This window comes from Massilia agilis (assembly GCF_024756255.1).
In the GTDB taxonomy this organism is placed as follows: domain Bacteria; phylum Pseudomonadota; class Gammaproteobacteria; order Burkholderiales; family Burkholderiaceae_D; genus Telluria; species Telluria agilis.
Genome location: NZ_JANUHB010000004.1, coordinates 336,777 through 392,419, shown reverse-complemented (window position 1 = coordinate 392,419; position 55,643 = coordinate 336,777). Strand labels below are relative to the sequence as shown.

At 65.8% G+C, this 55,643-nt stretch carries 51 protein-coding genes and 1 tRNA gene (2 of these 52 cut by a window edge); 18 read left to right on the top strand and 34 right to left on the bottom strand.

All coding sequences use genetic code 11. The annotated features are described in order from the left end of the window. The 5 genes from dnaG to ybiB form a co-directional block, all read right to left on the bottom strand. A protein-coding gene (gene dnaG / locus NX774_RS18405; RefSeq protein WP_258823716.1) for a DNA primase crosses the window boundary here: on the bottom strand, nt 1-598 show its 5' portion. Its footprint begins 1,199 nt before the window's first position; the window shows 598 of its 1,797 coding nt (coding positions 1-598); the start codon lies at nt 596-598; its stop codon lies off the left edge, out of view. A 209-nt stretch (nt 599-807) separates the two neighbouring features. Continuing rightward, nucleotides 808-1,257: a GatB/YqeY domain-containing protein gene (locus NX774_RS18400; RefSeq protein ID WP_258823715.1), complete on the bottom strand. Its 450-nt coding sequence runs from the start codon at nt 1,255-1,257 to the stop codon at nt 808-810. Nucleotides 1,258-1,392: 135 nt separating this feature from the next. After that, nucleotides 1,393-1,605, bottom strand: a complete 213-nt coding sequence (gene rpsU / locus NX774_RS18395; RefSeq protein WP_005665410.1) for a 30S ribosomal protein S21 — start codon at nt 1,603-1,605, stop codon at nt 1,393-1,395. 105 nt (nt 1,606-1,710) lie between these two features. After that, nucleotides 1,711-2,922 (bottom strand): BaiN/RdsA family NAD(P)/FAD-dependent oxidoreductase, encoded by a 1,212-nt coding sequence (locus tag NX774_RS18390; RefSeq protein WP_258823714.1) that lies wholly within the window; start codon nt 2,920-2,922, stop codon nt 1,711-1,713. 134 nt (nt 2,923-3,056) lie between these two features. Continuing rightward, the gene (gene ybiB / locus NX774_RS18385; RefSeq protein ID WP_258823713.1) at nt 3,057-4,019 is read right to left on the bottom strand and encodes a DNA-binding protein YbiB; all 963 of its coding nucleotides are present in this window, start codon (nt 4,017-4,019) and stop codon (nt 3,057-3,059) included. 107 nt (nt 4,020-4,126) lie between these two features. Between ybiB and NX774_RS18380 the strand changes: the two genes are divergently transcribed. From NX774_RS18380 to NX774_RS18370, 3 genes are all read left to right on the top strand, one after another. Next, nucleotides 4,127-5,188 carry a 3-deoxy-7-phosphoheptulonate synthase gene (locus tag NX774_RS18380; protein ID WP_258823712.1) on the top strand — a complete coding sequence of 354 codons (1,062 nt, stop codon included), beginning with the start codon at nt 4,127-4,129 and terminating at the stop codon, nt 5,186-5,188. 173 nt (nt 5,189-5,361) lie between these two features. Then, nucleotides 5,362-6,390, top strand: a complete 1,029-nt coding sequence (gene tsaD / locus NX774_RS18375; protein ID WP_258823711.1) for a tRNA (adenosine(37)-N6)-threonylcarbamoyltransferase complex transferase subunit TsaD — start codon at nt 5,362-5,364, stop codon at nt 6,388-6,390. 98 nt (nt 6,391-6,488) lie between these two features. After that, on the top strand, nt 6,489-7,334 hold the full coding sequence (locus NX774_RS18370; RefSeq protein ID WP_258823710.1) for an endonuclease/exonuclease/phosphatase family protein: 846 nt from the start codon (nt 6,489-6,491) through the stop codon (nt 7,332-7,334). Nucleotides 7,335-7,418: 84 nt separating this feature from the next. On the opposite strand, the gene NX774_RS18365 is transcribed toward NX774_RS18370, so the two are convergent. Together NX774_RS18365 and plsY are read right to left on the bottom strand one after the other, a co-directional pair. Further along, entirely contained in the window at nt 7,419-8,075 is a 657-nt protein-coding gene (locus NX774_RS18365) for a DsbA family oxidoreductase (protein WP_258823709.1), read from the bottom strand. 108 nt (nt 8,076-8,183) lie between these two features. After that, nucleotides 8,184-8,813 carry a glycerol-3-phosphate 1-O-acyltransferase PlsY gene (gene plsY, locus NX774_RS18360; RefSeq protein ID WP_258823708.1) on the bottom strand — a complete coding sequence of 210 codons (630 nt, stop codon included), beginning with the start codon at nt 8,811-8,813 and terminating at the stop codon, nt 8,184-8,186. A gap of 157 nt (nt 8,814-8,970) precedes the next feature. Here plsY and NX774_RS18355 point away from each other — a divergent pair, with 157 nt between their 5' ends. Then, nucleotides 8,971-10,347, top strand: a complete 1,377-nt coding sequence (locus NX774_RS18355; protein ID WP_258823707.1) for an MFS transporter — start codon at nt 8,971-8,973, stop codon at nt 10,345-10,347. A 110-nt stretch (nt 10,348-10,457) separates the two neighbouring features. Here the strand turns inward: NX774_RS18355 and ybaK are convergent, their stop codons facing one another. After that, complete coding sequence (ybaK, locus tag NX774_RS18350; protein WP_258823706.1) at nt 10,458-10,949, bottom strand: Cys-tRNA(Pro) deacylase; 492 nt, start codon at nt 10,947-10,949, stop codon at nt 10,458-10,460. Nucleotides 10,950-10,988: 39 nt separating this feature from the next. Here ybaK and NX774_RS18345 point away from each other — a divergent pair, with 39 nt between their 5' ends. Beyond that, the gene (locus tag NX774_RS18345) at nt 10,989-11,963 is read left to right on the top strand and encodes an endonuclease/exonuclease/phosphatase family protein (RefSeq protein ID WP_258823705.1); all 975 of its coding nucleotides are present in this window, start codon (nt 10,989-10,991) and stop codon (nt 11,961-11,963) included. On the opposite strand, the gene NX774_RS18340 is transcribed toward NX774_RS18345, so the two are convergent. Next, on the bottom strand, nt 11,944-14,043 hold the full coding sequence (locus NX774_RS18340) for a putative bifunctional diguanylate cyclase/phosphodiesterase (RefSeq protein ID WP_258823704.1): 2,100 nt from the start codon (nt 14,041-14,043) through the stop codon (nt 11,944-11,946). The two genes, NX774_RS18345 and NX774_RS18340, sit on opposite strands and share 20 nt — an antisense overlap. Nucleotides 14,044-14,342: 299 nt before the next feature. Here NX774_RS18340 and NX774_RS18335 point away from each other — a divergent pair, with 299 nt between their 5' ends. Both NX774_RS18335 and NX774_RS18330 read left to right on the top strand, forming a co-directional pair. Beyond that, nucleotides 14,343-15,530, top strand: a complete 1,188-nt coding sequence (locus NX774_RS18335; RefSeq protein WP_258823703.1) for an efflux RND transporter periplasmic adaptor subunit — start codon at nt 14,343-14,345, stop codon at nt 15,528-15,530. Nucleotides 15,531-15,533: 3 nt separating this feature from the next. After that, nucleotides 15,534-18,662: an efflux RND transporter permease subunit gene (locus NX774_RS18330; RefSeq protein ID WP_258823702.1), complete on the top strand. Its 3,129-nt coding sequence runs from the start codon at nt 15,534-15,536 to the stop codon at nt 18,660-18,662. 195 nt (nt 18,663-18,857) lie between these two features. Here NX774_RS18330 and NX774_RS18325 read toward each other — a convergent pair whose 3' ends face one another. From NX774_RS18325 to NX774_RS18300, 6 genes are all read right to left on the bottom strand, one after another. Further along, a complete protein-coding gene (locus NX774_RS18325; protein ID WP_370660447.1) occupies nt 18,858-19,061 on the bottom strand; it encodes a hypothetical protein in 204 nt (67 codons plus the stop codon). Nucleotides 19,062-19,100: 39 nt separating this feature from the next. Further along, nucleotides 19,101-20,015 carry a site-specific tyrosine recombinase XerD gene (gene xerD / locus NX774_RS18320; protein WP_258823701.1) on the bottom strand — a complete coding sequence of 305 codons (915 nt, stop codon included), beginning with the start codon at nt 20,013-20,015 and terminating at the stop codon, nt 19,101-19,103. Next, a complete protein-coding gene (locus NX774_RS18315) occupies nt 19,988-20,512 on the bottom strand; it encodes a methylated-DNA--[protein]-cysteine S-methyltransferase (protein ID WP_258823700.1) in 525 nt (174 codons plus the stop codon). Before NX774_RS18315 ends, xerD begins: the two co-directional genes overlap by 28 nt. Before the next feature lie 392 nt (nt 20,513-20,904). After that, nucleotides 20,905-22,182 (bottom strand): TRAP transporter large permease, encoded by a 1,278-nt coding sequence (locus NX774_RS18310; protein WP_258823699.1) that lies wholly within the window; start codon nt 22,180-22,182, stop codon nt 20,905-20,907. Beyond that, complete coding sequence (locus NX774_RS18305; protein WP_258823698.1) at nt 22,179-22,748, bottom strand: TRAP transporter small permease; 570 nt, start codon at nt 22,746-22,748, stop codon at nt 22,179-22,181. Before NX774_RS18305 ends, NX774_RS18310 begins: the two co-directional genes overlap by 4 nt. Nucleotides 22,749-22,904: 156 nt before the next feature. Beyond that, nucleotides 22,905-23,894, bottom strand: a complete 990-nt coding sequence (locus NX774_RS18300; RefSeq protein ID WP_258823697.1) for a TRAP transporter substrate-binding protein — start codon at nt 23,892-23,894, stop codon at nt 22,905-22,907. Nucleotides 23,895-24,023: 129 nt separating this feature from the next. Here NX774_RS18300 and NX774_RS18295 point away from each other — a divergent pair, with 129 nt between their 5' ends. The 3 genes from NX774_RS18295 (at nt 24,024) to NX774_RS18285 (ending at nt 27,477) form a co-directional block, all read left to right on the top strand. Next, nucleotides 24,024-26,030: a sensor histidine kinase gene (locus NX774_RS18295; RefSeq protein ID WP_258823696.1), complete on the top strand. Its 2,007-nt coding sequence runs from the start codon at nt 24,024-24,026 to the stop codon at nt 26,028-26,030. A 160-nt stretch (nt 26,031-26,190) separates the two neighbouring features. Beyond that, nucleotides 26,191-26,775, top strand: a complete 585-nt coding sequence (locus tag NX774_RS18290; protein ID WP_258823695.1) for a response regulator transcription factor — start codon at nt 26,191-26,193, stop codon at nt 26,773-26,775. Between the two features lie 351 nt (nt 26,776-27,126). Beyond that, complete coding sequence (locus NX774_RS18285; RefSeq protein WP_258823694.1) at nt 27,127-27,477, top strand: DUF3052 domain-containing protein; 351 nt, start codon at nt 27,127-27,129, stop codon at nt 27,475-27,477. Here NX774_RS18285 and queG read toward each other — a convergent pair. Next, nucleotides 27,451-28,560: a tRNA epoxyqueuosine(34) reductase QueG gene (queG, locus tag NX774_RS18280; RefSeq protein ID WP_258823693.1), complete on the bottom strand. Its 1,110-nt coding sequence runs from the start codon at nt 28,558-28,560 to the stop codon at nt 27,451-27,453. The two genes, NX774_RS18285 and queG, sit on opposite strands and share 27 nt — an antisense overlap. Nucleotides 28,561-28,601: 41 nt before the next feature. On the opposite strand from queG, the gene tsaE reads away from it, so the two are divergent. The 3 genes from tsaE to NX774_RS18265 are packed head-to-tail and all read left to right on the top strand — an operon-like array spanning nt 28,602 to nt 31,236. Next, the gene (gene tsaE / locus NX774_RS18275) at nt 28,602-29,087 is read left to right on the top strand and encodes a tRNA (adenosine(37)-N6)-threonylcarbamoyltransferase complex ATPase subunit type 1 TsaE (protein ID WP_258823692.1); all 486 of its coding nucleotides are present in this window, start codon (nt 28,602-28,604) and stop codon (nt 29,085-29,087) included. After that, nucleotides 29,051-30,424 (top strand): N-acetylmuramoyl-L-alanine amidase, encoded by a 1,374-nt coding sequence (locus NX774_RS18270; RefSeq protein WP_258823691.1) that lies wholly within the window; start codon nt 29,051-29,053, stop codon nt 30,422-30,424. Before tsaE ends, NX774_RS18270 begins: the two co-directional genes overlap by 37 nt. A gap of 11 nt (nt 30,425-30,435) precedes the next feature. Then, nucleotides 30,436-31,236 (top strand): aldose epimerase family protein, encoded by an 801-nt coding sequence (locus NX774_RS18265; protein WP_258823690.1) that lies wholly within the window; start codon nt 30,436-30,438, stop codon nt 31,234-31,236. A gap of 66 nt (nt 31,237-31,302) precedes the next feature. Here the strand turns inward: NX774_RS18265 and NX774_RS18260 are convergent, their stop codons facing one another. The 3 genes from NX774_RS18260 to NX774_RS18250 all read right to left on the bottom strand — a co-directional run bounded on the left by NX774_RS18260 (nt 31,303) and on the right by NX774_RS18250 (nt 33,489). Next, nucleotides 31,303-31,704: a VOC family protein gene (locus NX774_RS18260; RefSeq protein WP_258823689.1), complete on the bottom strand. Its 402-nt coding sequence runs from the start codon at nt 31,702-31,704 to the stop codon at nt 31,303-31,305. Between the two features lie 29 nt (nt 31,705-31,733). Then, entirely contained in the window at nt 31,734-32,780 is a 1,047-nt protein-coding gene (locus tag NX774_RS18255) for a carbonic anhydrase (RefSeq protein WP_258823688.1), read from the bottom strand. A gap of 64 nt (nt 32,781-32,844) precedes the next feature. Further along, a complete protein-coding gene (locus tag NX774_RS18250; protein ID WP_258823687.1) occupies nt 32,845-33,489 on the bottom strand; it encodes a VTT domain-containing protein in 645 nt (214 codons plus the stop codon). Between the two features lie 183 nt (nt 33,490-33,672). Here NX774_RS18250 and NX774_RS18245 point away from each other — a divergent pair, with 183 nt between their 5' ends. The 4 genes from NX774_RS18245 (at nt 33,673) to NX774_RS18230 (ending at nt 37,772) form a co-directional block, all read left to right on the top strand. Continuing rightward, nucleotides 33,673-34,590, top strand: a complete 918-nt coding sequence (locus tag NX774_RS18245; RefSeq protein ID WP_258823686.1) for a peptidylprolyl isomerase — start codon at nt 33,673-33,675, stop codon at nt 34,588-34,590. Between the two features lie 181 nt (nt 34,591-34,771). Continuing rightward, nucleotides 34,772-36,661, top strand: a complete 1,890-nt coding sequence (gene mutL / locus NX774_RS18240; RefSeq protein ID WP_258823685.1) for a DNA mismatch repair endonuclease MutL — start codon at nt 34,772-34,774, stop codon at nt 36,659-36,661. Then, nucleotides 36,658-37,614: a tRNA (adenosine(37)-N6)-dimethylallyltransferase MiaA gene (gene miaA, locus NX774_RS18235; protein ID WP_258823684.1), complete on the top strand. Its 957-nt coding sequence runs from the start codon at nt 36,658-36,660 to the stop codon at nt 37,612-37,614. The genes mutL and miaA overlap by 4 nt, the downstream gene beginning before the upstream one ends. 81 nt (nt 37,615-37,695) lie before the next feature. Further along, nucleotides 37,696-37,772 (top strand) — tRNA-Met (locus NX774_RS18230). Nucleotides 37,773-39,522: 1,750 nt separating this feature from the next. Here NX774_RS18230 and NX774_RS18225 read toward each other — a convergent pair. The 10 genes from NX774_RS18225 to NX774_RS18180 all read right to left on the bottom strand — a co-directional run bounded on the left by NX774_RS18225 (nt 39,523) and on the right by NX774_RS18180 (nt 48,376). Next, on the bottom strand, nt 39,523-39,939 hold the full coding sequence (locus tag NX774_RS18225; protein ID WP_258823683.1) for a GNAT family N-acetyltransferase: 417 nt from the start codon (nt 39,937-39,939) through the stop codon (nt 39,523-39,525). A 134-nt stretch (nt 39,940-40,073) separates the two neighbouring features. Next, complete coding sequence (locus tag NX774_RS18220; protein WP_258823682.1) at nt 40,074-40,433, bottom strand: c-type cytochrome; 360 nt, start codon at nt 40,431-40,433, stop codon at nt 40,074-40,076. Beyond that, nucleotides 40,430-41,356, bottom strand: a complete 927-nt coding sequence (locus NX774_RS18215) for a cytochrome c oxidase assembly protein (protein WP_258823681.1) — start codon at nt 41,354-41,356, stop codon at nt 40,430-40,432. Before NX774_RS18215 ends, NX774_RS18220 begins: the two co-directional genes overlap by 4 nt. Then, nucleotides 41,326-41,667, bottom strand: a complete 342-nt coding sequence (locus tag NX774_RS18210; RefSeq protein WP_258823680.1) for a hypothetical protein — start codon at nt 41,665-41,667, stop codon at nt 41,326-41,328. The genes NX774_RS18215 and NX774_RS18210 overlap by 31 nt, the downstream gene beginning before the upstream one ends. A 14-nt stretch (nt 41,668-41,681) precedes the next feature. Then, nucleotides 41,682-42,308: a cytochrome c oxidase subunit 3 gene (locus tag NX774_RS18205; RefSeq protein ID WP_258823679.1), complete on the bottom strand. Its 627-nt coding sequence runs from the start codon at nt 42,306-42,308 to the stop codon at nt 41,682-41,684. Continuing rightward, nucleotides 42,305-44,224 (bottom strand): cytochrome c oxidase subunit I, encoded by a 1,920-nt coding sequence (gene ctaD, locus NX774_RS18200; RefSeq protein WP_258823678.1) that lies wholly within the window; start codon nt 44,222-44,224, stop codon nt 42,305-42,307. Before ctaD ends, NX774_RS18205 begins: the two co-directional genes overlap by 4 nt. Further along, a complete protein-coding gene (gene coxB, locus NX774_RS18195; RefSeq protein ID WP_258823677.1) occupies nt 44,221-45,252 on the bottom strand; it encodes a cytochrome c oxidase subunit II in 1,032 nt (343 codons plus the stop codon). Before coxB ends, ctaD begins: the two co-directional genes overlap by 4 nt. Nucleotide 45,253: 1 nt before the next feature. Further along, entirely contained in the window at nt 45,254-45,790 is a 537-nt protein-coding gene (locus NX774_RS18190) for a c-type cytochrome (protein WP_258823676.1), read from the bottom strand. Continuing rightward, nucleotides 45,787-46,620 (bottom strand): quinoprotein dehydrogenase-associated putative ABC transporter substrate-binding protein, encoded by an 834-nt coding sequence (locus NX774_RS18185; RefSeq protein WP_258823675.1) that lies wholly within the window; start codon nt 46,618-46,620, stop codon nt 45,787-45,789. Before NX774_RS18185 ends, NX774_RS18190 begins: the two co-directional genes overlap by 4 nt. Further along, nucleotides 46,601-48,376: a methanol/ethanol family PQQ-dependent dehydrogenase gene (locus tag NX774_RS18180; RefSeq protein ID WP_258823674.1), complete on the bottom strand. Its 1,776-nt coding sequence runs from the start codon at nt 48,374-48,376 to the stop codon at nt 46,601-46,603. The genes NX774_RS18185 and NX774_RS18180 overlap by 20 nt, the downstream gene beginning before the upstream one ends. A 163-nt stretch (nt 48,377-48,539) precedes the next feature. Here NX774_RS18180 and NX774_RS18175 point away from each other — a divergent pair, with 163 nt between their 5' ends. Beyond that, on the top strand, nt 48,540-49,481 hold the full coding sequence (locus NX774_RS18175) for a beta-propeller fold lactonase family protein (RefSeq protein ID WP_258823673.1): 942 nt from the start codon (nt 48,540-48,542) through the stop codon (nt 49,479-49,481). Here NX774_RS18175 and NX774_RS18170 read toward each other — a convergent pair. The 5 genes from NX774_RS18170 to NX774_RS18150 form a co-directional block, all read right to left on the bottom strand. Beyond that, entirely contained in the window at nt 49,478-50,746 is a 1,269-nt protein-coding gene (locus NX774_RS18170) for a DUF445 domain-containing protein (protein WP_258823672.1), read from the bottom strand. The genes NX774_RS18175 and NX774_RS18170 overlap by 4 nt on opposite strands. Nucleotides 50,747-50,782: 36 nt before the next feature. Further along, the gene (locus tag NX774_RS18165; protein WP_258823671.1) at nt 50,783-51,925 is read right to left on the bottom strand and encodes a CaiB/BaiF CoA transferase family protein; all 1,143 of its coding nucleotides are present in this window, start codon (nt 51,923-51,925) and stop codon (nt 50,783-50,785) included. 8 nt (nt 51,926-51,933) lie between these two features. Then, complete coding sequence (locus NX774_RS18160; protein WP_258823670.1) at nt 51,934-53,082, bottom strand: acyl-CoA dehydrogenase family protein; 1,149 nt, start codon at nt 53,080-53,082, stop codon at nt 51,934-51,936. After that, nucleotides 53,079-54,263: a lipid-transfer protein gene (locus NX774_RS18155; protein WP_258823669.1), complete on the bottom strand. Its 1,185-nt coding sequence runs from the start codon at nt 54,261-54,263 to the stop codon at nt 53,079-53,081. Before NX774_RS18155 ends, NX774_RS18160 begins: the two co-directional genes overlap by 4 nt. Before the next feature lie 342 nt (nt 54,264-54,605). After that, on the bottom strand, nt 54,606-55,643 hold the 3' portion of the coding sequence (locus NX774_RS18150) for an AAA family ATPase (protein ID WP_258823668.1). Its footprint extends 930 nt past the window's final position; 1,038 of the gene's 1,968 nt are visible here — the last part of the coding sequence; the start codon falls outside the window, past its right edge — the gene reads right to left on this strand; its stop codon occupies nt 54,606-54,608.

The window sequence follows — 55,643 nt, the reverse complement described above, 5'->3', positions numbered from 1 at the left end:
GGTCGTAGCGCTTCTTGTTGCCGCCATCCTCGTCCACGTGGTCGATCACCAGGCCCGATTCGACCAGCTGCAGCGCCTCGTAATCGGGAAAGACCGATTTCAGGTTGGTCCAGCCGGCCGGGGCGTAGCCCATGCCGAAGCGGGCCGCGATTTCACCGGTCAGGCCGCGCCCTTTTAAATAGGCGATGGCGTTGGGCGCCTGGCGCAGCTGGGCGCGGTAGAAGTCGCAGGCGCGCTGCAGTGCGTCGGACAGGGCCAGCGACTGGGCCTGCTGGGCGGCGCGCTGGGCCGGGGGAATCTTGTCGTCGTTGTCCGGCACGACCATGCCCACGCCCTGGGCCAGGTCCTTGACGGCATCGACGAAGCCCATGCCCGAGTATTCGATCAGGAAACCGATCGCGGTGCCGTGCGCGCCGCAGCCGAAGCAGTGGTAGAACTGCTTGGTGGGGCTGACTGTGAAGCTGGGCGATTTTTCGCTGTGGAAGGGGCACAGCCCCATGAAGTTGGCGCCGCCCTTCTTCAGCTGCACGTAGCGCCCTACCACGTCAACAATATCGACACGGTTGAGCAGATCGGTGATGAATGATTGCGGAATCACTTGAAATTACAGTGTTTTGTCTAAGGTCAGACTATACCGCAGGGCTCGCTGCAAGTTGAGATGCGACAAGCTTAGTGCGAGGCAACTTCGGGGGCGCGTAGGGTGGGCAGCTTGTCTGCCCACGCGTTCAACTGGCGCATGCAGACCGTACATTCCAGAGCCGGCTGAACGCGTGGGCAGGAGACCTGCCCACCCTACGAGTTGACGAGTCAAGCGCCGGACAGGGCTTTCTTGACCATCGCGGACACGGCCGTCATGTCGGCGCGACCAGCGAGCTTGGGCTTGAGGATGCCCATGACCTTGCCCATGTCCTGCGGGCCGGCGGCGCCGGAAGCGGCCACGGCGGCCTTCACTTCGGCGGCCACTTCCTCGTCCGACAGGCCAGCCGGCATGTAGGCGGCCAGCACTTGCAGCTCGGCCTTTTCGTTGTCGGCCAGGTCCTGGCGGCCGCCGGCTTCGAACTGGGTGATCGAGTCCTTGCGCTGCTTGATCATCTTTTCGACCACGGCCAGCACCTGGGCATCGTTCAGCTCGATGCGCTCGTCCACTTCCTTGCGCTTGATCTCGGCGATCAAGAGGCGGATCGTGGACAGCTTGAAGCTTTCCTTGGCGCGCATCGCGGCTTTCATGTCTTCGGTGACTTGGTCTTTCAGGCTCATGGGGTCCTCGTGGATGCGAAAATGAAAGTGACAAAACCCGCTGCGGCAACAACCGGAGCGGGTTTCACGACTACTCAGCAGCGCCTTGCCGCGACTGGCACAACGCCGTCACGGGAGCACGCGATCAGTCTGGAATCAGTACAGCTTCTTCGGCAGCTGCTGGCTGCGGATGCGCTTGTAGTGGCGCTTCACGGCAGCGGCCAGCTTGCGCTTGCGCTCTGCAGTCGGCTTTTCGTAGAACTCGCGCGCACGCAGCTCCGTCAACAGACCGGTCTTTTCGATAGTGCGCTTGAAGCGACGCATAGCGACTTCGAACGGCTCGTTTTCTTTAAGGCGGATAGTGGTCATGTAAAAATCAAACCGTTAGATTTAGGGAAGAACGAGATTCTAGCAGCATTTTGTCAGCAGTGGAAGTGTTTCGATGACTGTGCCGGAATAGCCACAGACGCGTTCTTACTCGATGCTGGTGCCGGCGGCATGGCCGGACGCCCATGCCCACTGGAAGTTGTAGCCGCCCAGCCAGCCGGTCACATCCACGGTCTCGCCGATGAAATACAGCCCCGGCACCTTGTTGGCCATCATCGACTGCTGCGACAGCTCGCGCGTATCCACGCCGCCCAGCGTCACTTCGGCCTTCTTGTAGCCTTCGGTGCCGGTGGGCACGATGGCCCAGCGGTTGATCGCATCGCCCAGCTTGCGCAGCTTGGCGTCGGCCATGTCGGGCAGGCGCGCATCCGGCGCAAAGCCGTTGGCAACCAGCAGCCCATCGGCCAGGCGCGATGGCATCCACTGGGCCAGTATGTTGCCGAGCTGTTTCTTGTGCGTGGTTTTGGAGGCGATCAGTTCCTCGGCCACGTCCATTTCGGGCAGCAGGTCGAGCATGATCGGCGTGCCGGGCGTCCAATAGCTCGAGATTTGCAGGATCGCGGGCCCGGACAGGCCACGGTGCGTGAACAACAGGTCTTCGCGGAAATAGCCGCGTTTGGCGCCCTTGCCTTTGCCCGCGCCGGTCGAGACATCCACCTCGAGCGAGATGCCGGCCAGCGGCGTGAACGGTTGCCAGCTGGGCCCGTCGAAGGTCAGCGGTACCAGGCCGGGCCGGGGCTCGACGATTTTGAGGTCGAATTGCTTCGCGATGCGATAGCCGAGGTCGGTTGCGCCGATCTTGGGAATCGACAAGCCGCCGGTGGCGGCGACGACATTGCGCGCAAGGACGTCGCCGCCGTCGGTCGCGATCACAAAGTGCTCGCCTTCCTTGCGCAACGACGCGATCTTGCACGGCATGCGCCAGCTCACGTCGCCGGCGATGCATTCGGCGCGCAGCATCTGGATGATTTGTTCGGACGAGTCGTCGCAAAACAGCTGGCCACGGTGCTTTTCGTGCCAGGCGATGCGGTGCTTCTTGATGAGGCCGAGGAAATCCTGTGGCGTGTAGCGCGACAGGGCGCTCTTGCAGAAGTGCGGGTTCTCGGAGAGGAAGTTCTGCGGGCCGGCGTTGATGTTGGTGAAGTTGCAGCGGCCGCCACCGGAGATGCGGATTTTTTCGGCCAGGCGCGTGGCGTGGTCGAGCAGCACGACGCTCTTGCCGCGTTGGCCAGCGACGGCCGCGCACATCATGCCGGCTGCGCCTGCGCCAATTACTGCCACGTCATATTGTTTACTCATCGGCTGTTTTGAATTTCGTTGGACGCGTGGGCAGCACAGCTGCCCACCCTACGAGGCGTCGTGCGTAGGGTGGGCAAGTTCCTTGCCCACGCGTCCAACTCACGCGGGAAAACCTGCGATTGTAACCGCCAGGCTCAGGCAGCGGGCAAGGCGCGCGCCACACGCACGCAGTGTTCGACCTGGGCGGCAATCGGCTCGGGCACCGGCTGGCGCCCCTGCAGCACCTCGCTGATCCAGCGCGCGGTGGCTTGGGCATCGCGTCCTTCCGGCAGCGCCGCCAGCTCGTCGGTCGGCGGATCGCGCTCGGCCAGCAGCGTGCGCACGCCGTCATGGAACCAGTCGATCTGGTGCGCACGGTGCGGGTTGGCGACCGTCTCGCCCTCGGTGCCGCGCATCAGGAAGGCATCGCCCTCCCCGGCCGGCGCCGCCGTCGTGAAATAGTGCGCGAGCAGTTCCAGGTACTCCGGATGCGTGTAGGAGACCAGCCGCAGGGCCGGCCCATCGAAGGGCTGCAATATCTTGACCAGCGTATGGGTCGAATTGCGCACGCCCAGCGCCGAGCGCAGCGACAACAGGTTGGCCATCTGCGGGGCCAGCGCCTCGATTGGCATGAAGCACGGCTGGCCTTGCGCCAGCGCGGCCGTCGCGGCATCGTGCGAGGTGGCCAGCGTCCAGCCCAGCGCCTCGAAGATCTCGGCGGTGGTGACGCGCCCCGGGTCGCGCATGACGCCATGCACCAACACCGGCACGCCCTCGCGCGCGACCAGGCCGGCCAGGAGCGGCGTCAGGTTCGGCAGCTTGCGCGAGCCGTTGTAGCTGGGCACCACCACCGGGGCAGCATGGGCGCGCGGCAGCGGCAGGCGCTCGAACGACTGGTGGGCCGCTTCGAGGAAGCCGGCAAGCTCGTCGGCCGATTCGCCCTTGATGCGCATTGCCAGCAGCAACGCGCCCAGCTCAAGGTCGGGGACCCTGCGGTCGAGCATTGCGGCATATAGTGCACGGGCATCGTCGCGGGAAATGGAGCGAGCGCCCTTTTGCCCACGGCCGATTTCCTTGATGAAGTGTGCGGTATGAAATGGGTGTTGATCGTTCTGCATAACCACAGCTTACACCGTCAGGGCCGGGCCGTTTTGGGCAAAATGCTGCACTGCACGCAAAATCGGGCTATAGTGAGTGTTACCCGAAGCAAAACCGCCGCAGCAAGATGACAACTACGCCAGATCTCGAAAATACCAACGTTACCTCGTTCGCCCTGATGCCCACGCCGGACGAACTGCATGCCAAGCTTCCCCTGACCGCTACCGCGCACGCCACCGTGACCGAAGGACGCGAGACCCTGCGGTCCATCCTCGACCGCCAGGACAAGCGCCTGTTCGCCGTCGTGGGCCCCTGCTCGATCCACGATCCCGAGGCCGGCCTGGATTACGCGCGCCGCCTGAAGAAGCTGCAGGCCAAGGTCGCAGGCACCATGGTGCTGGTGATGCGCGTGTATTTTGAAAAGCCGCGCACCACCACCGGCTGGAAAGGCTACGTCAACGATCCGTTCATGGACGATTCGTTCCGCGTGGACGTTGGCATGGAGAAGGCGCGCCAGTTCCTGCTCGACGTATGCGAGCTGGGCCTGCCGACCGCCACCGAGGCGCTGGACCCGATCACGCCGCAGTACCTGGGCGACCTGCTCTCGTGGACCGCGATCGGCGCCCGCACCACCGAATCGCAGACCCACCGCGAAATGGCGTCGGGCCTGTCCACGCCGGTCGGCTTCAAGAACGGCACCGATGGCGACGTGGACATCGCGGTCAACGCGGTGCTGTCCTCGTCCAGGCCGCACTCGTTCCTGGGCATCAGCGAACAGGGCACGGTGTCGATCGTGCGCACCACCGGCAACGCCTACGGCCACGTGGTGCTGCGCGGCGGCGGCGGACGGCCGAACTATGACTCGGTGTCGGTCGCGATTGCCGAGCAGGCGCTGAAAAAGGCCGGGCTGCCGGCCAACCTGGTCGTCGATTGCTCGCACGCCAACAGCTACAAGAAGCCGGAGCTGCAGCCGCTGGTGATGTCGGACGTGGTGCAGCAAATCAGGCACGGCAACAAGTCGCTGGTGGGCGTGATGATCGAATCGAACATCGTCGGCGGCAACCAGCCGATTCCGGCCGACCTGGCGCAGCTCAAGTACGGCTGCTCGGTCACCGATGGCTGCATCGGCTGGGAAGAGACGGAAGAGATGCTGCTGGCTGCGCACGCGGGCCTGTTGCAGCGGCCGTAATCCGCCCGTCGTCCCGGCGAAGGCCGGGACCCATGCTGAGCTTGCAGGCTTTGCGGCCTCGGTGGCGGTCTATGGGTCCCGGCGTTCGCCGGGACGACGTCGTTTGTACGCATGCGCCACCGCCCCCGCTGCTTTACAATGACGGATTCAGCTTTTCCACTGCCCCTTTCCCCATGATCGTTCTCGGCGTCGAATCCTCCTGCGATGAAACCGGCCTGGCTCTGTACGACACCGAGCGCGGCCTGCTGTCCCACGCGCTGCACTCGCAGGTGGCGATGCACGAGGAGTACGGCGGCGTGGTGCCCGAACTGGCCTCGCGCGACCACATCCGGCGCGCGCTGCCGCTCCTGGCCCAGGTGCTGGAACGCGGCAAGGTCGCCAAGTCCGACATCGACGCCATCGCCTACACGCAGGGGCCGGGCCTGGCCGGCGCGCTCCTGGTCGGCTCGTCGGTCGCGTGCAGCCTGGCGCTCGCGCTAAACAAGCCGGTGCTCGGCGTGCACCACCTCGAAGGCCACCTGCTCTCGCCGCTACTGGCCTCCGACCCGCCGCAGTTCCCGTTCATCGCCCTGCTCGTCTCCGGCGGCCACACGCAGCTGATGCGCGTGGACGGCGTGGGCCGCTACACGCTGCTGGGCGAAACGCTCGACGACGCAGCCGGCGAGGCATTCGACAAGTCGGCCAAGCTGCTGGGCCTGGGCTATCCCGGCGGCCCGGCGATCTCGCGCCTGGCCGAATTCGGCGACCCTGCCGCCTACACGCTGCCACGCCCGATGCTGCACTCGAAGGACTTCAACTTCAGCTTCTCCGGCCTGAAGACCGCGGTGCTCACCCAGGTGAAGAACCACCCGGCCAACATCTGCGAGCAGGACAAGGCCAACATCGCGCGCGCCTTCGTCGATGCGATCGTGGATGTGCTCACCGCCAAATGCGTCAGCGCATTGCGCCACACGGGCCTCAAGCGCCTCGTGATCGCGGGCGGCGTGGGCGCCAACGCGCAGCTGCGCGCCTCGCTCAACGCGGCGGCGGACAAGAAGAAGTTCCGCGTCTATTACCCCGAGCTGGAATTTTGCACCGACAACGGCGCCATGATCGCCTTTGCCGGCGCGCTGCGCCTGAAAGCCAATCCCTCCGCCGCCCAGCACGACTATTCGTTCAACGTGCGGCCGCGCTGGCCGCTCGAAGAGCTCGAGGCCGCCTGACCGGTTGAACTTGCCGCGCCGGCAACGATCCTACCGTGTGACCGTCTTCCGCCAAAGAATGGCAAACTCAGGCGGTCGAGTTGTCGGAGGACCGATGTATGCGCGTGGTCAGTTGGAACATCCATTGGGGCTGTGGAAAGGACGGGCGCATCCGCATCCACGCCATCATCGACGTGCTGCGCAAGCTCAATCCGGATGTGATGTGTCTGCAGGAAGTCGCGGCGAATCACCCCGAACTGGAAGGCAGCGCGTCCGCGAACCAGTTCAAGCAGCTCGCCGGCGCGTTCGGCGGCTACCACAGCATCGACCAGGCTACGAGCGAGATCTACCGCAACAACGTGCCTCGCCTCTTCGGCAACATGGTCCTGTCCAAGTACCGCATCACGCAGGTGCACCGCCACCTGCTGCCGTGGCCGCCCGATCCCGCCGGCCGGCCGGGCATGCCGCGCGGCGCGCTGGAAGTGGTGGTGGAAGCGCCCAACGGCAAGCTACGCGTGCTCAACACCCACCTGGAGTACTACTCGCAAACGCAGCGCATGGCGCAGGCGCGCCAGCTGAAACACCTGCACTGGGAAGCGTGCGAGCGTGCGCGCCTGTTCCAGCCCGATCCGTCGCTCGACGCGCCCTACCAGCTGGGGATGAGGCCCGGGTCGGCGATCATTTGCGGCGACTTCAACTTTATCCAGGACTCGCACGAGTACGCGGAACTGCTCGGCCCCGCCGGCGAGGGCGCGCTGCCGCTGGTGGACGCGTGGCGCGCCACGCACCCGCACCAAGCCCGGGCGCCCACCGTCGGCCTGCACGGCTTTCCGTGGCCGGAAAAGGCCGAGTGCCTGGACTTCTTTTTCGTGACCAGCGACCTGGCCGAGCGCATCAGCAGCGTGGAGGTGCAGTCGGAGACCTCGGCGTCGGATCACCAGCCGATCGTGCTCGACCTGGCATAGGGTCCGCAGGTAAGGTTCTTGAGTTCACGCGGCGCATATCACCGCGTGGGCAGAATCTGCCCACCCTACGCATGCCGCTTGCTTTTACTCCTGCGCGGCGATTTCGCGCAACGCACGCTCGAACACTTCCGGCGGCTGCCCGCCGGAGATGAGGTGGTGCTGGTCGATGATGATCGCCGGGACCGAGTGGATGCCGGCGCGCTGGAAGAACTGCTCGGCCTCGCGCACTTCGCCCGCGAACTCGTTCGATTCGAGCACGCTGGCGGCCTGCTCCTTGTCCAGCCCCACGTCCTCGGCCACGCGCAGCAGCACATCGTGCGAACTCGGGTCCAGGCCCTTGGTGAAATAGGCTTCGAACAGCGCCATCTTCAGCTCGAGCTGCTTGTCCGGCCCGCACTCCTCGCCCACCCAGTGCAGCAGGCGGTGCGCGTCGAAGGTGTTGTAGATGCGCCCGCGGCGGCTCATGTCGAAGGTGAAGCCGACGCTTTCGCCGCGCTGGCGAATCATCTCGCGCGAGTGTTCCTGCTGCTCCGGCGTGGCGCCGTACTTTTGGGTGATGTGTTCGCCGATGTCCTGCCCTTCGGGCCCCATGTCGGGATTCAGTTCGAACGGCTGGATGTGCAGGTCGGCGCTGACCACGTCGGCTGCGCGCGCGAGCGCCGTTTCGAGCGACTTGAGGCCGATGGCGCACCACGGGCACGACACGTCCGACACAAAATCGATTCTGATCCGTTTGCTCATGCCGCTCGTCCTTTCAATTGAAGAATCCACATCAAGCTATGATAGCCCCTTTGGACGAGATGCACGGCATACGCCTCGCGCGTCGCTTGAGGCGACGCAGCCTGCCGATTACTTCTTCTTGGCCGCCGCAGCCGGCCCGGCCTTGCTGCCGATGCGCGACTCCTTGCCGGCCAACAGGTTCGAAATGTTCTTGCTGTGCCGGAACAGGAGCAGCATGCTCATCACGATCACGGCGAACAGTTTCTCGTCGGCGCCAAACAGCAGTCCGTAGTAGAACGGGGCGAAGATCGCGGCGATCAGCGCCGCCAGCGACGAGTAGCGGAACGCGTAGGCCACCACCAGCCAGGTCACCAGCGTGGCCAGGCCCAGCCACACGTTCAGGCCGAGCAGCACGCCCAGCGCGGTCGCCACGCCCTTGCCGCCGACAAAGCGGAAGAACACCGGGTACAGGTGGCCCAGGAACACGGCCAGCGACACCAGCGCCACGCCGCCGTCCTCGATGCCGTAGCGCGGGCCGATGTATTGCGCCAGCCACACCGCGAACCAGCCCTTGGCGCAGTCGCCCAGCAGGGTGGCGATCGCCGCTTTCTTGCTGCCGCTGCGCAGCACGTTAGTGGCGCCCGGATTCTTCGAGCCGTAGGTGCGCGGGTCGGACAGGCCGAACGCGCGGCTCATCACAACGGCAAACGAAATCGAGCCGATCAGGTAGGCCGCTACGGTAAAGATCAAAGTGTTCATCGCGTCTTTCGTTGTGTATTGTCGGCTGGAAACCGGTCGAGAATATACACCATCGGCGCGCCCCGGCGATAGCCCATGGCCCCGGGTCCGGCAACGCGGAACACGGCACCGGCCGGGAGCGTGTACAGTGGCGGACCTCAGTATATTGCAGCGAACAATGAACAAACAGAATGCCGGGGCCATGCCGGACCACGAGCGCGGCATGGCGCCGGGCCGCCTGCGCTGGGCAAGCATTGCTATCCTGCTCGGCACCTTCATGGGCGTGCTGGACGGTTCGATTGCGAACGTGGCGCTGCCGGCGATCGCCGCCGACCTGCGCACGGAGCCCGCCGATGCGGTCTGGGTGGTCAACGCCTACCAGCTGGCGATGGCGGTGGCCGTGCTGCCGCTGGCTGCGCTGGGCGAACGGATCGGCTACAAGCGCGTGTTCGTGGCCGGCCTGCTGCTGTTCACCGGCGCGTCGATCCTGTGCGCGGCCGCGCCCAGCCTGCCGCTGCTGATCGCGGCGCGGGTGCTGCAGGGCCTGGGCGGCGCGTGCGTGTCCACCATCGTGCCGGCGCTGCTGCGCGCGGTGTATCCGTCCAAACAGGTCGGGCGCGGGGTCGGCTACCTGGCGCTCACGGTCGGGCTGGCGGCGGCGATGGGGCCGACGGTGGCGGCGGCCATTTTGTCGGCGGCGTCATGGCGCTGGCTGTTCTGGGTGAACCTGCCGATCGGGCTGGCCGACGTGGTACTGGCCTCGCGCCTGCTGCCGCACCAGGACGGCGTGCACCGTCCGTTCGACCTGGCCGGCAGCATCCTCAACGCGGTGGCGCTGGCGCTCCTGATCATCGGCGTGGGCAGCCTGGGCGACCGCACGGCAATGGGCCTGGCCGCGCTCGAGATCGCGCTCGCCGTGGTGGCGGGCGTCCTCCTGATCCGGCACCAGCGCGGGCGGCCGGCGCCGCTGGTGCCGCTCGACCTGATGCGCATCCCGATGCTGCGGCTGTCGGCCGGCACCTCGACCTGCTCGTACACCGCGCAGACGATGGCGATGCTGGCGATGCCGTTCCTGCTGGTGTCCGAGATGGGGCGCAGCGCTTCGGTCACCGGGCTCCTGATGACGCCGTGGCCGCTGGTGATCGTGGGCGTGGCGCCGCTGTCGGGCAGGCTGTCGGACCGCTACCGGTCGGACGTGGTCGGCGCGGCGGGCCTGGCGGTGTTCAGCGTGGGGCTGGTGGTGCTGGCCATGCTGCCGGCGCAGGCGTCCAACGTGGACGTGGCGTGGCGGGTGGCGCTGTGCGGCATTGGCTTTGGCCTGTTCCAGACGCCGAACAACCGGCTGATGCTGACCTGCGCGCCCAGGGAGCGCAGCGGCGCGGCCGGCGGCCTGATGACGATGGCGCGCATGATCGGCATGACCCTGGGCGCGGCGCTGGCGACCATTTTGCTGGACCTGGAAGGCACGCGCGGGGCGCTGCGGGCGCTGGTGGTGGCCGCGGTGGCGGCCGCTGGCGGGTTTGCCGTGTCGCTGTGGCGCTTGAGGCGAGGGTAACGCGTGAACGCGTAGGGTGGGCAGCTTGTCTGCCCACGCGTTCAACCAGTGCATGCACCGTTTGGACGCGTGAGCAAGAGACTTGCCCACCCTACGGTGCTTCCGGCCGCTTATTGCGGCAGCGCCACTTCCACCTGCTTGGGCGCCAGCACGCGCACCAGTTCGGACGGTTCAATGCTCACCAAAAAGCCGCGCCGCCCGCCGTTGATGTAGATGCGCGGCAGTTCCAGGATCGTCTTTTCGACATACACCGGCATCTGCTTGCGCGTGCCGAACGGGCTGGTGCCGCCCACCAGGAACCCGGTGTGCCGGTTCGCCACCTCGGGCTTGCACGGCTCGACCGACTTGCAGCCGATCGCGCGTGCCAGGTTCTTGGTCGAGACCTTGCAGTCGCCGTGCATCAGCACGATCAGCGGCTTGGCGGCTTCGTCCTGCATCACCAGGGTCTTGATGACGTCGTGCTCGGGCACGCCCAGCTCGCGCGAAGACACCGCGGTGCCGCCGTGCTCTTCGTATTCGTAGGGGTGCTCGGTGAACGCCACCTGGTGCTTGCGCAGGAACTGGGTCGCCGGCGTTTCGGAAACGTGCTCTTTCTTGGCCATGCGTGATACGCTAAACGCTGTACGGAGGAGTTTCTTATTATGCAGCAAGAGATTCGCTTTGCCACGTTTAACGTGTTTAACCTGGCCCAGCCGGGCGCCAGGCTGTACGACAACATGGTGCCGTGCACGCCGGAACAGTACGAAGCCAAGATCGCCTGGACCGCGCACCAGATCGACATGCTCGATGCCGACGTGATCGGCTTCCAGGAGGTGTTTTCGCAAGCGGCGCTGCGCGAGGCGCTCGCGCGCACGAAACGCTACCGCGATGCGATCCACCTCGGTTTTGACCCCGACCCCGGCGCCGAACGCCTCACGCCCAGCGTGGCGATGGTGTCGCGCCTGCCGCTGGCCGGCCCCGGCACCGCGCTGCCCGCCTTTCCACCCGGGATCGAGATGCCGCCCGGCACGCGCGATCCGCTGCGCTTCACGCGGCCGCCCCTGCATGCGCCTGTGGTGGTCTCGCCCGACCTGACGATCGACGTGCTGGTGGTGCACCTGAAGTCGCGCCGGCCCGACTACCGCAACGGCGACACCAGCGAAGACCCGCAACTGTACGCCCTCGCCTGCCTGCGTTCGCTGATCCGCCGCGGCACCGAGGCGGCCGCGTTGCGTGTGCTGCTGGCCGACCTGGCGCGCGCCAGCGGCCGCCCGCGCGTGGTGCTGGGCGACTTTAACGACGTGGCAGACTCGGTCACCACCGGCATTGTGATGGGCAACGGCGGCTGCCCGACCGCGCGCATGTTCGACGCCTGCCAGCTGCAGCGGCGCCAGGACCACCTGCGCCACGTCGGCTTTTCGATGGTCCACGATGGGCATTACACGACCATCGACCACATCCTGGTGTCGGAGGAATTCAACGCCGCGCTGCCCGGCGCGATTGGCGAGGTGGTGGACGTGCTCTACCTGAACGACCACCTCGACCTGGCGCTGCCGGAAGCGTCGGACCACGGCCAGGTGGTGGCGCGCCTGCGCCTGTTCGACGAGGCGCACGGCCTCATGGACGCGGGCCTGTAAGGCTGGGCCTGGTACGGGCCATGCTGGCGTAGCTGCCCTGATACTCGTCGCAGCCGTGCTGCTTGAGAAAGCGCAGCTGCTCGGCGTTTTCGACGCCTTCGGCGATCACCCGCAGCTTGAGGCTGCGCGCCACCGCGATGATGGCCGGGATCAGCCCCACCTCGCCCGGCGTGCGCGTGATGTCATCGACAAAGCTGCGGTCGATCTTGAGCTTGGACAGCGGAAAGCGGCGCAGGCAGGACAGGTTCGAATAGCCGGTGCCGAAATCGTCAATGGTCAATTGCACGCCGCGCTCGCGCAGCGCGCGCACCGTTTCTGCGGCCACGCCATCGCCGTTCATGATCACGCCCTCGGTGATCTCGAGGTCGAGGAAGGCCGGCTCCAGTCCCGAGCTGGCCAGCGCCTCGTCCACGCGCCGCACCAGGTCGGGATGGACGAACTGGGCGCCGGACAGGTTGACCGCCACCACCACCGGATAGCCCTCGTCGCGCCAGGCGCGCGCCTGGCGGCAGGCTTCGCGCAGCACCCACTCGCCGATCGGCACCATCAGCCCGCATTCCTCGGCCACCGGGATGAACTCGTGCGGCATCAAGAGCCCGCGCTCGGGGTGGCGCCAGCGGATCAGCGCTTCCACGCCGATGGTGCGGCCACTGCCGATGTCGATCTCGGGCTGGTATTCGAGCACGAACTCGCCGCGCTCCAGCGCCCGCCGCAGCATGTTTTCGGTCTGCACGCGCTCGACCACGTGCGCGTTCATTTGAGGGCTGAAGAAACGGAACTCGTTGCGGCCGTGCTGCTTGGCGTGGTACATCGCCACGTCGGCGTGGTGCAGCAGCGTGACGGCTTCCTGCCCGTCGCTGGGGCAGATCGCGATGCCGATCGAGACCGAGGGCGTGATCTCCTGTCCGTCCAGCGAAATCGGGCGTGCCAGCGCCTGCAGCACCGTGCCGGCCACGTGCGCGGCCTGGTCCACGCCGCCGATGTCGGCCAGCAGCACCACGAACTCGTCCCCGCCCAGGCGGCTCACCGTGTCCACCCCGCGCACGCACCCCGTCAGGCGCCGCGCCACTTCCTTGAGCACGGTGTCGCCGGCCTGGTGGCCGAGCGTGTCGTTGATCTGCTTGAAGCGGTCCAGGTCGAGGAACATCAGCGCGAACTGCTTGTGCTGGCGGCGGTTGGCGGCCAGCGCCTGCTGCACGCGGTCGAGGAGCAGCACGCGGTTGGGCAGGTCGGTGAGGGAATCGTGCTCGGCCAGGTGGCGCGCGGCCCGCTCGACGCGCTTGCGCTCGGTGATGTCGGCCAGCATTGCCATGTAGTTGGTCAGCTTGCCCTGGCTGTCGCGGATTGCCGTGACCGCCACCCACGCCGGATATTCCTCGCCAGTGCGGCGCACGCTCGTGATTTCGCCCTCCCAGTGGCCGTCGCGCTTGACGTTGCCGATGATTTCGTCATAGAACGTGCGGTCGTGCACGCCAAGCCGCAGGCTCGGCAGCTGCTCGCCCACCACGTCTTCGGCGGCAAAGCCGGAGATGGAGGTGAACGCGTGATTGACGGCCACGACGCGGTATTCCGGGTCCATGACCAGGATCGCGTCACGGCAATGCTCGAACACGCGGGCGGCACGCTGCAGGTTGCCCTCGAGCGCACGGCGCGCCGTGATGTCGATTTCCATGCAAAACAGCTGTTGCACAGCGCCGTCGCGCACGACCGGGAAATGGCTGGAATGCAGCCACCGACGCGTTCCATCGGCCAGCTGCACTTCCCAGTCCTGCGCGACGCTGGCCTGCCCGGTACGCCAGATCTGCTCGATCATCTGGTCGAACTCGGCCTGCCGGTCCAGGTGCGACACCAGGCTGGAAAACGGCTTGCCCAGCGCCGCCGCCACCGGCACGCCAAACAGGTCGGCGCAGGTCTTGTTCCAGAAGCGGACGATCCCATTGGCGTCCTGGCTGTGCACCGCCACCTCGGGCGACAGCTCAATCGCGGCCACGAACCGGTACAGCCAGTCGAGCGCCTCGTGCCCCGGATTGTCCGGCGGCGGGGCTGCCCCCTGGTAGTGGCCTTGCAGCGATGCGTCCACAGTGAATCCTTCTTCTCGGCAAGTGCTTGATTACGCAGGAAAAACACCATTCTCGACCAGGCTCGACCTGGGCCGCTTGCGCCACCACAGCACTACGCCGATTTTGCGCCTCAAATTGCACTTTGTCCGGGTTTTCACGCATTCCAGCGCCCGGATACCACCGCTCGTCGCATTCCCATGGCCGCTGCTCTTGTCTTTTTCTATAGTCCCACCATGCGCCAAAGGCTCCATCCTGCTTGCAGGAAGGAGCACAGGCGCCACCTTCCCACCCCGTCACAGAACAAAAAGAGAGTCTCCCGATGAAACTCGAAGCCCCGCCACTGCTCGACTCCGCCCCCATCCGTACCCGCCGCCCCATCAAGAAGCGCCTGATCGCACTGGCCGTGGCCTTGCTGGCCGCCGGCGGCTGGGTGGCGACGCACAGTTCGAAGCCGGCCGCAGCCAAGGCCCCGGCCGAGGCCAAGCCGACGGTGTACGAGCTGTCGCAGGGCGACGTGGCAACGGTGGCCAGCGGCGAACTGCGCGTCAACTTGCCGCTGTCCGGTTCGCTGGCGCCGGTCACGCAGGCCACCGTCAAGTCGAAGGTGTCGGGCGTGGTGCTGGACACCACGGTGCGGGAGGGCATGAGCGTGGCGCCCGGCCAGGTCATCGCCCGGCTCGACGCGGCCGAGGCGCGCGCGCGCGTGGCGCAGCAGCAGGCCGCGCTGGACGAGGCCAACGCCCGGCTGTCGCTGGCGATGAAGAACAACGCCAACAGCGCGGCCCTGCTCAAGCAGAACTACATTTCGCAAAGTTCGTACGATGCCACCCAGAACAGCGTCGAACTGGCGCAGGCGGCGGTGAACGCGGCCCGCGCCCAGCTCGAGCTGGCGCGCATTGCACTGAACGATACGGCGATCCGCGCCCCGCTCGCGGGCGTGGTCAGCAAGCGCTTTGCGCAGGCGGGCGACAAGCTGGCGCCGGATACCCCGGTGTTCTCGATCGTCAACCTGCGCGAACTCACGCTGGAAGCGCAGGTGCCGGCGTCGGACATCCCGCGCGTGCACGTGGGCCAGGACGTGCGCTTCAAGGTCGACGGCTTCGGCACGCGCGCCTTCAGCGGCAAGGTCGCGCGCATCAACCCGGCCACCGAGACCGGCTCGCGCGCCATGCTGGTGTACATCAGCGTGGACAATGCCGACGGTGCGCTCAAGGCCGGCATGTTTGCCAAGGGCAGCATTACCACCGACAAGTCGGCGCCGCACCCGCTGGCGCCGCTGTCGAGCCTGCGCAAGGACGGCGAGCGCGACATCGTCTACCGCGTCGACGGCGGCAAGGTGGTGGCGCAGCCGGTCAGGCTGGGCCTGCGCAACGAGGACGAAGGCATGGTCGAGGTGACCGAGGGCCTGGCCCCCGGCGCCACCGTGCTGGCAACGAAGCTCGACAACGTCAAGCCGGGCAGCCAGGTCAAGCTCGCCGCGCCCGCACCGGCCGCGAAGAAAGGCTGAGCCATGTGGATCACGAAAACCAGTATCCGCCACCCGGTCTTCGCGACCATGGTGATGGTCGGGCTGATGGTGCTCGGCCTGTTCTCGTACAAGAGCTTGGGCGTGGAGCAAATGCCCAACGTGCAGATCCCGGCGCTGTGGCTCGAGACCGCCTACCCCGGCGCCTCGCCCGAGCAGGTCGAGAACGACGTCACCCGCCCGCTCGAGGAAGTGGCCAACTCGGTCAGCGGCATCAAGACCATCCGCAGCAACTCGTGGGAAGGACGCAGCGGCATCTCGCTTGAATTCAACCTGACCACCGACATGGACCGCGCGGTGCAGGACCTGCGCGACAAGGTCGGCCGCGCGCGCGGCAGGTTCCCGCGCGAGGTGAAGGAGCCGGTCATCCTGCGCCAGGACGGCGAAAACAACACGACCGTCGAGATCTACGCCGTCACCGCCAAAGAGCACAGCATGCGCGAGCTGTCGTCGATGACCGACCAGATCATCGTCAAGCGCATCCAGGCCGTGCCCGGCGTGGGCCAGATCTTCGTGAACGGCAAGACCAACCGCCAGGTGCTGGTCTCGATCCGCCCTGAGCAATTGCAGAGCCTGCACGTGGGCGTGGACGAGGTGCTGCGCGCGATCCAGGCCACCAACGCCAACCTGCCGGCCGGCGTGGTCAGCCACGGCGCGGCCGAGCGCATGGTGCGCATCGAAGGGATGATGAAGCAGGCGCGCGACTTCAACAACATCATCGTCGCGCGCCGTGCCGACGGGCCGGTGTACCTGAGCCAGGTGGCGGACGTGGTCGATGGCGAGCAGGAAGAGCTGTCGCTGTCGCGCGTGAACGGCGTGCGCGCGATCTCGCTCCAGATCGGCAAGGTGCAGGACGCCAATACGGTCGAGGTCGGCGAAGGCGTGAAGGCCGCGATCGAGGAACTGAAGAAGACGCTGCCGGCCGACGTGAGCTTCATCAACCTGCAGGACGACGCGCAGAACGTGCGCAGCCAGCTCGACAACGTGAAGGAGACCATCCTCGAAGGCGCGGTGCTGACCATGGTCATCGTGTTCTTCTTCCTGCACTCGTGGCGCAGCACCGTCATCACCGGATTGACCTTGCCGATCTCGGTGCTGGCCAGCTTCATCGCGCTGCGCTACTTCGGCTTTACGCTGAACTTCATGACGCTGATGGCGCTGTCGCTGTGCATTGGCCTGTTGATCGACGACGCCATCGTGGTGCGCGAGAACATCGTGCGCCACCTGGGCATGGGCAAGAACCACGTCAAGGCGGCCGAGGACGGCACCAACGAGATCGGCATCGCGGTCATGGCGACCACCTTCGCGATCGTGGCGGTGTTTGTGCCGATCGCGTTCATGAAGGGCATCATCGGCCGCTTCTTCCTGCAGTTCGGTATCACGGTGGCGGTCGCGGTGCTGGTGTCGCTGTTCGTCAGCTTCACGCTCGACCCCATGCTCTCCTCGGTGTGGCCGGATCCGGTGAAGAACCGCTTCAAGTACGTGCCTTGGCTGGGCCGCATTATGGACCGCGTGGAGCACGGCGTGGAAAAGCTGCACGGCTGGTATGCCAGGGTGCTGGCACTGGCGCTGAACTGGCGCAAGAGCACGCTGGCGCTGGCTGCGGCCGTGTTCGTCGGCAGCCTGGCGCTGGTGCCGATGGTGGGCGGCGAAATGTTCCCCCAGACCGACAACGGCTTCATCCAGATCCGCTTCAAGACGCCGATCGGTTCCAGCCTTGACTACACCGACAGCAAGGTCAAGCAGGTGGAAGCGGCGCTGTCGAGCTTCAAGGAAATCGAAGCAATGAACGCGGACGTCGCCACCGCCGAGGGCCGCAACTACGCGCAGGTGAACCTGAAGCTGACCGACGCGCACAAGACGCACCGCCGTTCGCAGCAACAGCTGGAGCAGGCGATCCGCGAGCGCCTGGCGCCGATTGCCGGCATCACGCTGATGGTGGGTAACCGCCCGATCTTCATCGCCATCCTCGGTACCGACGAGGCGGCGCTCGACCAGGCCGCGCACAAGCTGATGGACAAGATGCGCAAGGTAAAAGGCGTGGTGGACATCGAGTACAGCCAGGAAGGCGCGAGCCCGGCCACCGTGGTCAAGATCAACAACGAGCTTGCGAACGACCTGGGGCTGTCGGTCACGCAGATCGGCGCGGCGCTGCGGCCCTTTGTGGCGGGCGACCAGATCAGCCGCTGGCTGGCGCCGGACGGCCAGAACTACGACGTGAACGTGCAGCTGCCCAAATCGGGCCGCCAGAAAGTGGCTGACCTGGCCGACCTGTCGGTGGCATCGACCAAGCTCGACGCTGCCGGCAACCCGATCATGGTGCCGCTGCGCCAGGTGGTCGAGTTCGTGCCGGCCGGCAGCCCGCAGGTGCTCAAGCGCCAGGCGCTGCAGCGCCGGGTGGCGGTGTATGCGGGCGTGGAAGGCCGCCCGGGCGGCGACGTGATGGCCGACGTGCAAAAAGCGATGAAGTCGATCGAGCTGCCGGCCGGCGTGCGCTTCGACGTGGGCGGCGACGCGCAGATGATGGCCGAGACGCTGGGCGGCTTCCTGGTCGCGATCACGATTGCGGTGATCTTCATCTACCTGGTGCTGGCCTCGCAGTTCGGCAGCTTCCTGCAGCCGATCGCGATCATGATGTCGCTGCCGCTGTCGCTGATCGGCGTGCTGGTGGCGCTGCTGGTGACGGGCAGCACGCTCAACATCTTCTCGTTCATCGGGGTGGTGATGCTGATGGGCCTGGTGACCAAGAACGCGATCTTGCTGGTGGACTTCACCAACCACGGGCAACGCGAAGGCAAGAGCCAGTTCGAGGCGCTCATGCAAGCGGGCCAGGTGCGCCTGCGGCCGATCGTGATGACGACACTGGCGATGATTTTCGGCATGCTGCCGATGGCGATCGGCATGGGCGACGGCGGCGAGACCCAGGCGCCGATGGGACGCGCGGTGATCGGCGGCGTGATCACCTCGACCCTGCTCACCCTGGTGGTGGTGCCGGTGGCGTACACCTACCTGGACAACTGGGGCAAGCGCGCCAAGCGCTGGTTCCAGAAGGGGCACGACGAGGAGATGGCGGCGGCCGAGGCCGATGCCGCCAAGGCGCCCGAGCTGGCCTGATTGCCGTCGTTCCGGAGAAAGCCGGAACCCATGCTGAGCGCGCTGGAACGCGGCTCAGCGTTTCACGGACTGGCGCACGGTGTCGGTTTGCGCCTGGGGCGGCAAAAGCGCCGCATTGCTGCAAACTCAGCATGGGCCCCGGCCTGCGCCGGGGCGACGGGTGGTTGGCGAAAAATTGTTTCGCCGGGCGATGCGCTATTCCTGCTCGTCACCCTCGGGCGTCACCGCTTCGCCGGCAGCTGCCGGATCATCGCCCTGCTCCTGCCCGGCGGCCGGCCGTTGGTGCTTGGCCTCCGCCTTGCGCTTGGCCTTTTCCTCGGCCTTGCGCTTCTTTTCCAACTCCCGCTGACGCTTTTCGTACTGGAAGTTTGTCCTGGCCATGATCACCTCGTCGGTCATGAATTGGGCGCTACGGTCTTAATATAGCGCGTTTACTGTTCAGGCATTTGAGCCACCACGCGGATGGTGCTGCGCATGCAGGCGCTTGAGCCGTTCGCGCGCGACGTGGGTGTAGATCTGGGTGGTCGAAATATCGGAGTGGCCAAGGAGCAACTGCACGACGCGCAGGTCGGCCCCGTGGTTCAGCAAGTGGGTCGCGAACGCATGGCGCAGCGTGTGCGGCGACAGCGGCGCCTTGATGCCAGCCCTGGCCGCGTGCTTCTTGATGATCACCCAGAACATCTGGCGCGTCATCGGCGCGCCGCGTCCGGTGACGAACAAGGCGTCGTCAATCTGGCCGTCGAGGATGACGCCGCGCGCCTGCTTCAGGTAGCGCTCGATCCACAGCCGCGCCTGTTCGCCGAACGGCACCAGCCGGGTCTTGCTGCCCTTGCCGGTGATGCGCAGCACGCCATCGTTCAGGCTCAGTTCAACAAGCTTGAGCGTGACCAGCTCGGACACGCGCAGGCCGCTCGCGTACATCAGTTCGAGCATGGTCCGTTCGCGCAGGCCCAAAGGGGTCGAGACATCCGGCGCCGCCAGCAGGGCCTCGACCTCGCCTTCGGTGAGCGTGTGCACGAAGCGCGCCGGCTGCTTGGCCGAGGCCATCTGCAGGCAGGGGTCGGCCGCCACCTTGTTCTGGCGCAGCGCGAGCTGGTAGAAGCGCTTGAGCACCGAGAGGCGCCGGTTGGCCGAACTGGGCTTGGACTGCTCGTGGCGGTCGGCGAAATAGCCGGCCAGGTCCTCGGGCTGCACCGACAGCAGGCCGCGGCCGGGACGCTTGACCTCGAGCCAGCGCGCGAACAGGCGCAGGTCGCGCCGGTAGGCGTCGAGCGAATTCTTCGCCAGCCCCTGCTCCAGCCAGAGGGTGTCGCAGAACTCGTCGATCAGGGCCAGATCGACTGCTGCTGCCATGGAGCTTGCGACACGCCTTCGTGCTTGAGCAGCCAGCGTTTCACCGACAGGTGGAAGCCGTTCTCGTCGTCGTGGTTGGAAAAGCCCCCCAGGCCGCCGGCGGCGGTCACCCGGTGGCAGGGAATGATCAGCGGATACCAGTTGGCGCCGCAGGCCTGGCCCACCGCGCGCGGCGCCGAGCCGATTTCCTTGGCCAGCTGGCCATAGGTGCGCACCACGCCGCGCGGGATGGCGCTGATCGCGTCCCACACGCGGCGCTGGAAGGCGCTGCCCTTGTCCAGCAGCGGGAGGCTGAACACGAAATCGGGGTCGTCGAAATAGCGCAGCACCTGTTCGCACGCCTGCTCGGACAGCGCGTCCTGCGGCGCTTTTTCGTGAAAGTGCGGCGGCAGGTACACCAGCTCGCGCACGCACGCGCCCTCGGTGCGGATGCCCATTGCGCCGAACGGCGCGGCGACGATCGCGCTGAAGATCTCGCTGCCTTGTTGTGTGTTCATCGCCACAGTGTAGCGCTGTGCCACCGGAAAAAAAAGGATCGCGTAGGGTGGGCTCTTGAGCCCACGCCGTCCAATAAGCGGCGCGTGTGCACGCGTGGGCTCGAGAGCCCACCCTACTCAGTTGGAGAGGTGCAGAATAAAAAAAAGCGCACCTTGCGGTGCGCTTCGAATTCTGTTCCACGTTCCCGGCCGATCGGTGTCCGTCGGCATACTGTAAAACGCAGTGTCTCCTCGATTTCTCCGGTATTGACTACCGGTTCTTTTCTTTACTCCCCAAAAAAGCCTGCTCGTGATGCCTTCGGCGAGTGCATTTCACCGCCGAGGGTGCCACATGATAACGCAGCTTGCACCGGAAGTGATCATTTTTTGCAACGGAGACAAAAAAATTACCATTACTGCATGAGGTTAGGCAACCACAGCGAGATCTGCGGTACATACGTGATCAGCGCCAGGAAACCAAGCATCGTCAGCAGCCACGGCATCACCGCCACCGTCAGCTCCGAGATACCCATCTTCGTGATGCCGGACGCCACGTACAGGTTCAGGCCCACCGGCGGGTGGCACATGCCCACCTCCATGTTCACCACGATCAGAATGCCGAAGTGGATCGGGTCGATCCCCAGCTGCACCGCGACCGGGAACAGGATCGGGGCCATGATCAGCACGATCGACGACGGTTCCATCACGTTGCCTGCCAACAGCAGCAGCACGTTCACCACCAGCAGGAAGGCGATCTGGCCCAGGCCCTGGCTGGTCAGCCAGCTGGCCATTGCCTGCGGCACGTTTTCGCTGGTCATCAAGAACGAGAACAGCACGGCGTTGGTGATGATGTACAACAGCATCGCCGACATCGCCGCCGAATCGAGCAGCACCTTGCCGACCTGCTTGAGCTTCAGGTCCTTGTACACGAACACGGCGATGAAGAAGGCATACACGGCCGCCATGCCCGCCGCCTCGGTCGGGGTGAACATGCCGGTGTAGATGCCGCCCATCACGATCACGATCAGCACCAGGCCCCACGCGCTCTTGCGGAAAGCGTCAAAGCGCTCGCCCCAGGTGGCGCGCTTCATGCGCGGGTAGTTGTGCTTGCGGGCCAGGAACCAGGTGGTCAGGCCGAGCAGCGCGGCCAGCAGCAGGCCCGGCACCACGCCGGCCATGAACAGCTTGCCGACCGAGGTGTTGGTGGTCACCGAGTACATCACCATCACGATCGACGGCGGGATCAGGATGCCCAGCGCGCCCGAGGTGGTAACGACGCCGGCGCCAAAGCGCTTGGGATAGCCCTGCTTGGCCATGGCCGGCATGATGATCGAGCCGATCGCCACCACCGTGGCCGGGCTGGAGCCCGACACCGCCGCGAACAGCGCACAGGCCAGCACGCCAGCCAACGCCAGGCCGCCGTGCCAGTGGCCGACCATCGAGGTGGCGAAGTTGATCATGCGCCGCGCGACACCGCCGTGGGTCAGGAAGTTACCCGCCAGGATGAAGAACGGGATCGACATGATCTCGAAGTTCTCGATGCCGGTGAACAGCTTCATGGCCACCGATTCGATCGGCACCGAGGTCATCGTGAACAGGAAGGTCAGCACGGTCAGGCCGAGCGAGATCGAGACCGGCATGCCCGTGAGCATGAACAGGATCAGGATCACAAAGATAATAGTGGCGTTCATACTGCGTGCTCCCGTGCTTCTGCGATTTCGTCTTCCAGGCCTTCAACGTGGGAATGGTCGTGCTTCGGCAATTCGCCGTGCTTGATGAACTGCCAGGTCACCTGCAGGAAGCGGAAGCACATCAGGTACGAGCCGAGCGGCACGGCCATGTACACGATCCACATCGGCCATTCCAGGTCCGGCGAGATCGAGCTGGTGTGGCGCATGCCGTTGACGAAGATGGCGCCGAGGGTGCCGATGATGCCGGTGAACAGGGCGCCGGCCAGCAGGCCAACGACGATCAGCTTGTTGCGCCATTTGTCGGACAGGCGGTTGATCAGCACGTCGACGCCGACGTGGATGCCGGTACGCACGCCGTAAGCGGCGCCGAACTTGGCCATCCACACGAACATGTAGATGCACAGCTCCTGTGCCCAGCTCATGTTGATGCTGATGAGGTAGTCCTGCACGCCGGGAATCGGCAAGCCGGACAGGTAGCGGTGCACCACCGCCACGAAGATCACGAGAGTGGCCACGCCCATCAGGGACGCGATGATCCACTCTTCGAGGCGATCGAGGAATTTCATGGGGATCCTTTTGGGGGAAACGAACGTAGGGTGGGCGGGTCGCTCAGCTGGGCGTTGCCCAGCTTCGCCCCACGCGTTCAGGCAGCCGTGGCCAACCTTGCGGCATGACACGCACCGGTTGGACGCGTGGGCGGGAGACCCGCCCACCCTACCGAATTACTTGGCGGTTTCTTTGTAGATCGCCTTGATCAGGTCGGCGCCGATGCGGCTTTCCATCTGCTTGTGCACCGGCAGCATGGCCTTGCGCCATTCAGCCTGTTCCTTGGCGTTCAGCTCGTACACGGTGGTCTTGCCCGCCTTCTTGATCGCGGCCAGCGCCATGTCGTTGTCACGCTGGGCAATGGCTTTCTCGTAGGTGGTGGCTTCGGCCATCGCTTTTTCCAGCGCGGCGCGCACGTCGGCCGGCAGGCCATCCCAGAACTTCTTGTTGACGATCACCGCATAGCCCAGGTAGCCATGGTTCGAGATCGTCAGGTGCTTTTGCACCTCATGCATCTTCTGGGTGTACATGTTCGACGGCGGGTTTTCGGTACCGTCGACCACGCCAGTCTGCAAGGCCTGATACACTTCCGAGAACGCCAGCACCTGCGGGTTCGCGCCCAGTGCGCGCATCTGCGCGTCGAGCACCTTGGACGACTGGATACGCATCTTCAGGCCGCGGAAGTCGCCCGGGGCGTGCAGCGGCTTATTGGCCGACATGTCCTTGAAGCCGTTGTCCCAGTACGCCAGGCCCGTGATGCCTTTCGGTTCCAGCTTTTGCAGCAGGCCCTTGCCGATCGGGCCTTCGGTCACGGAGTACAGCGAGGCCTTGGTCGGGAAGATGTACGGCAGGTCGAAGACTTCGAATTCCTTCACGCCCAGCGGGCCGAACTTGGCCAGCGAGGGGGCCAGCATCTGGACCGCGCCCAGCTGCAGCGCTTCCATCTCTTCCTTGTCCTTGTAGAGCTGGCTGTTCGGATAGACTTCGACCTTGACGCGGCCTTTGGTCATCTTCTCGGCCAGTTCCTTGAAGCGCTCGGCGGCCTGGCCTTTCGGCGTGTCGGTCGCGACCACGTGGCTGAACTTGATGACGATGGGAGCCTGTGCCCAGGCGGCGTTGAAGCTGGCAGCCGCGGCGAAAGCCACGACGAGGGCCTTGAGTTTCATGTTGTCTCCTCTTGGGGGTGGGTATTTTTTTTACTACTTTATCCGTACAGTCTGCTTGCACCCATTCTGCATCGCAATTGTGGACTTCCACAATACCCGTTTAGTTGAAAATCGCTTCATCTTCATTGCATGAAAAACATTTTTCCGCTATGGCAGCCGGCCGGCAACGCTGACAGCGGCCGCGCCGGCCCCTGGCGCTGGCTGGTGCCGGTGCTGCTGGTGCTGCTTTTTTTGGCAGTGTTGATCTGGCTGCCGTGGCAGGCGCGCGAGATGGAAAGCAACGAGCGCCAAGAGCAGCTGATCGCCGACACGCTGTGGGTCGAGCAGACCCTGCGCTTCGAGCTGGCGCGCAACGAAGAGGCGCTGGCCAGCCTGGGGGCCGACCTGGTCACCAAGCCGCCCGCGCCCGAGGCCCTGCGGGCGCGGCTGGCGCAGATGTTCAAGAACGGCCATGAACTGCAGCGGCTGGTCTGGCTCGATGCCAGCGGACGGGTGCTGGCCGCGCGCGGCGCCGAGTTGCCGGCCAGCGGCCTGTCGGAGGCCTCGCGCAGCGCGGCCCTGCTCGCGCGCGAGACCCACACCAGCCGCTACAGCGAGCCGTACGGCGCCACCGCCCTCACCCACGGGCTGCTCGACTACACCCTGCCGCTGTTTCGCGACGGCCAGTACCAGGGCAGCCTGGTCGCCACCTACAGCCTGAAGGTACTGCTGGACGAGACGGTGCCGTGGTGGTTTGCGCAGGAGAACGCGCTGTCGCTGCTGGACCGCGACGACCGCGTGGTGGCGCAGCGCAGCGCCGGCGGGCCTGGGCGCGGGGTGTACACGCACAAGCATGCGCTCGACCTGCCGGGCGCGGCGATCACCCTGGCCACCGACAGCGTCAAGGGCGCACCCAAGCTGCTGCCGAACCTGCTGGTCGGCTCGGTGATCGTGCTGGCGCTGGGTCTGCTGCTGTCGCTCGCCGCGCTGTGGCGCCACATTGCGCGCACGCTGGCGGCCGAAGGCGCGCTGCGCCAGCAGATGGCGTTTCGCACGGCGATGGAAAATTCGCTGGTCACGGGCCTGCGCGCGCGCGACCTGGAGGGGCGCGTCACCTATGTCAACCCGGCGTTCTGCCAGATGGTCGGGCTGCCGGCCGAAGAGCTGGTGGGCAAGAAACCGCCGATGCCCTACTGGGCGCCGGAGGCGATGGCCGACTACGAGCAGCGCTTCGAGAAAGTTCTAGCAGGCAACATCACGCCGCAGTTCGAGACCGTGTTCCAGCGCACCGACGGGGTACGGGTGCCGGTGCTGGTGTTCGAGGCGCCGCTGGTGGACAGCCGCGGGCGCCAGACCGGCTGGATGAGCTCGATCCTGGACATCACCGACCGCAAGCGCGTCGAGGAGCTGATCCGCAAGCAGGAGGAAAAGCTGCAGGAAAGCGCGCGCCTTGCGACCATGGGCGAGATGTCGTCGATGCTGGCGCACGAGCTGAACCAGCCGCTGGCGGCGATCTCGAGCTACACGGCGGGCGCGCTGAACGTGCTGGCGCGGGCCGAGGAGCTCAATGAGCCGGTCAACGCGCGCCTGCTGCGGCGTGCGCTGGAGCAGGCGCGCCAGCAGGCGCAACGCGCCGGCCAGATCATCAAGAGCGTGCACGAATTCGTGAAAAAGCGCGAGCCCGAACGGCGCCCGGTGGCGATCGGCAGCGTGGTGGACGGGGTGCGCGCGCTGATCGAGCTGCAGGCGCGCCAGGCCTACGTGGCGCTGCGCATGCAGATCCCGCGCGAGCTGCCGCCGGTGCTGGCCGACCGCGTGATGCTGGAACAGGTGCTGCTGAACCTGACGCGCAACGGCATCGAAGCGATGCAGGACCTGGCCCCGGAGCGGCGCGTGCTGCGGGTGGAGGCCGAGGCGCTGGACGGGCAGGTATCCGTGTCGGTGATCGACAGCGGCCACGGCATCGCGCCGGAGGTGGCCGAGCGCCTGTTCTCGCCGTTCTTCTCGACCAAGGCCGAGGGCATGGGGATGGGACTGTCGATTTGCCGCACGGCGATCGAATTCCATGGCGGCACGCTGACGCACGGCGCCAACCCGGGCGGCGGCACGATCTTCACGTTTACTTTGCCGGCGCAGGCGCAAGTGCAGGCGGCCTAGGCTACAATCGTCAGCCTTGGCACGTCGTTCCGGCGAATCCTCGGCGGCCCCGCCGTAACCCATACGGCGCCGGCATCCAGTTGGGTTTGCGTCGCGTCGATGCAAACTCAGCATGGGTCCCAGCCTGCGCCGGGACGACGGCATAATTCAAGGAATCGAAATGCTGCACATCGTCGACGACGAAGACGTGATCCGCGACGCGCTGGCCTGGCTGGCGCAGTCGCGCGGGCTGGCCGCGCGCGGGTATGCCAGCGGCGAGGAATTTCTTGCCGTGGTCGGCCGGGATGGCGACCCCGGCGGCGACTGCGTGCTGCTGGACGTGCGCATGCCCGGCATGAACGGGATCGCCGTGTTCGACCAGCTGGTCGCGCGCGGGCTGCTGCCGCGCCTGCCGGTCATCTTCCTGACCGGCCACGGCGACGTGCCGATGGCCGTCGATTCGCTCAAGCGCGGCGCCTTCGATTTCTTTGAAAAGCCGTTCAACGACAACGACCTGATGGACCGCGTCGAACAGGCGCTGGCCGCCTCGCGCCAGGCCGCCGGCGCCGCCGCCGTGCGTGCGCGCCTGGCCACGCTGTCGGCGCGCGAACGCGAAGTGCTTGACCTCATTCTTGCAGGCAAGATGAACAAGGTCGTGGCCGATGAGCTGGGCATCAGCATGCGCACGGTCGAGGTGCACCGCGCGCACATTTTCGACAAGATGCAGGTGAAGACGGCGGTCGAGCTGGCTGGCCTGCTCAAGTAGGGTGGGCTCTCGAGCCCACCGCCCTTGGCACGCTGCGTGAACCGCGTGGGCTCAAGAGCCCACCCTACCGATGATTTTATTTCCGCCAGGTCTTGCGTTCCGCGCCTGCAGCCCTTAACTGCAATTCATCCGGCGGCCCCGGCCGTCGCCCAGCACCCCGCGCACCGCGGCACGCATGTTGCGTGAAGCTCTACTCTTGGTAGCAACAACCCGCGCACGCTAGCATCCTGACAAGCCGTGCGCGCCGGGTTGGCTTGTAAAATCAATTTGAACGCGATGCACCGCAGCCACTCGGCGGCGGTGCCATTTCTTTAGGGAACGCAGATGAACGAAAAGACAGTTGCAGACAAGATGTTCTTACGAACCGCCAAGTCCATGCTGATTTTGAACGGCGGCGTGCACCCGGGCATGGTCTCGCAGATGCCGCAGAACATCATTGTCGACCAGGGGCCGGCCGACGTCGTGCTCATGTTCGCCTTGAACCGCAAGGAGCTCGAGCAGTACTTGCCTGCGGCCAAGGAAGCGCTCGGCGACAAGGGCTCGCTGTGGGTGGCCTACCTCAAGCAGACCGCCTCCAAGGCCACTGATATCAACCGCGACTCGATCAATGCCTATCTGAAGGAAAACGGTATCACCGCCGTGGCGATGATCTCGATCGACGGCGACTGGTCGGGGCTACGCGCCAAGCGCATCGAAGTCTGAGCCGTGGCGCGCGAGCGCCCAGCGCACGTGCTCGCGCACCAGCTCCGACGGGTGGCCCGCCCGGGCCCGCAGGGCCGCCACGATGGCGGCGTCGCCCCGGGCGCCGTCGGCGGCATTGCCCAGGCCCACGGCCAGGTTGCGCAGCCAGCGCTCATGCCCGATGCGGCGGATCGGGCTGCCTTCCATCCTCCGGTTGAACTCCTCTTCCTCCCATTCGAACAGCGCGATCATGCTGCTGTTCCCCAGGCCGTTGCGCTCGTCGAAATCGGGCAGCTGGGCGCGCTCGGCGAACTTGTTCCACGGGCAGACCAGCTGGCAGTCATCGCAGCCGTAGATGCGGTTGCCGATCAGCGGGCGCAGCTCCAGCGGGATCGGGCCTTTCAGCTCGATGGTGAGGTAGGAAATGCAGCGGCGCGCGTCCAGCTTGCCGGGGCCGAGGATGGCGCCGGTCGGGCAGGCGTCGATGCAGGCCGTGCACTGGCCGCAGTGGGCACCGGTGGGCTCGTCCACCGGCAGCGGCAGGTCCACCAGGATCTCGCCGATGAAGAAGGTGGAGCCGGCGGTGCGCGAGAGCAGCAGCGTGTGCTTGCCGCGCCAGCCCAGCCCCGCCTTTTGCGCCAGCGGCAGCTCCATCACGGGCGCCGAATCGGTGAACACGCGGTAGCCGTATTCGCCGATCTCGTGCTTGACGCGGTCGGCCAGCTGCTGCAGGCGGTTCCTCAGCACCTTGTGGTAGTCGCGGCCGCGCGCGTACACCGAGACCACGGCGGCCTGCGGGTCGCGCAGCCGCGCCAGCTCGCGCTCGCGCCAGGGGTCGCCGGCGTCCACCGGCAGGTAATCCATGCGCGCCATGATCGCGCGCACGGTGCCGGGCACCAGCTCGGCCGGCCGGGCGCGCTTCATGCCGTGGCTTGCCATATAATCCATCTCGCCGTGGCTGCCGGCCGCCAGCCACGCCTTCAGGCCCTCCTCGGCGTCAAGCAGGTCCACGTCGGCGATGCGTACTTCGGCAAAGCCCAGCTCCGCGCCCCACGCCTTGATGGCGCGCGCAAGTTCGGCAGAATCGGGTGGCAGGGTCGGCATGGGAAGGACAGCGGCGCAAAATCAACACGACATTCTATTCGATGCAGCACTTCAAAGCTTACCTGCCGGACGAATCGGCCACCGCGGCCTTTGGCGCGGCCCTGGCGCGCGCCCTGGTGCCGGGCCTGGTGATCTACCTGCACGGCGACCTGGGCGCCGGCAAGACGGCGCTCACGCGCGCGCTGCTGCATGCCTGCGGCCACCAGGGCACGGTGAAAAGCCCGACCTACACGCTGGCCGAGCCCTACCGCGTTTCCATCGACGGGCGGCCGGGCAGCGTGATCCACTACGACCTGTACCGCATGTCCAGCCCCGAGGAATTCCTCGACGCCGGCTTTCGCGAGGACTTCGACGGCCACAACGTCTGCATCGTCGAGTGGCCCGAAAAGGGCGAGCCGGTGTTGCCCGCACCCGACGTGAGCGTGCTGCTGAGTGTGAGCGGACCCGGCCGTGCGTTAGAATTGCAGGCGTTGTCGCAACTGGGCCAGCTATGCCTCGACCGCCTCTCCTTCGCACCAACCCGCTGAGCACCAACAGGCGCCGCACAATCCTCAAGGCCGGCGGCACGCTGCTGCTGTCCGTATTTGCGCCGCTCTCGGCCAGCGCCGCGCAGATCCTCGCCGTGCGCGTGTGGCCGGCCGAGGACTACACCCGCGTGACGCTGGAAAACGACGGCGACCTGAAGGCCACCCATTTCATGGTGCCCGATCCGCCGCGGCTGGTGGTGGACATCGACGGCCTGGCGCTGAACGACACGCTCAAGAGCCTGGTCGCCAAGATCGAATCGAACGACCCGTACATCAAGCAGGTGCGCGTGGGCCAGAACCGGCCCAACGTGGTGCGCCTGGTGTTCGACCTGAAGGAAGCGGTCAAGCCGCAGGTGTTCACGCTCGAGCCCGTGGCCGGCTACCGGCACCGCCTGATCTTCGACCTGTATCCGATGAAGCCGGCCGACCCGCTCGCGGCGCTGATCCAGGAGCGCGACTGGACCACCGGCGACGCGGCGCCGCAGAGCCAGTCCGGCGCGCCAGAGGCGATCGGCAAGCTGGAAACCCAGGCTGCCGGCGCCAACGGTTCGCCGCCGGCAGCGCCGGTCAAGCCCACGCCCGCGCCGGCCGAGCCGCGCATGGCCTGCTGCAACATGCCCAAGGTGACGCGCATGGTGACCATCGCGCTCGACCCGGGCCATGGCGGCGAGGACCCGGGCGCGACCGGCGCGACCGGCGTGCACGAAAAGGACATCGTGCTGGCGGTCGCGCGGCGCCTGAAGACCAAGTTGGAAGGCCACCCGAACACGCGGGTGATGCTCACGCGCGACGCCGACTACTTCGTCCCGCTCGGCACACGGGTGGACAAGGCGCGCAAGGTGCAGGCCGACCTGTTCGTGTCGATCCACGCGGACGCGTTTGTCGAGCGCAGCGCGCGCGGCTCGTCGGTGTTCGTGCTGAGCGAAAAAGGCGCGAGCTCGAGCGCGGCGCGCTGGCTTGCGAACGACCAGAACAAGGCCGACCTGATTGGTGGCGTGAACCTGGCCAACCACGACCGCCAGCTGGCCAGCGTGCTGCTCGACCTGTCCACCACGGCCCAGATCAGCGACAGCCTCAAGCTCGGCAGCGCCGTGCTCAAGGAGATCGGCGGGATCAACCGGCTGCACCGTGGCGCGGTCGAGCAGGCCGGCTTCGCTGTGCTGAAAGCGCCTGACATTCCCTCGATCCTGGTCGAAACTGCCTTCATTTCGAACCCGGAGGAAGAAGCGCGGCTCAAAGACGATGCGTACCAGGACCAGCTGGCCGACGCCATCACCAAGGGCATCAAGCGCTACTTTGCCGCCAACCCGCCAATGGCCAAGAGCCGGATGGCGTAAGGACACAGACCATGACCTCACCCGAGCGCGAGACCTTCGGCCAGCTGCCGGCCGTGCACCTGGCATCGCCCGACGGCGCCGAGGCGATCGTCACCCTGTACGGCGCCCACGTCGTGTCGTGGAAGGGCGCGCGCGGCAAGGAGCACCTGTTCCTGAGCCGCCGCTCTGCGCTCGATGGCAGCAAAGCGATCCGCGGCGGTGTGCCCGTCATCTTTCCGCAGTTCGCCGAGCGCGGCACCGGCATGCGCCACGGCTTTGCCCGCGTGCTGCCATGGCGCGTGGAACGCAGCGGCGTGGACAGCGGCGGCGCCTACGCCGTGTTCGTGCTGGACGAGACCGACCTGCCACCGGCACTCGCCAGCGCCTGGCCGCACCGCTTTGCGCTGGCGCTGCGCGTGGCGGTGCATGGCAACGAGCTGTCGATGACGCTCGATATGCGCAACACCGGCGCGGCCGCGTTCCCGTTCGCGGCGGCGCTGCATACCTACCACCTGGTGGACAATGTGGCCGCCGTGCGCATCGAAGGGCTGGAGGCCGAGCCGGTGGTCATCCGCGACAAGCTGGACCAGGTGTACGAAGGCATCGCCGGGCTGATCGCGATGCAAAGCGGGACCAGCGCGCTGCACCACGAGCAGTCGGGTTTTACGGATGCGGTGGTGTGGAATCCCGGCGCGGCCGATGCGGCAGCGCTGTCGGACCTGGAAGACGACGAGTACCGGCGCTTCGTGTGCATCGAACCGGCCCTGCTTGGCCCGGCGACGCTCGAGGCCGGCGGCACGTGGCGCGGCGAGTACAAGCTCAGAGCAACGTAGGGTGGGCACTGGTGCCCACGCGGTGCGTGCGGCGCGAACGCGTGGGCACGAGTGCCCACCCTACAACTAATGCGTGGACACCGGGTCGTGGCAGACCACGCAGAGCTTGTTGCCCTCCGGGTCTTTGAAGTAAGCAGCGTAGTAGTGTTCGTGGTATTCGGGCCGCAAACCGGGCGCGCCTTCCGACGTCCCGCCATGTTCCAATGCCACCCGGTAAGCGTGATGGACAATCGCCCGGTTGCTCGCCATGAACGCAACCATCTGTCCGTTCCCCGCCACATGCGGATTGCGGTCGTACGGCGTACCGATCAGGAACAGTGGACGCGGCCCCGGATGGGATTGCCAGCCGGCCCAGGGGCGCGCGCGATCACAGAAACGCAGCGGATTGCCGAGCTCCGCCATCAGGGCCGTGTAGAACGGCAGCGCCTTGTCGAAGTCGTTGATGCCGATGAACACATGTGAAAACACGATGGTTCCCCCTGTCGCCCGCTGGCCGCTCAGTTCGATTCCTTGATCACCCGACCAAAGCCCGGCTGCACCGGCCGCGCGTTGAGCGGGTACAGGCGCGAAAACAACGCCATCTGCTCGGGGGAGGCCTGCATCTTCTGTTTCATCACCAGGTACAACACGTTTTCGGTGCAGGGCGGCGTGGTGAGCGACCCCATGTAGGTGTAGTACTCGCGGTGCTCGGGCAGCGCGTCGTTCGGGTTGATCACGATCGACGGCGCCACCACCGCATTCTTTTCGAGCGGCAGGTTGTTCCAGACCGTCTGGATCAGGTTGTGCTGCTTGCCGCGTTCGAGCAGCACCGCCACCACGGCCAGCGATCCTTGCACGCTCTTGTGCACCAGGTGCATGACCATCTCGGTGCCGCGGCCGTTGATGCGCTCCTCTGACGGGCGGTGGAAGTGGAAGCCCTGCAGCTCGTAGGTTTCGTTGGCAACGTTGATGAAGTTGCCCGGCTCTACGCTCACGTCGATGGTGTGGCCATTGTCGATCTCGCGGAACGACGACGGGCGGTAATCGAAGCTGATCTGCTCCAGGTCCACCTTGATGCCGTCGCGGATGTCGATCGGCGACTGGCGCTTGCCACCTGCGCACTTGGCCCATTCCACGTTCATCGCGGACCAGTTGGCCGGGCCTGTTTCGCCTTCGTAGCTCCAGTCGGTACGGTGGCGCCTGGCCTCGGCGGCGGCGGCCGCAGCCAGCTCTTCCTGGCGGCGCCTGGCGTCGGCCGCTTTGCGCGCCTTGGCCGCGGCGACCACGCGCGCCTTCTGGCGGGCTCGCATTTCGGCAAGGCGCTCGGCAATCTTCTGCGACAGTTCCAGCTCGGCCTGCTCTTCCTTGGCACGCTGGGCAGCGGCCGACATCGGCGGGACGTAGGTCGGCTTGGCCGCCGGCACGGGCGGGACGTAGGCCGGCTTGACCGCCGTGGTCGCGGCGGCGCCCGACGCGGCAGGCGTGCCGGCGGCAGGAGCGGATTCGTTCGCGCTTGCCGTCAACATGACAAGGCAGCCCGCGAACAGGGCGGTCAGGTGGCGCATGGAATGGCTTTGTTAGGCTTTACCCCTACTTAACGGCGGGGCACGGCCAAAACTTGAGCCAAACTTAGCGGCTCAGCATTCTCCGGCCGACTTTGTAGATGCCACCGAGGGCCAGCGGCACCATGGCCGCACCCACGCCGACCAGCACGATCGCGGTCAGGTGGTCGCGCACGACCGGGATATTGCCGAAGAAATAACCGCCGGTGACGAGGCTGACCACCCAGGCGGCGGCGCCGGCAAAGTTAAACAGCTGGAAGCGCGCCAGCGTCATGTCCGACACGCCGGCCACGAACGGGGCAAAGGTGCGCACCACCGGCACGAAGCGCGCCAGGATGATGGTCTTGCCGCCATGCTTTTCGAAAAATTCATGGGTGCGGCGCAGGGCATCCTTGTTGATCCAGCGGTAGTCGTGGGTGAACACGCGTTGCCCGATGGCCTCGCCGATCCAGTAATTGAGGGTATTGCCCGTCACCGCCGCGGTGATCAGGAGCGCAATGAGCAGCGGATAGCTCATCTCGCCGGTGGCGGCGAAGGCGCCGGCGATGAACAGCAGGGTGTCGCCGGGGAAGAAGAACAGCACGACCAGGCCGGTCTCGCAGAACACGATGGCAAAGAGCACCGCGTAAACATAGGTTCCGTACTGGGCGAGCAGCGAACCCAGCGTTTTATCGACATGAACAATCATGTCGAAAAATTGCATCAGATCCATAATTTTCCTAAAAGGTAGCGTGGAATCATACCACCAGTCGGGCTCGAGAAATGACTGCTGGCGCAAGCTACGTCAGCAATTTTTGGGGATTGGCAGAAGTAGTTTCCTGAATGTCAGCATTCCCTTTACAATTTGCCGGCGTGAAATAACAAACGACAACGCCCGCGGGCGAAAGGAGACGGCATGGGAGCACCAACGAAGCATCATGTGCTGGCGGGCGCGGTCGGCGCGCTGCTGGCGTTCGGCACGGCGATGGCGGCCGATCCGCCACCCAAGCCGAGCGTGTCGGACATCGTCAAGGCATCCAAGCCGACCGACTGGCGGCCGCTGGACCCGGATAACACGCTCTACATGGAGCTGCCGGCCGGACGCGTGGTGATCGAGCTGGCGCCGGCGTTCGCACCGAACCACGTGCAGAACATCAAGGCGCTGGTGCGCGAGCACTACTTCGACGGGCTGGCCGTGATCCGCTCGCAGGACAACTGGGTGGTGCAGTGGGGTGAGCCGGACGACGTGAAGGAGCACCGGCCGATCAAGACGGCCAAGGCCACGCTCAAGGCCGAGTTCACGGTGCCGATCCAGAACGACAAGCACTTCACGCGCCTGAAGGATTTTGACGGCTACGCACCGCAGGTGGGGCACTCGGACGGCTTCCCGGTCGGGCACGACCCCAAGAAGGGCCAGGCGTGGCTGCTGCACTGCTACGGCATGGTGGCGGTCGCGCGCGACAACGATGCCGACAGCGGCGGCGGCACCCAGCTGTATGTACCGATCGGCCAGGCGCCACGCCACCTGGACCGCAACCTGACCGTGGTCGGGCGTGTCATCTCGGGCATGCCGCTGCTGTCGGTGCTGCCGCGCGGGACCGGGCCGATGGGCTTTTACGAGAAGCCGGAGCAGATGGCGCCCATCAAGTCGATCAAGGTGGCGGCGGACGTGCCAGAGGCCGAGCGCAGCAAGTTCGAGGTGATGCGCACCGAGGCGCCGGTCTACCAGGCGGTGGTCGAGGCCCAGCGCAACCGGGGTGGCCCGTTCACCAAGGTGCCGGCGGGGTATATCGACGTGTGCAACGCGCCGATTCCGGTGCGCGAGCAGAAGTAAAGAAGCTGCCGTTGTAGGGTGGGCAGATTCTGCCCACGCGTTCAACCATCGCAGGCGATACCCGGACGCGTGGAGGATAGCTCGGCAGTGCCCACCCTGCGTGCCATCGAAGCGATGTATTTTGGCCAAACCGCTTTAGCCGGCGTTTTTCCCGACTGCCCAGCAAGCTATAATCCCGCCGATGAACGCCCCCGCCCCTACCCATCGCCCGATCCAGCAGCTGCCTGACCAGCTGATTTCGCAAATCGCCGCCGGCGAGGTGGTGGAGCGGCCATCGGCCGTGGTCAAGGAACTGCTCGAGAACGCGCTCGACGCCGGCGCCACCCAGATCACGGTGCGGCTGGAGGAAGGCGGCGTCAAGCGCATCGCCATCACCGACAACGGCCGCGGCATCCCGCCCGAGGAAATGCCGCTTGCGCTCGCGCGCCACGCGACCTCGAAGATCGCCTCGCTCACCGACCTTGAGAACGTGGGCACGCTCGGTTTTCGCGGCGAAGCGCTGGCCTCGATCGCGTCGGTGGCCGCAGTCTCGATCACCTCGCGCACGCCGGGCGCACCACACGCGTGGGAAATCGTCGGCTCGCACCTGGGATCGGTGTCCCCATCGTCCGGCGCGTTCGGCACCACCATCGACGTGCAGGACCTGTACTTCAACACGCCCGCGCGCCGCAAGTTCCTCAAGTCCGAGCAGACCGAGTACGGCCACTGCGCCGAAGTCGTGCGCCGCATCGCACTCGCGCGGCCGGACGTGTCGTTCACGCTCACCCACAACGGCAAGGCCATCGACCACTGGAACGTGAGCGACATGGCCAAGCGCAGCGCGCACATCGTGGGCAGCGATTTCGCCGAGGCCCGCTTGCCGGTGGACGAAGCGGCCGGGCCGCTGCACCTGCACGGTTTCATCGGCCTGCCCACCGCATCCAAGGCGCGCGCGGACGGCCAGTTCTTCTACGTGAACGGCCGCTTCGTGCGCGACAAACTGCTGCTGCACGCAGTGCGCTCGGCCTACCAGGACGTGCTGCACGGCGACCGCTTCCCGTCCTACGTGCTCTCACTCGACCTGGACCCGGCGCTGGTGGACGTGAACGTGCACCCGTCGAAGATCGAGGTGCGCTTTCGCGACAGCCGCGCCGTGCACCAGTTCGTGTTCCACGCGGTGCAGCGCGCGCTGGCGCACACCTCGGCCACCGCGCACGGCAGCGTGCCGGCGCCGATCACGGCCACCGAAGTGAAGGGCACGGCCAGCGCATGGCAGCGCCCGCACGAGCAGACTTCGTTTGGCGCGCAGCTGACCTCGACCTTCTCGCCGTCGCCCTTCCCGCCCGGCAGCCGCTGGGATGCGCCCGCGCCCGGTGTCGCCCAGCGGACCGAGAGCTATGGCGCGCTGTTCGCCTCGGCCGAATCGGCGAGCGCCGCGCCTGCGTCTGCGCCCGCGCCACTGTCCGCTTCCAGCACGGCCATGCCGGATGAAGAAGAGTACCCGCTCGGCTTCGCGCTCGCCCAGCTGCACGGCATCTACGTGCTGGCGCAGAACCGCAAGGGCCTGGTGCTGGTGGACATGCACGCGGCGCACGAGCGCATCCTGTACGAGCAGCTCAAGAACGCGCTCGACGCGCAGATCGAGGGACGCGAGATGCAGGTGCAGCAGCTCCTGATCCCGATGACCTTCTTTGCCGACGCGGTGGAGGTAGGCACCGCGCACGAGCACCAGGAGACGCTGAAAACGCTGGGTTTCGACATCGCCGTGATGTCGCCGACCACGCTCGCGGTGCGCGCCGTGCCGACGCTGCTCAAGAACGCCGACGCGCAGACGCTGGCGCGCGACGTGCTGCGCGACGTGCGCGAATTCGGCGGCTCGCGCGTGCTGATCGAGCGCCGTAACGAACTGCTCGGCACCCTCGCCTGCCACACGGCCGTGCGCGCCAACCGCATCCTCACCGTACCGGAGATGAACGCGCTGCTGCGCCAGATGGAAGCGACCGAGCGCGCCGACCAGTGCAACCACGGGCGCCCGACCTGGGTCCAACTCGACATCTCGGCACTGGACAAGCTTTTCCTGCGCGGGCAATGAATACTGCGAGCCGCAAACCGCTGGCGGTGGCCATCATGGGGCCGACCGCGTCCGGCAAGACCGCTGCCGCGCTGGCGATCGCGCGCGAGCGGCCGGTCGAGATCATCTCGGTCGACTCGGCGCTGGTGTATCGCGGCATGGACATCGGCACCGCCAAGCCCACGGCCGAGGAACTGGCGGCCGTGCCGCACCACCTGATCGACATCATCGAGCCGACCGAAGCGTATTCGGTGGCGCAGTTTCGCGCCGATACCCTGCGGCTGGTGGACGAGATCAGCGCGCGCGGCGCCCTGCCGCTGCTGGTCGGCGGCACGATGATGTACTTCAAAGGGCTGACCGAGGGACTGGACGACCTGCCGACGGCGGACGCGCAGGTGCGCGCGGCGATCGAGGAAGAGGCGGAACGCATCGGCTGGCCTGGGATGCACGAGAAGCTGCGCGCGGTGGATCCGGTGACGGCCGAGCGGCTCAAGCCGAACGACGCGCAGCGCATCAACCGGGCGCTGGAAATCTTTGAACTGTCGGGCAAGCCGATGTCCGAGCTGCTGACCGGGCGCGGCAAGCTGGAGCTGCCGTTCGAGCTTGTGTCGTTCGCACTGGAGCCGTCGGACCGCAGCGTGCTGCATGCGCGGATCGCGCTGCGCTTCGACCAGATGCTGGGCGAGCGCGACGACGAAGGCCTGGTGGCCGAGGTGGCGCGGCTGCGCGCGCGCGGCGACCTGACGCCGTCGATGCCGTCGATGCGCTGCGTGGGCTACCGGCAGGCGTGGGAGTATCTGGACGGACGTATCACGCGCGACGCCTTGCGCGAAACGGGTATCATCGCCACCCGGCAGCTGGCCAAGCGCCAACTGACCTGGCTGCGAGCCATGCCCGAGCGGATCGTGGTCGACTGCCTCGGCAGGAACCCGACCGGCGAGCTGCTGGCGCGGATTTCGGGGTTACCGGAATAATATGGTGTAAAATATTTGGCTCGGCTGGTTTCCCCAGCCTTGACACCGCGGGCATGAATCTGGATAATGCTCGTCGTTGCAGGTGATATAGCTCAGTTGGTTAGAGCATAGCATTCATAATGCTAGGGTCGTTGGTTCAAGTCCAACTATCACCACCAGAATACGAAAGCCGCTGTTCCGAAAGGTTCAGCGGCTTTTTCATTGCGTCCTTGCCTTGGTGTTGCACACAGGTTCGATACATCGCTGGAATTTCCTCATTCGGCCCCGGCAAGAGCACTCTACGGCTCTTCCGCCCAGTCTCGCTTCATCTTCAAACCCTCATCGGTCGATGCTCGTCCAGCGCGGCGGATACAACTGTGCAGTTTTCGAATTCCCCCCCCCGTGGTCCCCGGTCAACAGCGAGCGCTGTACAGCGGCGGTTTCCGCTAATCACGCGCAATGAGCCAGCCTTAGATAAGTGGAATCTGCTCCCGGCGCGGTGAAGAAACCTTTTGACGGAAAGATTGTGCTGGAATACTGTAACGGTGTCCGATAGCGAGGTGTACGAGACCTCCCTATCGGACACTTGGGAGTGTTATACCATCGGCATTGATACGAGGGTGATCATCAGGCACGAGATGATCAACTGCGTACTCAAGGCAATGGAAAACTTCAGTTTGCAGCTTTCGATCGTTATCGTCATAGTGAAGTGATGCTCCAACGTGTGGTTGCACCCGGGGCCGGTCAAACGAACCGGCCCTTTTCTTTCGGGTAGTACTAGTATTGCGCAATTTTTGGCTGATCATCGACTATTTTGGCCACGGTTAAAACGGCTCCTTTTCAAGAGTGACGTGCCGTGAAATGCCGTGATACTCGGTGACACGCAGTGATGCTTGTAGTGGCGAGAAAATGCGAAACCTCCCGTCGCATTTCCGCAACAAAAAATCTACTCGATATGGGGGTCGCTTTGGTTTCAGTGGCCTACAATTTTCGACGAGTGGCTTGATCGGTCGCGACCTTGGTCGCTACGTCCCACTCTGAACCATTGCTGAGTCTCAATGTGAACGATTCTAAGATCAAAGGTACTGTACAAATTTGCGAAGCCGTACTCGCGAAAGCCAGCAACACATTTCCGACTAGCTATCGCACATACTATGGCCATGCCCTGTTCACGAAAGCCGTTCGCCATGGGCAATCGATCATCAGCCTATGCGAGGCAGCAGACCCGTCCAGCAGGAACGCCGAGCTTGACGTTGCCGCTATTTGCATACTAACCCGGTGCATTATGGAGGCACATAATGCGATGGCCTACTTACTTGAACCGGGCATCTCCAAAGACGAATTTGAATTTCGACTTCATCTGTTCAGTCTAAATCACGCAACCGATCTACGAAAGATACATCACCGGTTAGGCATTTCTCCCCGCCCCTTCGGCGATGCGGCAAGGGTCTGGTCCTTGGAAGAGCTGTCCCGAAACACGATCTTTAAGGGGCTAGATGTACCTCATCAGAAGAAACTTCTCCTCGGAGGTTCGCCATACATTCCGCAAAGGTACCGTGGAGATCGACCGCTAAGTAGCACTGTGGAATCGGGTCTATATAATCTCTTCTCCCAAAGTACACATTCGCTTTCGCTCGGACTAACGCCCTTTGTGGGCGGGGGAAATTTGACAGCTGCCGGTACGGAAAACTCGTTCAGACTTGCTGTGCATGCGGCTACCATCTATCTTTCGACTCAAGCGCTAATCTATCTACGCCTAAGGAGTAGAGTGTTTAAATCGTCGTTAAGTCAATGGAAAGACGCTCTCAAGCGATCAAGCGCAACTGAAGGTCTTACCAAACGATTGCGCGAAATAAGCGACGGACTTGAAGAGCTGAGCTGCTAATTGAGCACGAAGTCTCGGACCACCGTCACAGTGCATTGTGATGTTCATTTCAAAACATGTGCCTCACGCTGCTGCTCCGACATTGGCCAGATCATCGCCGACTTCTGGCGCGACCAGCCGAGCTTGAGGTAGAAGTCGTCCTTGCCCACAGCGGCGGTCAGGGTCACGAACTTGTAGCCGGCGAGCTGCTCGCGCAGGTGGTCCACGATCTCGCGTCCCAGCCCCCTGCCCTGGCAGAACGGCTTGACCAACACATCGACCAGCATCGCGTAATAGCAGCCATCGTCCATCGTGCGGCCGAACGCAACCAGTTCCGCGCCCTCGTATAGGAAGATCACATGGCTGCTCTTTTCGAACGCCGCGCGGATCTGCTCCGGCTGGCGCTCACCCCAGCCGACCTCGGCAAACAAGGCTGCGATGGCTTTCCAATCGACGTTTTGCGTGCTGTAGCGCTTTTCCACGGACGGCTCTCCTTCCACGTTAATCCGTGAATTTGAACACAAACCTGTGGTCGTTGCTGGCCGGTCATCCGTTCACACCGTCTATGGATTCCCGCCTTCGCGGGAATGACGGTTTACAGGCTAAGGGATAGAGCTTACTGGCTGTAGAGGTAGGCCGCGATGTCGCGGGCCTGGGCCGGTGTGACGCCAAGTTCAGGCATGGCGGTTTTCGGGTTGATCGCGCGTGGGTGCTCGATCCACTTCATCAGGTTGTCTGCACTGTTGGGCAGCACGCCGGCCACATAACTGCTGTCCTTGATCTCCTTGAGCGAGGGACCGACCTTGCTGTCGGCATGCGCAATGCCCTTGATCTGGTGGCAGCTGGCGCAGCCGAAGCTTTCGATAAGCTGCTGGCCGGCGCGCGGATTGCCGCCGGTGAGCGGTTCAACGGAAGGCGGCTTGCTGCACGCCGCGAGCGATGCCGCCAGCACGATCAGCAGATACGCAGGTTTCATCGATCAGCTCCCATCAACATTGTCGGCCGCCGTTCGGCCAGCCAGCCCGCCATCAAGGCCAGACCTGCGGCCACGTAGGCAAGCCCGCCCGGAATCCACATGATGAGCCCGCCGAGCTGCTGGTCTTCCAGCGCACTCAGCCCGAACGCGTGCCAGGCACTGTCGCCGTAGGCCGGGTACCACACCGATTCCGAAAACGTGAACAGGGCGCCCAGCGCACCGGTGTGCATCATGGTCGAGAACAGCGAGATCATCGCGTGGCCGCGCGCGCCGCTGCCGACCTGCTTGCCCAGCACGGCCCACCAGAACAGCAGCGCGGAGAACAGGAAGCTGGCGTGCTGCAGCGCGTGGATGCCGTTGTTCCTGAGTGCGGCCTGGAAGAAGCCTGGCACGTGCCACATCCACAATGCGGCAAAGTGCAGGATCCAGGCATTGACCGGACGCGTGATCGCGTCCCAGAACAATGAGATCGCCCGCGCGTGCGTGACCGATCCCACACCGGTACGCATCGATGACGGCAGCGCCCACACCCATACGCCAAGCGGCCGCCCGAGCACCATCAAAGGCGCGGCGACGATCATCAGCAATTCGTGCTGCACCATGTGCGCCGAAAAGGCCAGGCTGCCGCCGCCATCGATAGGCGAGGCCAAGGCCAGCGCCAACACCAGCCAGCCGCAGGCGAAGCAGGCAGCCTGGCGCGCAAAGCGAGGGCGCGAGTGGCTCATGCGCGGCCACAGCCTGCGTGCGCCGACGACGTAGAGCATCAGCGACAACGCCAGCAGCGCAAGCACCCACCACTCGGCGCCCCAGCCGAGCGCCTCGCCGGTGGCGTGCTCTTCTTCGACGTCGTGGGCGAACGCGCCGGCGGCTACGAGCCACGGGAGCGGAAGGATCAGCCAATGGCGCATGGCGACAATACCCATTGCGGAAACCACTGTGCGAAGACGACAAGGCTGGACAGCGTGCCGACCATGCCGGCGACGGCCGACATGAAGCGGCCGCGCACCGCCGCGTCGTCCTGCCTTGGCGGAGTGACCGAGCCGCCGCCCTGCGCCAGCCAGTTGCGCCACGCCTGCAAGGTGAGCAGCACGCAGATCGCGAGGATAACCGCCGAGACGATATGCATCGCCACGTCGGACTGGTGCGAGCATTCGGGCGTGGTGAGCGCATAGGTGATCGACAGGTTGGTCAGTGCCAGCGACGGGGCGACCAACAGGGCGGGCCAGTTTGCCATGTTCTCGTCGCGGCTCACAGCCGCGCCCCCCAGTAAACGACAGCGTAAATCGGGATCCAGCTCACCACCACGAAGTACCAGTAAGCCGCGTTCTCGCTCACGTCCACGAAGCGCTTGCCTTCGAGCGGCCCGGTGAACATGAGCACCGTGAGCACCAGCGAATCGTAAAAATCGGTGATCAGGTGGGTGGTGTGCAGCCCCATCAGCATCCACACGGCCGAGCCGTAGGCGTCGCTGTCCCAGCTGGTGTTCAGTGCCTTGAACTCGAACACGCGCAGCACCAGGAAGGCGGTGGCGAACAGCATGCAAACGACCATCCAGACGCGTACCTGCTGCAGGTCGAGCTTTTCGGCGGCACGCTTGGCGAGCCAGTTCGGGATCACGCTGCCCAGCATGATGAAGGTGTTGGCCGTACCCCAGATCAGGTCGGGCGGGAATTGGCTCATCGGCCAGCGGCTGGCGTGGCTGCGCAGGTAGAAGTAGGTCATGACCGCCAGCGCGAACACCGTGCCTTCGATCGCCATCAGGCCCATGGTGCCCCACCACATGGGGCTACGGTGGCTGAAGGCGAAGGTCGGCAGGTGACGCACGTCGAGGGCGTCACCGCTGCGGGTCGAGGTGCGTTCGATCGGCGGGGTCATGGGCGTACCTCCGAGGCCGCGCGCAGTTCGGACGTGCGGCGCTTGGGCCAGAACCAGAACGTGGTGCCGATGGCGACCGGAATCGAGGCCCACACCACGGCCCACGGCGTGAAGATCGAGCCGATGAACAGGATCGTGACCGCCACCGCGGACAGGAAGGGCCAGATCGAGGACGACGGCAGCCACAGGCGGTGATCGAGCTCGGCGTCGTTGACGGAGGTGATCAGCACTTCCCGGTGCTTGTTGGTCAGCCCCGTCACGTGCGACGGCGAGCCCTGCGGCTCCCACAGCGGGTCGCGGCCATGCACAACTGGCATGAGCTCGAAGTTGCCAGCCGGCGGTGGCGATGCCACGGCCCATTCCAGCGTGCCGGCGCCCCACGGGTCGTCGCCCGCCAGTTCGCCGTGGCGCCGGCTCTTGAGCACGTTGATGATGAAGAGCAGGACGCTGATCGCGATCGTGAGCGCGCCGATCGAGGCCAGCAGGTTCATGCCGCCCCAGCCCATCTCTTGGGGATAGGTGTAGATCCGGCGCGGCATGCCTTGCAGGCCGAGGATGTGCATCGGGAAGAAGGTGACGTTAAAGCCGATGAAGAACAGCCAGAAGTTCCAGCGGCCCAGGCGCTCGTCGAGCATGCGCCCGGTGAACTTGGGGAACCAGTAGTAGAAAGCGCCGAACAGCGGGAACACCGCGCCGCCCAGCAGCACGTAGTGCAGGTGGGCGACGACGAAGAAGGTGTCGTGCAGCTGGGTGTCGAGCGCCACCGATGCGAGCATCAGGCCCGTGAGCCCGCCCAGCAGCAGGATCGCAAAAAAGGCGAGCACGAACAGGAGCGGCGTCTTGAAGTGGATACGCCCGGTCCAGAGCGTGGCGATCCAGCAGAAGATCTGCACGCTCGTCGGAATGGCGATCATCAGGCTGGCCGCGGTGAAGAAGGTCTTGCCCAGCTCCGGCAAATTGGTGGCGAACATGTGGTGCACCCACAGGCCGAACGCGAGAAAAGCGGTGGCGATCAGCGCCAGCACCATGGCCGGGTAGCCGACCACCGGGCGGCGCGCAAAGGTGGGGATGATGCTGGAGATGAAGCCGAGCGGCGGAATGAAGATCAGGTACACCTCGGGGTGGCCGAAGAACCAGAACAGGTGCTGCCACAAGAGCGCGTCGCCGCCCTCCCCCGGGTTGAAGAAGTGGGTGCCGACCAGGCGGTCGAGGATCAGCGCGGTGCTGGACAACATCACCGCCGGCATCGCGAACAGCACCATGAACGAGGTCACCAGCATGGTCCACACGAACAGCGGCATGCGGTTCAGGGTCATGCCGGGCGCGCGCATCTTGAGGACCGTGGTGATGATGACGATCGCTTCCATCAGCGCGGCCAGCTCGGTGAAGGTGATCATCTGGGCCCAGAAATCCACCCGTTTGCCGGGCGAGAACTGGGGCCCGGACAGCGGCACGTAGGCGAACCAGCCGGCGTCCGGGCCAATGTCGAGGAAGAAGCCGATGTAGAGCATCAGCCCGCCGAAGGTGAAGATCCAGTACGCGAACGCATTCATGCGCGGGAAGGCGACGCTGCGCGCGCCGATCATCAGCGGCACCAGATAGATCGCCACGGCCTGCATCACCGGCACCGCGAACAGGAACATCATCGTACTGCCGTGCATCGTGAACAGCTGGTTGTAGAAGTCCGGTCCCATCAGTTTGCTGTCGGGGCGGGCCAGCTGCAGCCGCATCAGCGCGGCCAGGATGCCGCCGGCGACAAAAAACGCAAACGTGGTGACCATGAAGCGCGTGCTGATCGTCTTGTGGTTGACGGCCGACAGCCAGCCGATCAGGCCTGGCGGATCGCTCCAGGTCTGCTGCAGCTCGGCCGCTTCGTGTGCCGGCAAGCGCGGCAGGGGCGCGGATACGGTATTCATTTCAGCGTCTCCAGGTAAGCCAGCAAGGCTTGCAGGTCGTCCGGCTCGAGCGCGTTGGACGGCATGTTCACGCCGGGCTTGAGCGATTGCGGGTCCGCGATCCAGCCGCCCAGGTGGCCACGGTTGTTGGGGAACATGCCGGCGGCAATGGTGCTGCGGCCGGCAAGATGGGTCAGGTCGGGGCCGAATTTGCCCTGCGCTTCGGTGCCGCTCACGGTGTGGCACATCACGCAGGTCTTGCCCTGGAAGACCTGCTGGCCGCGCTGGGCGAGCGCATCGGCGGGCGGCGTGGCGGACGCGTTCTGGTGCATCGCCCACGCCTCGTACACCGACGACGGTTCGGCCACCACCAAGAGCGCCATCATCGCGTGCTCCAGGCCGCAGAACTCGGCGCACTGGCTGCGGTAGGTGCCGGGTTTGTCGGCCTGGAAGCGCAGGACCGCGGTGCGCCCCGGGATCAGGTCGCGCTTGCCGTGCAGGTTGGGCACCCACAGCGAGTGGATCACGTCGTTGCTGCGCAGGGTGATCACGACCGGGCGCCCGACCGGGATGTGCAGCTCGTTCGCGGTAACGAAGTTCTTCGACGGATCGTCGTACTGGTAGCGCGCCTCCCACCACCACTGGTGCCCGACCAGCTCGATGTTGACGGCGTCGCGCAGCGGCAGCCGGGCCAGCGCGCGGCTGGTGAACACGTCCGCGGCCAGCAGCGCCAGCAGCCCGACGATCGACACGCCGACACCCCAGCCAACCACGCGGTGCACGCGCCGCTCCGGCTGGGCCAGCGAAGTCATGTCCGGCGCCGTCCGCTGGGGCACCTTGGGTGCGCGCCACAGGGCCACCAGGCAGGCGCCGAGCACCAGCACGAACACGAGCGTGCACAGGCCGAGCGTGAAGTTCCACAGGTCGCCGATGTGGGCAGCCTGCGGGCCGGCCGCGTGCAGCGCATCCTGCGGCGTCGGGGGCGCCGCCGACGCGCTCGCCGCGACCGCCAGCCATAGCGCGATAGCTCGTCCGGTCATGGCTGCCATGTCAATGCTCCACCGCGGGGGTTTGCTCATGGGTCGGCGTCTCCTTCTTGCGGCGTGACTCGGGCTTGCTGGCGGATAGATTGTCGCTGCGCGTGCCGGCCACGTCCTCGCGCAGCTGGCCGCTCATCGAACGCACGTAGGCCACCAGCTGCCAGATCTGGTCTTCCGGCACATGCGCGCCGAACGAGGGCATGCCGTTCGGGCGCCCCTGCGAGATCGAATTGAAGATGCTCTCCGGGTCCGATCCGTAGCGCCACTTGTCATCCATGAGCGGCGGCCCCATGCCGCCGCCACCCTGCCCGTGGCAGCCGGCGCAGTTGTAGGCGCGGAACCACTGTTTTCCCTGCGAGACGGCGAAAGCGTTTTCCTCGTAGCGGTTCTTGACCGGGGCATCGACGCTTGCCCCGTACGAGCGGCCCTGGGTCGAGGATGCGGCCGGCGGCGCCTTGGTCGGGCGCTGCTCGCGGTAGCAGCCCGCCGCCAGCAGCGGCACGGCGAGTGCGCACAACAGCAAAGGATTGATGGCAGGCTGCCTCATGGTTGCGCTCCCCCTGTCTGGTCGGCCACGCGTTGGGGCATGGCCACCGTCGGTACGAAATAGCTGGCCAGGATGGCCTGGACGTCGGCGCGGCGGCGCTGCAGGATCTCGTCGAGCCGGTCGCGCAGCGCCTTGTCGCCCTTGCGCACGCCCATTGCAATCGAAAACTCGAACGGCACCGGCAGCCCGGGCGGCGCGCTCGCCGGCGTGAGCGCGAGCCCCGCGCGGTGGGCAAAGTAGCCGGCCTGCGGCCCCCACACGAGCGCAAGGTCGATCTGGCCCGAGGCCACCGCGTCCACCATGCGCCGCGCCGCCGGGCCGTCGCCATAAAGCGCGTAGCCGCGTACGTTGTCGATGAGGCCAGCCCGGGCCAGCGCGTAGCCGGGCGGGCTGGTGGCCAGGTCGTCGCCGATCAGCTGCACGCCAATGCGCCGGCTGCGCAGCGCCTCTGCATCGAAGCCTTCGAACGGCGTGGTCCCGTTGCGAAACACGGCGACGTAGGTCGAGCGATAGTACGGCCGCGTGGTGAGCACGCGCTCGAACCCGGCCGGCACGCCGATGAACAGGTCGCACTGGCCCGCGCCCATGGTCTTGCGCACGAAGCCGCGGCCCTGCTCCTGCCAGAAGTAGGTGAGCCTGGCCCCCATGTCGTCGGCCACCAGCTGCGCGATGCGGTTCTCGAAACCGGATTGGTCGCGCAGCGAGTACGGCGGGTTGTCCGGGTCGGCGCACACGCGCAGTTCGGGCTGTTCGGCGGCGCATGCGACGCCACAGCCGGCCAGCAGCAGCGCGAACGCCGCGCGCAGCGGTTCAGGGAAGCGCGAAGACATACAGCATGCCTCCCTTGCCGGTGTACTGGGGCAGGTCCTTGGTCACGTTGACGAAGCCGTTGGCCGCGGTGCCGTCGCGCGCGTCCAGCCCGCCCGACACGATCGAGCCGGCCCAGCCGCCCACGCCCGACAGCACCGCGATGTACTGCTTGCCGTCCGGCCCACGGTACGAGACCGGCTGGCCGACGATGCCCGAGCCCACCTTGAACTGCCACAGCGGGGAGCCGCTCTTGGCGTCCACCGCCTTGAACCAGCCATCCATGGTGCCGTAGAAGACCACGTCGCCGCCGGTGGCCAGCGCCCCGCTCCAGACCGGAAAGCGCTCGGGAATCGACCAGCGCTTGCGCCCGGCCGCCACGTCCCAGGCCGTGAACAGGCCGCGGTTGCCGCCCGGGCCGGCGGTCATCTTGTTGTCCACGCCCACGTAGGGGGTGCCGGCGATGTACGAGACGTCGTAGGTGTCGGTGTCCTGGCAGATGTTCTGGTGCGGGATGTAGAGCAGCCCGGTGCGCGGCGACCACGCGGACGGCTGCCAGTCCTTGCCGCCCACCGAAGCCGGGCAAATGTCGCGCACCACCTTGCCCACGCTCGGCTGCTTCTGCGGGTTGTATTTGAGCTTGCCGGTCTTGAGATCGACGCCCTCGGTGGTGGTGATGTGCACGAACGGGTCCGCCGCGAGCACCTGGCCGCTGGCGCGGTCGATCACGTACACGTAGCCGTTGCGGTCCGGGTGCACCAGGATCTTGCGCTGCGCGCCCTTGTACGGGATGTCGAGCAGCACATTTTCGTTGACGCCGTCGTAGTCGTGCAGGTCGTGCGGGCTGAACTGGTAGAACCAACGCGCTGCGCCGTCGTCCGCCTTGCGCGCGAAAATGCCGGCAGTCCACTTGTTGTCGCCGGGGCGCTGCTCCGGGTTCCACGGCCCTGGATTGGCGGTGCCGTAGTAGACCAGGTCGGTTTCGGGATCGTACGACACCCAGCCCCAGACGTTGCCGCCGCCGATCTTCCACGCCTCGGGCGGCCAGCTCTTCACGCCCAGGTCCTTGCCGCGCTCGGACTCGTAATACGGCTTGAAATCGGCGCCGATCAGCACGTCCTTGTCGGGTCCGGTGCTAAAGGCGCGCCACACTTCCTTACCGCTGCCGGCATCGAGGGCGACCAGCCAGCCGCGCACGCCCAGCTCGCCGCCGCTGTTGCCGACCAACACCTTGCCCTTGACCACCAGCGGGGCCATGGTGATGGTTTCGCCCTTCTTGATGTTGCCCAATTGGGTGCGCCAGACTTCCTTGCCGCTGGCGGCATCCACCGCGATGGTCTGGCCGTCCAGCGTGTTCATGAAGATCTTGCCGTCGGCGTAGGCCACGCCACGGTTGACCACGTCGCAGCAGGCCACGCCCTGGGCGGTGGCGTTGGGCTTGGGCTCGAACTTCCATTTCATCGGCGCGCCCGGCTTGGTCAGGTCCAGCGCGTACAGGTAGTTGGGATACGGGGCGACCAGGTACATGGTGTCGTTGACGACCACCGGGGCGGCCTCCTGCCCGGCCTCTACCCCCATCGAAAACGTGAACGCGACCTTGAGATTCTTGACGTTGCCTGGGGTGATCTGCTCGAGCGCGCTGTAGCGTGTGTTGGCGTAATCCTTGGCCGCCATGGGCCACTGGCCGTCGTCCGCCGGCGGGGCGGCCTGCGCGGCCAGCCCGATGGCCGCCAGCGCCGACGCCAACAGCATGAACCTGCGGCAGGGGTTCGACTTCATCGCGTGGCCTCCCGTCCAATTTTGTTATCAATATGATATGTATATCGCATTCCTACAAATGCTGACGCACGGCTGAGGCGGGTATGGCGCCTCATCAATTGCGCGAGGCGAAATCGGCGGATTGGCTATGCTGTGGTCGGCTCATCCATGAGGGAGAAACGACATGAACATGCGAAGTGCAATCGCCGCTGCGTTCCTGTGCGCCGCAACCGGCGCGGCGCTGGCGGCACCGCTGGCCTATGTGCCAAACGAGAAATCGGGCACCGTCAGCGTGATCGACACCGGCACCGACAAGGTGGCGCGCACCATCGGCACCGGCGGCAAGCCGCGCGGGATCGCGATCAGCCCGGATGGCGCCACCCTGTACGTGAGCGACCAGACCGCCAACGCGCTGCTGGTGGTGGAGCTCGTTGGCGGCACGGTGCGCGAGCGCATCGGCCTGGGAGAATCGCCCGAGGGCATCGACCTGTCCAGCGACGGCAGCCTGCTGGCGGCGGCCAGCGAAACCACCAACGGCGTGGTGCTGGTCGAAACCGGCGGCGAGCACCGCAAGTGGACCGTCCAGGTGCCAGGCAAGAACCCCGAACACACGGCATTCAGCCCGGACGGGCGCTGGGTGCTGGTGGGCGCGGAGGATGGCGCGCAGGTGGACATCGTGGACGTGGCGCAGAAGAAGGTGGCGGGCTCGGTGGCGGTGGGCAAACGCCCGCGCGGCATCGGCTTTGCGCCGGACGGGAAGACGGCTTACGTAGCCTGCGAGCTGGACGGCACCCTGTACGCGATCGACATGGCCACCCGCAGCGCCACGCCGTTCAAGGCCGGCCCGTTCTCCAATGGCGTGACGGTGTCGCCGGATGGCGCGAAGGTGTACGTGTCCAGCGGGCGCGGCGCGCGCGTCGATGTGTTCGATGCGGCCAGCCGGCGCTTCGTGGCGTCGATCCAGGTCGGCGAGCGTCCCTGGAACATGGCGATCACGCCCGACGGCAAGAAGCTGTATGTGGCCAACGGCCGTTCCGGCACGGTTTCGGTCATCGACACGGCCACCAACAAGCGCGTGGCGGACGTGAAGGTGGACGAGCTGCCCTGGGGCGTGGCGATCCGCTAGGCCAGCAGCTGGCGGGCGTGCGACAGCAGGTACAGCAGCACGCCAATCAGCCCGCCGACCACGGTGCCGTTGATGCGGATGTACTGCAGGTCCTTGCCGATGTTGAGCTCGACCTGCTCCGACATCTCGCGGCTGTCCCAGTTCTTCACCGTGTCGGCGATGTGGCGCGTCAGGAAGGCGGCGAATTCGGGCGCCGCGCCGCGCGATGCCGCTTCCAGGCTGTCGTTGAGCGAGCGGCGCAGTCCCGGGTCCTCGGCCAGCATCCGCCCGACCCAGGCGCCGGTTGCGGCCACCCGGCGCGCGAGCTGCGAGTCCGCGCTGTCCAGATCGCGCTTGAGCCACGCTTTCAGGTCGTGCCACAGCGACTTGAGGTAGGCGTTGAGCGTTTCGTCTTCCAGCAGGTAGCGCTTGATCTCCTCGCCCTTCTGCAAAAACGCCTCGTCGGTCTTGAGTCGTTCGATGAACTCGTGCGCGAAACTGTCGAAGCGCTGGCGCAGCGGATGCGCGCGGTCCTCGCTCACCCGCTCGAGGATGCCGGCGGCCAGCCGCACCGCGATGTCGGCGCCTTTACGGCCGATCATCTCGGACGGCAGCATGCGTTCGATGAAGGCGTATTCCTCGCGCAGCCAGTCCACGATGCCTTGGGCGATGTAGCCCTGCGTCTCCTCGTTCTGCAGCAGCTTGGCCAGCTGCTCGATCGCTTCGTCGAGCAGCTGCTGGTGGCGGCCTTCGCGCGTGAGGCTTTCGAGCACCGTGCCGGCAGAGCGCGACAGGTCCACCTGCCCCACCATCGTGTGCACTGCCCTGGCCATGAAGTTCTGCACCGCCGCGTCTTCGGTGAAGTCGAGCGCCCACGCCGCCGCCTTGGTGACGTAGGTGCCTACGCGCTCGGTGTTCGCGGGCTGGACCAGCCAGTCGGCCACCTTCTGTGCGGGGTCGTGCTTGTGGATCAGGCCGACGATCGATTCGGTGTCGAGGAACTTGTCGCGCACGAAGGCGGCCAGGTTGTCGGCGATCTTGTCCTTGTTGGCGGGGATGATCTCGGTGTGGCGCGACACCAGCGGAATGGGCACGCGCCGGAACAGCGCCACCACCGCGAACCAGTCGGCCAGCGCGCCGACCATGGCGGCCTCGGAAAAGGCCTTGAGCAGTTCGGACCACCACGCCACCGGCAGCGCCAGCGACACCGCGAACAGGGCCGCCGCGCCGCAGAAAAACAGCAGCGCGAGGTTCTTCGATTGGCGCAGTTCACGTTCCTTGGTCATGCGAGACGATTCTAGCTCAGGTGCTCGCAAGCCATGCTATATGAGTTTAGCCGCCCTCAGCGTTTCGATTGACTCGGCCGGCACGTCCCAGGCCTTGAGGATGGCGGCGCCGTCCTCCGCCGCGAGCGGCTGGGCGGGGCCGGCCGGGGTGCGCGAAAAGCGCGGCGCCGGGGCGGGCTGGGTCACGCCGTCCACCTGCATGAAGGTGCCGCGTTCCCGGTTGTGCGGGTGGTCCGGCGCTTCGGCCATGTCCAGCACGGGCGCAAAGCAGGCGTCCGAGCCTTCCAGCAGCTTGCACCACTCGTCGCGGGTGCGGGTCTTGAACAGGGCGGCGAACTTGTCCTTCAGGCGCGGCCAGTCGCGCTGGCTCCACTGGTTGGCAAAAGCCGGGTCCTCGGCGCGCGCCAGCGCCAGCAGTTGTTCGTAGAACTGCGGCTCGATCGCGCCCACCGCGACGAATTTGCCGTCCGCGCAAGCATAGGTGTCGTAGAAAGGCGCGCCACCATCGAGCACGTTGGCCTCGCGCGCGCTTCCCCACATGCCGCAGGCACGCAGGCCGTACATCATCGCGCCCAGCAGCGCAGCGCCGTCGACCATGGCAGCGTCCACCACCTGCCCCTTGCCCGACTGGCGCGCTTCGAGCACCGCGCAGACGACGCCGAACGCGAGCAGCATGCCGCCGCCGCCAAAGTCGCCGACGAGGTTGAGCGGCGGCGCGGGCGGCGTGCCGGCCCTGCCCATCGCGTGCAGCATGCCGGACAGGGCGATGTAGTTGATGTCGTGGCCGGCGGCGTGCGCGAGCGGCCCGTCCTGGCCCCAGCCGGTGATGCGGCCGTACACCAGCTTCGGGTTGCGCGCCTGGCACACGTCCGGGCCCAGGCCAAGGCGCTCCATCACGCCGGGACGGTAACCCTCCAGCAGCACGTCGGCCTTGTCCACCAATTGCAGCAGTGCGTCCTTGGCCTCGGGGCGCTTCAAGTCCAGCGCCAGCGAACGGCGGCCGCGCGCCATCACGTCGTATTTGGTGCCGAGCATGGGGAACACGTCCTTCACGTGCGCGCCCTTGCGGTCGATGCGGATCACGTCCGCGCCCATGTCGGCCAACATCATCGCCGCGAACGGACACGGGCCAAGGCCCACCATTTCGATCACGCGCAGTCCTGCGAGCGGTCCGGCCATGCTGCCTCCTATAGCGAGCGGGCGATGATCTCTTTCATGATCTCGTTCGCCCCGCCGTAAATGCGCTGCACGCGCGCGTCCACGTACATCTGCGCGATCGGATATTCGAGCATGTAGCCATAGCCGCCGAAGAGCTGCACGCACTGGTCCACCACCTTGCACTGCAGGTCGGTGATCCAGTACTTGGCCATGGAGGCGCGCACCGTGTCCATGCGCCCTGCCATCATGTCCTCGATGCAGCGGTCGAGGAAGACGCGGGCGACCGTGGCCTCGGTCTTGATCTCGGCCAGCGCAAAGCGCGTGTTCTGCATGTCGATCAGGGCCTGGCCGAACGCCTTGCGCTCGCGCGCGTGCGCCACCGTCAGCTCCAGCGCGCGCTCGATCGAGGCCACGCCGACAATCGCCACCAGCGTGCGCTCGTACGGCAGCTCGGTCATCAGCTGGACGAAGCCCTTGCCCTCTTCACCACCCAGCACGTTTTCAAGCGGGACGTGGGCGTCGTCGAAGAACAGCTCGCAGGTGTCCTGGCCCTTCTGCCCGACCTTCTCGAGGATGCGGCCGACGCGAAAGCCCGGATTGTCGCGCGTTTCCAGCAGCATCAGCGAGATGCCCTTGGCGCCGGCGGCCGGCTCGGTCTTGGCCACCACCAGCACCAGGTCGGCCAGGTAGCCGTTCGAGATGAAGGTCTTGGAGCCGTTCACGCGGTAGCCGTTAGCGCCCTTGACCGCCGTGGTGCGAATGCCTTTGAGGTCGGAGCCGGCGCCGGGTTCGGACATCGCAATGGCCGCGACCATCTCGCCGCTGGCCAGCTTGGGCAGGTACTTGCGCTTCTGTTCTTCCGTGCCCTGGTTGAGCAGGTAGTGCGCGACGATGGCATGCACGTGCAGGCCAAAGTTCATGTCGCCGGCGTAGGCCAGCTCCTCGAACACCACGGCCATGTGCGCAAAGCTGCCGCCCGAGCCGCCGTACTCTTCGGGAATGTCGGCCAGCAGCAGGCCCATGTCGCCGGCCTTGTTCCACAGGTCGCGGTCCACATGCTGCTGCTCGCGCCAGCGCTCCTGGTGCGGCGCGATCTCGTGCGCGACAAAGCGGCGCACCGCATCGCGAAAGCCTTCCAGCTCCGCCGTCATCCACGGCGAATCGATGATCGCTTTCATGCGCGCTGGTACAGCGTGACGACGCAGGCCCCGCCCAGCCCCAGGTTGTGCTGCAGGGCCAGGCGCGCGTCCTCGACCTGGCGCGCGCCGGCGCTGCCGCGCAGCTGGTGCGTCAGTTCAAAGCACTGGGCCAGGCCGGTGGCGCCCAGCGGGTGCCCCTTGGACAGCAGGCCACCCGACGGGTTGGTGACGACCTTGCCGCCATAGGTGTTGTCGCCGTCGCGGATGAACTTGTCGGCGCCGCCTTCCGGGCACAGGCCAAGCGCCTCGTAGGTGATCAGCTCGTTGTGCGCGAAGCAGTCGTGCAGTTCGACCACGTCGATGTCGTCCGCGCCGATGCCGGCCTGTTCGTACACCTTGGCGGCGGCCTCGCGGCTCATGTCGTAGCCGACCAGGCGCATCATGTCGTTCGATTCGAAGGTGCTTGGGCGGTCGGTGGTCATGGCCTGCGCGGCAATGAACACGTCCTTCTTCAGGCCGCGTTTGGCGGCAAATTCCTCGGACACCAGCACCGCTGCGGCGGCGCCGCAGGTGGGAGGGCAGGCCATCAAGCGCGTCATCACGCCCGGCCAGATCACCGGCGCGTCCATCACGTCCTGCGTGCTCACCTCCTTGCGGAACAGCGCCAGCGGGTTGTTCACGGCGTGGCGGCTGGCCTTGGCGCGGATCATCGCGAACGCCTCCAGCGGCGTGCCGTACTTTTCCATGTGCGCCAGGCCCGCGCCGCCAAAGTAGCGCAGCGCCAGCGGGATCTCGGGCTTGCCGACCAGGCGGTCGGTCACGGCGTCGAAGTCGTCGAACGGGGTGGGACGGTCGGTGAAGACCGAGGCCAGTGCGCCCGGGCTCATCTGCTCGAAGCCGAGCACCAGCACGCAGTCGGCCGCGCCGCTGGCCACCGCCTGGCGCGCTAGGAACAGCGCGGTCGAGCCGGTCGAGCAGTTGTTGTTGACGTTGACGATGGGGATGCCGGTCATGCCGACCGGATACAGGGCCTTCTGGCCGCAAGTCGAGTCGCCGTACACGTAGCCGACGTAAGCCTGCTCGATGTCATCGTAGGACAGGCCGGCATCGTGCAGCGCGGCGCGGGCGGCCTGTGCGCCCATCTCGTGGTACGGGGCGCTGGCGCCCGGTTTGGCGAACGGGATCATGCCCACGCCGGTTACGAAAGCTCTGCGGCTCATTGTCTCCTCCTCCCGGATCAGGTCTCTTGACCAATCGGACCATTATAGGTCGGTCAACTGATCGCGGATTAGAGGACGGCGTCTAGTTGGAACTTTCTTGCGCTGGCTCGTCTGGCGACGAACGCTCTTTCAGTGCGGCATTGATCTCGGGGAATTACGAACTCTGCCTCGTCGTCCCCGCGCAGGCGGGGATCCATAGACCGCCTGCAGGCAAGCTCAGTATGGGTTCCCGCCTTCGCGGGAACGACGGACATAGGTCAACACTTAACACAAACAGCGCGAACGAAAAGGCCCGCCGGCAGCGTGCGCTGTGGGCGGGCCTTGTCTCTGCAGAAAGCGGTATTACGCGACCGCTTCCTCGGCCTCTTCCTCGCACAGCTTCAGGCTGGCCGGGCGCGACACCACGGGGCCTGCCGGCAGCATGGCGCTGCGCTGTTCCAGCAGCGCGAACACGGCGTCCTTGGACAGCACGTACTGGTCGAGCAGCGTGTCCTTGAGCGACTCGATCACTTCCTTGTAGTCGCGCATCGAAGCGAGCGTGTAGTTGTACAGCTCGTCCGATTTCTGCTCCACCTGGCGCAGCGTGCGCTCGGCGGCGCCGTCCTGCTGCAGCTGGCTGTAGTCGATCTTCGAGCGCGAGTACATCGACAGGCGGCTGACCATCAGGTTGAGCATCTTGGTCACTTTCTCGATGTCGTTCTGGCTGCCCACCGAGATGCCGCGCGCGCCGTAGAACAGCTCCTCGGCCGCCACGCCGCCGTACAGGCCGACCACGTCGCGCTCGAGCTCTTCCAGCGTGCGCAGGCTCATGTCGTCGTTCGACTGCAGCACGTAGCCCAGCGCGCCGATCTTCGACACCGCCTCGGTGCTGATCTTGATGAGGTGCGACTTCTCCTTCACCTGGGCCAGCGGCAGGCCAGCGCGCAGATGCGGGTCGATCTGCATGAAGAAGTGGCCCAGCTCGTGCAGCGCCACACGCTCGCGCTGCTTGTGTTTTTCGGCCGTGGTGGCGCGGTCGGTCAGGCCGATGGTGGCCCGCTCGAAGGCGCGGAACATCAGGTCGGTATTGATGATCTTCTTCTCCTGGATCGAGATCATGCTGGCGCGCTCCACCACCGATTCCAGCAGCGCCGGCGACAGGTTGGTGGTGATTTCCGCCACCTGGTCCAGGTCGAGGTCGTCCCACGCGACCAGGCCTTCCTTCTTGCGCGACAGGAAGCTCTTGAGCAGTTCGCGGCGCTCGGCCTTGTTCGGCAGGCGGAAATTGATCTTCACCGAGAAGCGGCGCAGCATCGCTTCGTCCATCTCGGTCGAGGCGTCGTCGAAGTTCGAGGCCACCACCCAGATCACGCCCTGGCCCTTGTCGCTCTTCACGCCGTC

What these genes read in the sequence shown, in the direction of transcription:
- NX774_RS18400 (WP_258823715.1), bottom strand. Translation starts at nt 1,257, where the DNA reads ATGAGCCTGAAAGACCAAGTCACCGAAGACATGAAAGCCGCGATGCGC.
- rpsU (WP_005665410.1), bottom strand. Translation starts at nt 1,605, where the DNA reads ATGACCACTATCCGCCTTAAAGAAAACGAGCCGTTCGAAGTCGCTATG.
- NX774_RS18390 (WP_258823714.1), bottom strand. Translation starts at nt 2,922, where the DNA reads ATGAGTAAACAATATGACGTGGCAGTAATTGGCGCAGGCGCAGCCGGC.
- ybiB (WP_258823713.1), bottom strand. Translation starts at nt 4,019, where the DNA reads ATGCAGAACGATCAACACCCATTTCATACCGCACACTTCATCAAGGAA.
- NX774_RS18380 (WP_258823712.1), top strand. Translation starts at nt 4,127, where the DNA reads ATGACAACTACGCCAGATCTCGAAAATACCAACGTTACCTCGTTCGCC.
- tsaD (WP_258823711.1), top strand. Translation starts at nt 5,362, where the DNA reads ATGATCGTTCTCGGCGTCGAATCCTCCTGCGATGAAACCGGCCTGGCT.
- NX774_RS18370 (WP_258823710.1), top strand. Translation starts at nt 6,489, where the DNA reads ATGCGCGTGGTCAGTTGGAACATCCATTGGGGCTGTGGAAAGGACGGG.
- NX774_RS18365 (WP_258823709.1), bottom strand. Translation starts at nt 8,075, where the DNA reads ATGAGCAAACGGATCAGAATCGATTTTGTGTCGGACGTGTCGTGCCCG.
- plsY (WP_258823708.1), bottom strand. Translation starts at nt 8,813, where the DNA reads ATGAACACTTTGATCTTTACCGTAGCGGCCTACCTGATCGGCTCGATT.
- NX774_RS18355 (WP_258823707.1), top strand. Translation starts at nt 8,971, where the DNA reads ATGAACAAACAGAATGCCGGGGCCATGCCGGACCACGAGCGCGGCATG.
- ybaK (WP_258823706.1), bottom strand. Translation starts at nt 10,949, where the DNA reads ATGGCCAAGAAAGAGCACGTTTCCGAAACGCCGGCGACCCAGTTCCTG.
- NX774_RS18345 (WP_258823705.1), top strand. Translation starts at nt 10,989, where the DNA reads ATGCAGCAAGAGATTCGCTTTGCCACGTTTAACGTGTTTAACCTGGCC.
- NX774_RS18335 (WP_258823703.1), top strand. Translation starts at nt 14,343, where the DNA reads ATGAAACTCGAAGCCCCGCCACTGCTCGACTCCGCCCCCATCCGTACC.
- NX774_RS18330 (WP_258823702.1), top strand. Translation starts at nt 15,534, where the DNA reads ATGTGGATCACGAAAACCAGTATCCGCCACCCGGTCTTCGCGACCATG.
- NX774_RS18325 (WP_370660447.1), bottom strand. Translation starts at nt 19,061, where the DNA reads ATGACCGACGAGGTGATCATGGCCAGGACAAACTTCCAGTACGAAAAG.
- xerD (WP_258823701.1), bottom strand. Translation starts at nt 20,015, where the DNA reads ATGGCAGCAGCAGTCGATCTGGCCCTGATCGACGAGTTCTGCGACACC.
- NX774_RS18315 (WP_258823700.1), bottom strand. Translation starts at nt 20,512, where the DNA reads ATGAACACACAACAAGGCAGCGAGATCTTCAGCGCGATCGTCGCCGCG.
- NX774_RS18310 (WP_258823699.1), bottom strand. Translation starts at nt 22,182, where the DNA reads ATGAACGCCACTATTATCTTTGTGATCCTGATCCTGTTCATGCTCACG.
- NX774_RS18305 (WP_258823698.1), bottom strand. Translation starts at nt 22,748, where the DNA reads ATGAAATTCCTCGATCGCCTCGAAGAGTGGATCATCGCGTCCCTGATG.
- NX774_RS18300 (WP_258823697.1), bottom strand. Translation starts at nt 23,894, where the DNA reads ATGAAACTCAAGGCCCTCGTCGTGGCTTTCGCCGCGGCTGCCAGCTTC.
- NX774_RS18295 (WP_258823696.1), top strand. Translation starts at nt 24,024, where the DNA reads ATGAAAAACATTTTTCCGCTATGGCAGCCGGCCGGCAACGCTGACAGC.
- NX774_RS18290 (WP_258823695.1), top strand. Translation starts at nt 26,191, where the DNA reads ATGCTGCACATCGTCGACGACGAAGACGTGATCCGCGACGCGCTGGCC.
- NX774_RS18285 (WP_258823694.1), top strand. Translation starts at nt 27,127, where the DNA reads ATGTTCTTACGAACCGCCAAGTCCATGCTGATTTTGAACGGCGGCGTG.
- queG (WP_258823693.1), bottom strand. Translation starts at nt 28,560, where the DNA reads ATGCCGACCCTGCCACCCGATTCTGCCGAACTTGCGCGCGCCATCAAG.
- tsaE (WP_258823692.1), top strand. Translation starts at nt 28,602, where the DNA reads ATGCAGCACTTCAAAGCTTACCTGCCGGACGAATCGGCCACCGCGGCC.
- NX774_RS18270 (WP_258823691.1), top strand. Translation starts at nt 29,051, where the DNA reads ATGCCTCGACCGCCTCTCCTTCGCACCAACCCGCTGAGCACCAACAGG.
- NX774_RS18265 (WP_258823690.1), top strand. Translation starts at nt 30,436, where the DNA reads ATGACCTCACCCGAGCGCGAGACCTTCGGCCAGCTGCCGGCCGTGCAC.
- NX774_RS18255 (WP_258823688.1), bottom strand. Translation starts at nt 32,780, where the DNA reads ATGCGCCACCTGACCGCCCTGTTCGCGGGCTGCCTTGTCATGTTGACG.
- NX774_RS18250 (WP_258823687.1), bottom strand. Translation starts at nt 33,489, where the DNA reads ATGGATCTGATGCAATTTTTCGACATGATTGTTCATGTCGATAAAACG.
- NX774_RS18245 (WP_258823686.1), top strand. Translation starts at nt 33,673, where the DNA reads ATGGGAGCACCAACGAAGCATCATGTGCTGGCGGGCGCGGTCGGCGCG.
- mutL (WP_258823685.1), top strand. Translation starts at nt 34,772, where the DNA reads ATGAACGCCCCCGCCCCTACCCATCGCCCGATCCAGCAGCTGCCTGAC.
- miaA (WP_258823684.1), top strand. Translation starts at nt 36,658, where the DNA reads ATGAATACTGCGAGCCGCAAACCGCTGGCGGTGGCCATCATGGGGCCG.
- NX774_RS18220 (WP_258823682.1), bottom strand. Translation starts at nt 40,433, where the DNA reads ATGAAACCTGCGTATCTGCTGATCGTGCTGGCGGCATCGCTCGCGGCG.
- NX774_RS18215 (WP_258823681.1), bottom strand. Translation starts at nt 41,356, where the DNA reads ATGGGTATTGTCGCCATGCGCCATTGGCTGATCCTTCCGCTCCCGTGG.
- NX774_RS18210 (WP_258823680.1), bottom strand. Translation starts at nt 41,667, where the DNA reads ATGGCAAACTGGCCCGCCCTGTTGGTCGCCCCGTCGCTGGCACTGACC.
- NX774_RS18205 (WP_258823679.1), bottom strand. Translation starts at nt 42,308, where the DNA reads ATGACCCCGCCGATCGAACGCACCTCGACCCGCAGCGGTGACGCCCTC.
- ctaD (WP_258823678.1), bottom strand. Translation starts at nt 44,224, where the DNA reads ATGAATACCGTATCCGCGCCCCTGCCGCGCTTGCCGGCACACGAAGCG.
- coxB (WP_258823677.1), bottom strand. Translation starts at nt 45,252, where the DNA reads ATGGCAGCCATGACCGGACGAGCTATCGCGCTATGGCTGGCGGTCGCG.
- NX774_RS18190 (WP_258823676.1), bottom strand. Translation starts at nt 45,790, where the DNA reads ATGAGGCAGCCTGCCATCAATCCTTTGCTGTTGTGCGCACTCGCCGTG.
- NX774_RS18185 (WP_258823675.1), bottom strand. Translation starts at nt 46,620, where the DNA reads ATGTCTTCGCGCTTCCCTGAACCGCTGCGCGCGGCGTTCGCGCTGCTG.
- NX774_RS18180 (WP_258823674.1), bottom strand. Translation starts at nt 48,376, where the DNA reads ATGAAGTCGAACCCCTGCCGCAGGTTCATGCTGTTGGCGTCGGCGCTG.
- NX774_RS18175 (WP_258823673.1), top strand. Translation starts at nt 48,540, where the DNA reads ATGAACATGCGAAGTGCAATCGCCGCTGCGTTCCTGTGCGCCGCAACC.
- NX774_RS18170 (WP_258823672.1), bottom strand. Translation starts at nt 50,746, where the DNA reads ATGACCAAGGAACGTGAACTGCGCCAATCGAAGAACCTCGCGCTGCTG.
- NX774_RS18165 (WP_258823671.1), bottom strand. Translation starts at nt 51,925, where the DNA reads ATGGCCGGACCGCTCGCAGGACTGCGCGTGATCGAAATGGTGGGCCTT.
- NX774_RS18160 (WP_258823670.1), bottom strand. Translation starts at nt 53,082, where the DNA reads ATGAAAGCGATCATCGATTCGCCGTGGATGACGGCGGAGCTGGAAGGC.
- NX774_RS18155 (WP_258823669.1), bottom strand. Translation starts at nt 54,263, where the DNA reads ATGAGCCGCAGAGCTTTCGTAACCGGCGTGGGCATGATCCCGTTCGCC.